The sequence below is a fragment of the Kosakonia sp. YIM B13588 genome (genome assembly GCF_042788165.1).
Taxonomy (GTDB): domain Bacteria; phylum Pseudomonadota; class Gammaproteobacteria; order Enterobacterales; family Enterobacteriaceae; genus Kosakonia; species Kosakonia sacchari.
This window is the reverse complement of sequence record NZ_JBHZPO010000003.1, coordinates 228,288-284,290: the sequence shown is the minus strand read 5'-3', so window position 1 is coordinate 284,290 and position 56,003 is coordinate 228,288. Positions and strand designations below refer to the sequence as shown.

At 53.4% G+C, this 56,003-nt stretch carries 58 protein-coding genes and 1 other annotated feature (2 of these 59 cut by a window edge); of the genes, 35 read left to right on the top strand and 23 right to left on the bottom strand.

From position 1 onward, the window contains the following. The 4 genes in view from yidC to rpmH are tightly spaced (at most 16 nt apart) and all read right to left on the bottom strand, a layout consistent with a single transcriptional unit that may run on beyond the window. On the bottom strand, nt 1–97 hold the beginning of the coding sequence (gene yidC / locus ACFX4U_RS08850; protein ID WP_065369724.1) for a membrane protein insertase YidC. It extends 1,550 nt beyond the left edge of the window; 97 of the gene's 1,647 nt are visible here — the first part of the coding sequence; it begins with the start codon at nt 95–97; its stop codon lies off the left edge, out of view. A gap of 2 nt (nt 98–99) precedes the next feature. Continuing rightward, nucleotides 100–357: a membrane protein insertion efficiency factor YidD gene (gene yidD / locus ACFX4U_RS08845; RefSeq protein ID WP_017458070.1), complete on the bottom strand. Its 258-nt coding sequence runs from the start codon at nt 355–357 to the stop codon at nt 100–102. Continuing rightward, entirely contained in the window at nt 321–680 is a 360-nt protein-coding gene (gene rnpA, locus ACFX4U_RS08840) for a ribonuclease P protein component (protein ID WP_017458071.1), read from the bottom strand. Before rnpA ends, yidD begins: the two co-directional genes overlap by 37 nt. A 16-nt stretch (nt 681–696) precedes the next feature. Then, complete coding sequence (gene rpmH / locus ACFX4U_RS08835) at nt 697–837, bottom strand: 50S ribosomal protein L34 (RefSeq protein WP_000831330.1); 141 nt, start codon at nt 835–837, stop codon at nt 697–699. A gap of 606 nt (nt 838–1,443) precedes the next feature. Between rpmH and dnaA the strand changes: the two genes are divergently transcribed. The 5 genes from dnaA (at nt 1,444) to yidA (ending at nt 8,572) form a co-directional block, all read left to right on the top strand. Further along, nucleotides 1,444–2,841 carry a chromosomal replication initiator protein DnaA gene (dnaA, locus tag ACFX4U_RS08830; protein WP_017458072.1) on the top strand — a complete coding sequence of 466 codons (1,398 nt, stop codon included), beginning with the start codon at nt 1,444–1,446 and terminating at the stop codon, nt 2,839–2,841. A 4-nt stretch (nt 2,842–2,845) separates the two neighbouring features. Beyond that, nucleotides 2,846–3,946, top strand: a complete 1,101-nt coding sequence (gene dnaN / locus ACFX4U_RS08825) for a DNA polymerase III subunit beta (protein WP_313509729.1) — start codon at nt 2,846–2,848, stop codon at nt 3,944–3,946. Between the two features lie 146 nt (nt 3,947–4,092). Then, on the top strand, nt 4,093–5,166 hold the full coding sequence (gene recF / locus ACFX4U_RS08820) for a DNA replication/repair protein RecF (protein WP_313509726.1): 1,074 nt from the start codon (nt 4,093–4,095) through the stop codon (nt 5,164–5,166). Nucleotides 5,167–5,194: 28 nt separating this feature from the next. Beyond that, complete coding sequence (gene gyrB / locus ACFX4U_RS08815; RefSeq protein WP_305734609.1) at nt 5,195–7,609, top strand: DNA topoisomerase (ATP-hydrolyzing) subunit B; 2,415 nt, start codon at nt 5,195–5,197, stop codon at nt 7,607–7,609. Nucleotides 7,610–7,759: 150 nt separating this feature from the next. Further along, complete coding sequence (yidA, locus tag ACFX4U_RS08810; protein ID WP_200551107.1) at nt 7,760–8,572, top strand: sugar-phosphatase; 813 nt, start codon at nt 7,760–7,762, stop codon at nt 8,570–8,572. 21 nt (nt 8,573–8,593) lie between these two features. Here yidA and ACFX4U_RS08805 read toward each other — a convergent pair whose 3' ends face one another. Beyond that, nucleotides 8,594–9,682, bottom strand: a complete 1,089-nt coding sequence (locus ACFX4U_RS08805) for an FAD-binding protein (protein WP_313509724.1) — start codon at nt 9,680–9,682, stop codon at nt 8,594–8,596. 124 nt (nt 9,683–9,806) lie between these two features. Between ACFX4U_RS08805 and ACFX4U_RS08800 the strand changes: the two genes are divergently transcribed. Continuing rightward, nucleotides 9,807–11,033 (top strand): DUF3748 domain-containing protein, encoded by a 1,227-nt coding sequence (locus ACFX4U_RS08800; RefSeq protein ID WP_313509721.1) that lies wholly within the window; start codon nt 9,807–9,809, stop codon nt 11,031–11,033. Between the two features lies 1 nt (nt 11,034). Here ACFX4U_RS08800 and ACFX4U_RS08795 read toward each other — a convergent pair whose 3' ends face one another. Further along, a complete protein-coding gene (locus ACFX4U_RS08795) occupies nt 11,035–11,361 on the bottom strand; it encodes a YceK/YidQ family lipoprotein (RefSeq protein ID WP_305734611.1) in 327 nt (108 codons plus the stop codon). A gap of 242 nt (nt 11,362–11,603) precedes the next feature. After that, nucleotides 11,604–11,679: a sequence feature (ROSE (Repression Of Heat Shock gene Expression) occurs in the 5'-region of heat shock genes and acts as an RNA thermometer to modulate expression.), on the top strand. Between ACFX4U_RS08795 and ibpA the strand changes: the two genes are divergently transcribed. Both ibpA and ibpB read left to right on the top strand, forming a co-directional pair. Next, nucleotides 11,673–12,086 (top strand): small heat shock chaperone IbpA, encoded by a 414-nt coding sequence (gene ibpA, locus ACFX4U_RS08790; protein ID WP_017458080.1) that lies wholly within the window; start codon nt 11,673–11,675, stop codon nt 12,084–12,086. Its footprint overlaps the feature before it by 7 nt. Nucleotides 12,087–12,196: 110 nt before the next feature. Next, entirely contained in the window at nt 12,197–12,625 is a 429-nt protein-coding gene (gene ibpB / locus ACFX4U_RS08785) for a small heat shock chaperone IbpB (protein ID WP_200551111.1), read from the top strand. A gap of 43 nt (nt 12,626–12,668) precedes the next feature. Here the strand turns inward: ibpB and oxlT are convergent, their stop codons facing one another. Next, nucleotides 12,669–13,931: an oxalate/formate MFS antiporter gene (oxlT, locus tag ACFX4U_RS08780; protein WP_313509717.1), complete on the bottom strand. Its 1,263-nt coding sequence runs from the start codon at nt 13,929–13,931 to the stop codon at nt 12,669–12,671. A gap of 288 nt (nt 13,932–14,219) precedes the next feature. On the opposite strand from oxlT, the gene ACFX4U_RS08775 reads away from it, so the two are divergent. Next, nucleotides 14,220–15,881, top strand: coding sequence for a putative transporter (locus ACFX4U_RS08775; protein WP_305734613.1), 1,662 nt, complete (start codon nt 14,220–14,222; stop codon nt 15,879–15,881). On the opposite strand, the gene ACFX4U_RS08770 is transcribed toward ACFX4U_RS08775, so the two are convergent. After that, on the bottom strand, nt 15,849–16,595 hold the full coding sequence (locus tag ACFX4U_RS08770; protein WP_305734614.1) for a GntR family transcriptional regulator: 747 nt from the start codon (nt 16,593–16,595) through the stop codon (nt 15,849–15,851). The genes ACFX4U_RS08775 and ACFX4U_RS08770 overlap by 33 nt on opposite strands. A 220-nt stretch (nt 16,596–16,815) precedes the next feature. Between ACFX4U_RS08770 and ACFX4U_RS08765 the strand changes: the two genes are divergently transcribed. From ACFX4U_RS08765 to ACFX4U_RS08745, 5 genes are all read left to right on the top strand, one after another. Further along, nucleotides 16,816–18,435 (top strand): alpha-glucoside-specific PTS transporter subunit IIBC, encoded by a 1,620-nt coding sequence (locus ACFX4U_RS08765; protein WP_349350375.1) that lies wholly within the window; start codon nt 16,816–16,818, stop codon nt 18,433–18,435. Then, nucleotides 18,432–19,754 carry a 6-phospho-alpha-glucosidase gene (locus ACFX4U_RS08760; protein ID WP_313509712.1) on the top strand — a complete coding sequence of 441 codons (1,323 nt, stop codon included), beginning with the start codon at nt 18,432–18,434 and terminating at the stop codon, nt 19,752–19,754. The genes ACFX4U_RS08765 and ACFX4U_RS08760 overlap by 4 nt, the downstream gene beginning before the upstream one ends. A 106-nt stretch (nt 19,755–19,860) precedes the next feature. Further along, the gene (locus tag ACFX4U_RS08755) at nt 19,861–20,208 is read left to right on the top strand and encodes a YidH family protein (RefSeq protein ID WP_020455833.1); all 348 of its coding nucleotides are present in this window, start codon (nt 19,861–19,863) and stop codon (nt 20,206–20,208) included. Beyond that, a complete protein-coding gene (locus ACFX4U_RS08750) occupies nt 20,198–20,548 on the top strand; it encodes a DUF202 domain-containing protein (RefSeq protein WP_313509705.1) in 351 nt (116 codons plus the stop codon). Before ACFX4U_RS08755 ends, ACFX4U_RS08750 begins: the two co-directional genes overlap by 11 nt. Nucleotides 20,549–20,558: 10 nt before the next feature. Further along, a complete protein-coding gene (locus ACFX4U_RS08745; RefSeq protein ID WP_313509703.1) occupies nt 20,559–21,680 on the top strand; it encodes an anaerobic sulfatase maturase in 1,122 nt (373 codons plus the stop codon). Between the two features lies 1 nt (nt 21,681). Here ACFX4U_RS08745 and dsdA read toward each other — a convergent pair whose 3' ends face one another. Beyond that, nucleotides 21,682–22,998 carry a D-serine ammonia-lyase gene (dsdA, locus tag ACFX4U_RS08740; protein ID WP_349350376.1) on the bottom strand — a complete coding sequence of 439 codons (1,317 nt, stop codon included), beginning with the start codon at nt 22,996–22,998 and terminating at the stop codon, nt 21,682–21,684. Between the two features lie 161 nt (nt 22,999–23,159). Here dsdA and ACFX4U_RS08735 point away from each other — a divergent pair, with 161 nt between their 5' ends. Next, on the top strand, nt 23,160–24,248 hold the full coding sequence (locus ACFX4U_RS08735; RefSeq protein ID WP_313509699.1) for a cellulase family glycosylhydrolase: 1,089 nt from the start codon (nt 23,160–23,162) through the stop codon (nt 24,246–24,248). Here the strand turns inward: ACFX4U_RS08735 and emrD are convergent. Then, nucleotides 24,151–25,335, bottom strand: coding sequence for a multidrug efflux MFS transporter EmrD (gene emrD, locus ACFX4U_RS08730; protein ID WP_313509697.1), 1,185 nt, complete (start codon nt 25,333–25,335; stop codon nt 24,151–24,153). The two genes, ACFX4U_RS08735 and emrD, sit on opposite strands and share 98 nt — an antisense overlap. 177 nt (nt 25,336–25,512) lie before the next feature. Further along, nucleotides 25,513–26,346: a DMT family transporter gene (locus ACFX4U_RS08725; RefSeq protein WP_313509695.1), complete on the bottom strand. Its 834-nt coding sequence runs from the start codon at nt 26,344–26,346 to the stop codon at nt 25,513–25,515. A gap of 211 nt (nt 26,347–26,557) precedes the next feature. Here ACFX4U_RS08725 and ACFX4U_RS08720 point away from each other — a divergent pair, with 211 nt between their 5' ends. The 5 genes from ACFX4U_RS08720 to ACFX4U_RS08700 are packed head-to-tail and all read left to right on the top strand — an operon-like array spanning nt 26,558 to nt 29,340. Continuing rightward, entirely contained in the window at nt 26,558–26,746 is a 189-nt protein-coding gene (locus ACFX4U_RS08720) for an ATP-dependent helicase HrpA (RefSeq protein WP_200551124.1), read from the top strand. 42 nt (nt 26,747–26,788) lie between these two features. Then, nucleotides 26,789–27,394 carry an EscI/YscI/HrpB family type III secretion system inner rod protein gene (locus ACFX4U_RS08715; RefSeq protein ID WP_313509692.1) on the top strand — a complete coding sequence of 202 codons (606 nt, stop codon included), beginning with the start codon at nt 26,789–26,791 and terminating at the stop codon, nt 27,392–27,394. Between the two features lie 15 nt (nt 27,395–27,409). Next, nucleotides 27,410–28,114, top strand: a complete 705-nt coding sequence (gene sctJ, locus ACFX4U_RS08710; protein ID WP_313509690.1) for a type III secretion system inner membrane ring lipoprotein SctJ — start codon at nt 27,410–27,412, stop codon at nt 28,112–28,114. A gap of 25 nt (nt 28,115–28,139) precedes the next feature. Next, complete coding sequence (locus ACFX4U_RS08705) at nt 28,140–28,721, top strand: hypothetical protein (RefSeq protein ID WP_380217888.1); 582 nt, start codon at nt 28,140–28,142, stop codon at nt 28,719–28,721. After that, nucleotides 28,705–29,340: an HrpE/YscL family type III secretion apparatus protein gene (locus ACFX4U_RS08700; protein WP_313509685.1), complete on the top strand. Its 636-nt coding sequence runs from the start codon at nt 28,705–28,707 to the stop codon at nt 29,338–29,340. Before ACFX4U_RS08705 ends, ACFX4U_RS08700 begins: the two co-directional genes overlap by 17 nt. Before the next feature lie 53 nt (nt 29,341–29,393). Here the strand turns inward: ACFX4U_RS08700 and ACFX4U_RS08695 are convergent, their stop codons facing one another. The 6 genes from ACFX4U_RS08695 to ACFX4U_RS08670 are packed head-to-tail and all read right to left on the bottom strand — an operon-like array spanning nt 29,394 to nt 37,122. Further along, complete coding sequence (locus tag ACFX4U_RS08695; protein WP_380217890.1) at nt 29,394–31,598, bottom strand: hypothetical protein; 2,205 nt, start codon at nt 31,596–31,598, stop codon at nt 29,394–29,396. Between the two features lie 51 nt (nt 31,599–31,649). Then, nucleotides 31,650–33,761 carry a hypothetical protein gene (locus ACFX4U_RS08690; RefSeq protein ID WP_349350379.1) on the bottom strand — a complete coding sequence of 704 codons (2,112 nt, stop codon included), beginning with the start codon at nt 33,759–33,761 and terminating at the stop codon, nt 31,650–31,652. Between the two features lie 31 nt (nt 33,762–33,792). Further along, a complete protein-coding gene (locus tag ACFX4U_RS08685; protein WP_313508171.1) occupies nt 33,793–35,742 on the bottom strand; it encodes a secretin N-terminal domain-containing protein in 1,950 nt (649 codons plus the stop codon). A gap of 17 nt (nt 35,743–35,759) precedes the next feature. Continuing rightward, nucleotides 35,760–35,981, bottom strand: a complete 222-nt coding sequence (locus ACFX4U_RS08680) for a hypothetical protein (protein ID WP_313508170.1) — start codon at nt 35,979–35,981, stop codon at nt 35,760–35,762. 16 nt (nt 35,982–35,997) lie between these two features. Next, nucleotides 35,998–36,549 carry a GNAT family N-acetyltransferase gene (locus tag ACFX4U_RS08675; RefSeq protein WP_305734629.1) on the bottom strand — a complete coding sequence of 184 codons (552 nt, stop codon included), beginning with the start codon at nt 36,547–36,549 and terminating at the stop codon, nt 35,998–36,000. A 3-nt stretch (nt 36,550–36,552) separates the two neighbouring features. After that, nucleotides 36,553–37,122, bottom strand: coding sequence for an RNA polymerase sigma factor (locus ACFX4U_RS08670; RefSeq protein ID WP_305734630.1), 570 nt, complete (start codon nt 37,120–37,122; stop codon nt 36,553–36,555). Between the two features lie 318 nt (nt 37,123–37,440). Between ACFX4U_RS08670 and sctV the strand changes: the two genes are divergently transcribed. The 9 genes from sctV to ACFX4U_RS08625 are packed head-to-tail and all read left to right on the top strand — an operon-like array spanning nt 37,441 to nt 46,141. Beyond that, nucleotides 37,441–39,549, top strand: a complete 2,109-nt coding sequence (gene sctV / locus ACFX4U_RS08665) for a type III secretion system export apparatus subunit SctV (protein ID WP_313508169.1) — start codon at nt 37,441–37,443, stop codon at nt 39,547–39,549. 11 nt (nt 39,550–39,560) lie between these two features. Next, nucleotides 39,561–40,463, top strand: coding sequence for an FHA domain-containing protein (locus tag ACFX4U_RS08660; protein ID WP_380217895.1), 903 nt, complete (start codon nt 39,561–39,563; stop codon nt 40,461–40,463). Then, complete coding sequence (locus ACFX4U_RS08655) at nt 40,457–41,833, top strand: FliI/YscN family ATPase (RefSeq protein WP_380217978.1); 1,377 nt, start codon at nt 40,457–40,459, stop codon at nt 41,831–41,833. Before ACFX4U_RS08660 ends, ACFX4U_RS08655 begins: the two co-directional genes overlap by 7 nt. After that, entirely contained in the window at nt 41,823–42,275 is a 453-nt protein-coding gene (locus ACFX4U_RS08650; RefSeq protein ID WP_313508166.1) for a hypothetical protein, read from the top strand. Before ACFX4U_RS08655 ends, ACFX4U_RS08650 begins: the two co-directional genes overlap by 11 nt. Before the next feature lie 23 nt (nt 42,276–42,298). Beyond that, on the top strand, nt 42,299–43,333 hold the full coding sequence (locus tag ACFX4U_RS08645; protein WP_313508165.1) for a FliM/FliN family flagellar motor switch protein: 1,035 nt from the start codon (nt 42,299–42,301) through the stop codon (nt 43,331–43,333). Next, on the top strand, nt 43,333–43,986 hold the full coding sequence (gene sctR / locus ACFX4U_RS08640; RefSeq protein ID WP_313508164.1) for a type III secretion system export apparatus subunit SctR: 654 nt from the start codon (nt 43,333–43,335) through the stop codon (nt 43,984–43,986). Before ACFX4U_RS08645 ends, sctR begins: the two co-directional genes overlap by 1 nt. Nucleotides 43,987–44,000: 14 nt before the next feature. Further along, nucleotides 44,001–44,267 carry a type III secretion system export apparatus subunit SctS gene (gene sctS / locus ACFX4U_RS08635; RefSeq protein ID WP_017458112.1) on the top strand — a complete coding sequence of 89 codons (267 nt, stop codon included), beginning with the start codon at nt 44,001–44,003 and terminating at the stop codon, nt 44,265–44,267. Further along, a complete protein-coding gene (locus ACFX4U_RS08630) occupies nt 44,264–45,067 on the top strand; it encodes a flagellar biosynthetic protein FliR (protein ID WP_313508163.1) in 804 nt (267 codons plus the stop codon). The genes sctS and ACFX4U_RS08630 overlap by 4 nt, the downstream gene beginning before the upstream one ends. A 3-nt stretch (nt 45,068–45,070) precedes the next feature. Next, a complete protein-coding gene (locus ACFX4U_RS08625; RefSeq protein WP_305734638.1) occupies nt 45,071–46,141 on the top strand; it encodes a flagellar biosynthesis protein FlhB in 1,071 nt (356 codons plus the stop codon). A 55-nt stretch (nt 46,142–46,196) separates the two neighbouring features. On the opposite strand, the gene tisB is transcribed toward ACFX4U_RS08625, so the two are convergent. Further along, nucleotides 46,197–46,286 carry a type I toxin-antitoxin system toxin TisB gene (gene tisB, locus ACFX4U_RS08620; protein ID WP_017458115.1) on the bottom strand — a complete coding sequence of 30 codons (90 nt, stop codon included), beginning with the start codon at nt 46,284–46,286 and terminating at the stop codon, nt 46,197–46,199. A 510-nt stretch (nt 46,287–46,796) separates the two neighbouring features. On the opposite strand from tisB, the gene ivbL reads away from it, so the two are divergent. From ivbL to ilvN, 3 genes are all read left to right on the top strand, one after another. Continuing rightward, the gene (ivbL, locus tag ACFX4U_RS08615; RefSeq protein ID WP_110093690.1) at nt 46,797–46,895 is read left to right on the top strand and encodes an ilvB operon leader peptide IvbL; all 99 of its coding nucleotides are present in this window, start codon (nt 46,797–46,799) and stop codon (nt 46,893–46,895) included. 105 nt (nt 46,896–47,000) lie between these two features. Further along, on the top strand, nt 47,001–48,689 hold the full coding sequence (ilvB, locus tag ACFX4U_RS08610) for an acetolactate synthase large subunit (RefSeq protein ID WP_305734639.1): 1,689 nt from the start codon (nt 47,001–47,003) through the stop codon (nt 48,687–48,689). A gap of 3 nt (nt 48,690–48,692) precedes the next feature. Further along, on the top strand, nt 48,693–48,977 hold the full coding sequence (ilvN, locus tag ACFX4U_RS08605; RefSeq protein WP_017458118.1) for an acetolactate synthase small subunit: 285 nt from the start codon (nt 48,693–48,695) through the stop codon (nt 48,975–48,977). 9 nt (nt 48,978–48,986) lie between these two features. Here ilvN and ACFX4U_RS08600 read toward each other — a convergent pair whose 3' ends face one another. Beyond that, nucleotides 48,987–49,889 (bottom strand): LysR family transcriptional regulator, encoded by a 903-nt coding sequence (locus ACFX4U_RS08600; RefSeq protein WP_313508162.1) that lies wholly within the window; start codon nt 49,887–49,889, stop codon nt 48,987–48,989. Between the two features lie 104 nt (nt 49,890–49,993). Here ACFX4U_RS08600 and ACFX4U_RS08595 point away from each other — a divergent pair, with 104 nt between their 5' ends. The 3 genes from ACFX4U_RS08595 (at nt 49,994) to nepI (ending at nt 52,462) form a co-directional block, all read left to right on the top strand. Then, nucleotides 49,994–50,446, top strand: a complete 453-nt coding sequence (locus ACFX4U_RS08595; RefSeq protein WP_313508161.1) for a DUF1198 domain-containing protein — start codon at nt 49,994–49,996, stop codon at nt 50,444–50,446. Between the two features lie 96 nt (nt 50,447–50,542). Further along, nucleotides 50,543–51,076, top strand: coding sequence for an SRPBCC domain-containing protein (locus tag ACFX4U_RS08590; protein ID WP_313508160.1), 534 nt, complete (start codon nt 50,543–50,545; stop codon nt 51,074–51,076). Nucleotides 51,077–51,277: 201 nt separating this feature from the next. After that, nucleotides 51,278–52,462, top strand: coding sequence for a purine ribonucleoside efflux pump NepI (gene nepI, locus ACFX4U_RS08585; protein WP_380217901.1), 1,185 nt, complete (start codon nt 51,278–51,280; stop codon nt 52,460–52,462). Nucleotides 52,463–52,472: 10 nt separating this feature from the next. Here nepI and ACFX4U_RS08580 read toward each other — a convergent pair whose 3' ends face one another. From ACFX4U_RS08580 to ACFX4U_RS08565, 4 genes are all read right to left on the bottom strand, one after another. Then, nucleotides 52,473–53,375, bottom strand: coding sequence for an EamA family transporter (locus tag ACFX4U_RS08580; RefSeq protein ID WP_313508158.1), 903 nt, complete (start codon nt 53,373–53,375; stop codon nt 52,473–52,475). 112 nt (nt 53,376–53,487) lie between these two features. Next, nucleotides 53,488–54,867 (bottom strand): carbohydrate porin, encoded by a 1,380-nt coding sequence (locus tag ACFX4U_RS08575; RefSeq protein WP_017458123.1) that lies wholly within the window; start codon nt 54,865–54,867, stop codon nt 53,488–53,490. 148 nt (nt 54,868–55,015) lie between these two features. Then, on the bottom strand, nt 55,016–55,327 hold the full coding sequence (locus tag ACFX4U_RS08570) for a PTS lactose/cellobiose transporter subunit IIA (protein WP_044489757.1): 312 nt from the start codon (nt 55,325–55,327) through the stop codon (nt 55,016–55,018). Between the two features lie 6 nt (nt 55,328–55,333). After that, nucleotides 55,334–56,003, bottom strand: the end of a protein-coding gene (locus tag ACFX4U_RS08565; protein ID WP_313508157.1) for a glycoside hydrolase family 1 protein. It continues 719 nt past the right edge of the window; the window shows 670 of its 1,389 coding nt (coding positions 720–1,389); its start codon lies off the right edge, out of view — the gene reads right to left on this strand; it ends in the stop codon at nt 55,334–55,336.

The following is a 56,003-nucleotide window of genomic DNA, read 5'->3' as shown; positions in this document are numbered from 1 at the left end:
GCGCCGGAGGAGGATTTTTATCCTTCTCCCACGTTTGCCAGATCATGAAAGACACGAACAACAAAGCGATGATAAAAAGATTGCGTTGCGAATCCATCGTTAGTGTTCTCTGGTTTTAGAAGGTCCTGGCGGGACGGGATCGTCTCCACCCGGGTGTAAAGGGTGGCATTTTAATACGCGTTTCACTGTCAACCAACTGCCTTTTATCACTCCAAACCTGCGCAATGCCTCAATTCCATAGTGAGAGCAGGTTGGAGTGAAACGGCAGTGCGGCCCGAGTAGCGGACTAATCAGGCGTTGATAGACCCGAATGAGGGCTATCAGGACCCTTGAGCCAGGCGACAATGGCGGCGCCATAATTTTTCCAACGCTTCCGAGAGAGCACGGTTATCGAGGTCGGCAACCCCTTTCTTCGCCACCACCACAAAATCCATTGCCGGCAGTTCATGCTGGCGTAAACGGAAACTTTCACGCGTCAGACGTTTAATCCGATTGCGTTCATGGGCGCGTTTGACGTTTTTTTTGGCGACGGTAAGACCGATACGGGGATGCCCCAGCGAATTCAGGCGGCCGAGGATGGTGATTTGCGGCGTGCCAGCCCGTTGTGGCTGCTGGAAGACGAAAGTGAAATGAGTGGGAGTTAACAAACGTAACTCCCTGGGAAAAGCGAGCTTAACCACTCAGGGGTTAGCTTTATTACTTGGAAACGGTCAGACGTGCGCGGCCTTTAGCGCGACGACGAGCCAGAACCTGGCGACCATTTTTAGTAGCCATACGAGCACGGAAGCCGTGAGAACGGTTGCGCTTCAGTACAGACGGTTGAAAAGTGCGTTTCATGGCGGTTTCTACCTAAACTTGAATAAATTCACTGACTTTTGCGTATGCCTGAACGGATATCGAACGACTGGCGCGCAAGCCATGGGTAATTAAAGAGGCCGGATTGTAATAATTGTACACTCCGGAGTCAATTCTCTTTCCTTATTGCGCTCCTATTTTTGCACAGATCCGCACAAAAAATAAGCAGCATTCGACGCCCGAAGAAGAGCAAGACGCGCCGGGGGCAGAATTATACGGAGCCAACAGCAAAGCGCAAGGATCCTCCAGGATCTTCATTAGATCGTTTAAGCAATAAATCAGCGTTACTCATTAAATTTTCCAATATGCGGCGTAAATCGTCTCGCACGTCTGGTCGGATCGTTTACACTTACCCGATTCCGAATCGCCCTGTGGATAAATAGTGAAGAATCTGTGAGAAACACAAGATCTCTGCCTCGGTTTACGCTATGATCCGCGGTCCCGATCGCGATCCAGGATCGTGAGCAGGGCAAAAAACCGTAAATAGCGGTTCGCACGTCACCCGGTTGGGTCTTATCGACGTGTGTCAAAAAACATTAATGTTTCTGTCTTTACTATTTATCGATTTTCGTTCGAGTGGAGTCCGCCGTGTCACTTTCGCTTTGGCAGCAGTGTCTTGCCCGATTGCAGGATGAGTTACCAGCCACAGAATTTAGTATGTGGATACGCCCGTTGCAGGCGGAACTGAGCGATAACACGCTGGCTTTGTATGCGCCAAACCGTTTTGTCCTCGACTGGGTTAGGGACAAATACCTTAATAATATTAATGGGCTGCTGAATGATTTCTGCGGCACGGATGTTCCGCAGCTGCGTTTTGAAGTGGGCACCCGCCCGGTTAGCCAGACCCTGAAAGAACCTGCCGTTGTCGCTGCGCCCGCGCAGGCGGCGCAAGTGGTTGTGCAGCGTGCGGCACCTGCGGCTCGTCCTGGTTGGGATAATGTCCCGGCGCCGGCAGAACCGACCTACCGCTCAAACGTTAACGTGAAACATACCTTTGATAACTTCGTTGAAGGTAAGTCTAACCAGCTGGCTCGTGCGGCAGCTCGCCAGGTCGCAGATAACCCCGGCGGTGCGTATAACCCGTTGTTTTTATATGGTGGAACCGGTCTCGGTAAAACGCACTTGTTGCATGCGGTGGGTAACGGCATTGTGGCGCGAAAGCCCAACGCGAAAGTGGTGTATATGCACTCCGAGCGCTTTGTCCAGGACATGGTAAAAGCCCTGCAAAACAATGCGATCGAAGAGTTTAAACGCTACTACCGCTCCGTTGACGCCCTGCTGATCGACGATATTCAATTCTTTGCCAATAAAGAACGATCTCAGGAAGAGTTTTTCCACACCTTTAACGCCTTGCTTGAAGGCAATCAGCAGATCATTTTGACGTCAGATCGTTATCCAAAAGAGATCAACGGCGTTGAGGATCGTCTGAAATCCCGCTTCGGCTGGGGGTTAACGGTGGCGATCGAGCCGCCGGAGCTGGAAACTCGCGTCGCGATCCTGATGAAAAAGGCCGACGAAAACGATATTCGTCTGCCGGGTGAAGTGGCCTTCTTTATTGCTAAGCGCCTGCGTTCTAACGTGCGTGAACTGGAAGGGGCGCTGAATCGCGTTATCGCCAACGCCAACTTTACTGGCCGCGCGATTACTATCGATTTTGTCCGTGAGGCGCTGCGCGATTTGCTGGCGTTGCAGGAAAAACTGGTCACCATCGACAATATTCAAAAGACGGTGGCGGAGTATTACAAGATCAAGGTAGCGGATCTGCTGTCGAAGCGTCGATCCCGTTCGGTAGCCCGCCCGCGTCAGATGGCGATGGCGCTGGCGAAGGAGCTGACCAACCATAGTCTGCCGGAAATCGGCGATGCATTTGGTGGTCGCGACCATACTACCGTGCTGCACGCCTGCCGTAAGATTGAGCAGTTGCGTGAAGAAAGCCATGATATCAAAGAAGATTTTTCCAATTTAATCAGAACATTATCTTCGTGACGCTATGAAATTTACCGTTGAACGTGAACAATTATTAAAGCCGCTGCAACAGGTAAGCGGCCCGCTGGGCGGACGTCCAACGTTGCCTATCCTCGGTAATCTGCTGCTGCAGGTTACTGAAGGCGCGTTGTCGCTGACCGGTACCGATCTCGAAATGGAGATGGTGGCGCGTCTTGCGTTAGTCCAGCCGCATGAACAGGGAGCGACCACCGTACCGGCGCGTAAATTCTTCGACATCTGTCGCGGTCTGCCGGAAGGCGCAGAAATCGCCGTGCAGCTGGAAGGCGAGCGTATGCTGATCCGTTCCGGGCGCAGCCGTTTCTCTCTTTCTACATTGCCTGCTGCAGATTTCCCGAATCTGGACGATTGGCAAAGCGAAGTGGAGTTCACGCTCCCGCAGGCCACTATGAAACGCCTGATCGAAGCGACACAGTTTTCGATGGCGCATCAGGATGTACGTTACTACTTAAACGGCATGCTGTTTGAAACCGAAGGCGAAGAGTTGCGCACGGTTGCCACTGACGGTCACCGTCTGGCGGTCTGCTCGATGCCGATTGGTCAGGCGTTGCCGAACCATTCGGTGATCGTGCCGCGTAAAGGGGTGATTGAGCTGATGCGTATGCTCGACGGCGGTGATACGCCGCTGCGCGTGCAGATTGGCAGCAATAACATCCGTGCGCACGTTGGCGATTTCATTTTTACCTCCAAGCTTGTTGACGGCCGTTTCCCGGATTATCGCCGCGTATTGCCGAAAAACCCGGATAAAACTCTCGAAGCGGGCTGCGATTCGCTGAAACAGGCATTTGCCCGCGCGGCGATCCTCTCTAACGAGAAATTCCGCGGCGTGCGTCTGTATGTCAGTGAGAACCAGATTAAAATCACCGCCAACAACCCGGAGCAGGAAGAAGCGGAAGAGTTTCTCGACGTCACCTACGGCGGGAGCGAAATGGAGATCGGCTTTAACGTCAGCTATGTGCTGGACGTACTGAATGCGCTGAAATGTGAAAATGTGCGCATTCTGCTGACGGATTCGGTTTCGAGTGTGCAGATTGAGGATGCGGCGAGCCAAAGCGCAGCCTATGTTGTTATGCCAATGCGTTTGTAGTGATTAAAAGGGGCTGGTTTACTTGCCATTTCGCCTTCCGGCAGTGCTCGAAATGCTCACGTACTTCGTGTACGCTCCGCTTTCTGTGCGCTGGCGGTAGACGAACTGGCTGTGACACACACGCCCCTGGACTGATGCTCTGAACTATGTCACTGACCCGCCTTCTTATTAAAGACTTCCGTAACATCGAGAATGCGGATCTCGCGCTCTCCCCTGGTTTTAATTTTCTGGTTGGTGCTAATGGCAGCGGCAAAACCAGCGTGCTGGAAGCGATCTATACGCTCGGACATGGGCGGGCGTTTCGCAGTTTGCAAATCGGTCGTGTGATCCGTCATGAGCAGGAATCTTTTGTGCTGCACGGGCGTTTACAGGGCGCGGAGCGGGAAACGGCGATTGGCCTGACCAAAGACAAGCTCGGCGACAGCAAAGTGCGCATTGATGGCACCGACGGCCACAAAGTCGCGGAGCTGGCGCTGCTGATGCCGATGCAGCTGATCACGCCGGAGGGGTTTACTTTACTCAACGGTGGCCCCAAATACCGAAGAGCGTTCCTTGACTGGGGATGCTTTCACAACGAAACCGGTTTTTTCACCGCCTGGAGCAATCTCAAGCGTTTGCTGAAACAGCGTAACGCCGCGTTGCGCCAGGTGAGCCACTACGCGCAGCTTCGTCCATGGGACAAAGAACTTATCCCGCTGGCCGAGCAAATCAGCCGCTGGCGTGGGGAATACAGCACCGCTATCGCTGAAGATATGGCGGATACCTGCCAACAATTTTTGCCGGAGTTCTCTCTCACCTTCTCTTTCCAGCGCGGATGGGAGAAAGAGACGGACTACGGCGACGTGCTGGAGCGCAATTTTGAGCGCGACCGCATGCTGACCTACACCGCACACGGCCCGCACAAGGCGGATTTCCGCATTCGTGCGGACGGCGCGCCGGTAGAAGATACGCTGTCGCGCGGGCAGCTAAAACTCCTGATGTGCGCGCTGCGTCTGGCGCAGGGTGAGTTTTTAACGCGCGAGAGCGGACGACGCTGTTTATACCTGATAGATGATTTTGCCTCAGAACTTGATGACGCGAAGCGCGGGCTGTTAGCCAGCCGCTTAAAAGCGACGCAGTCGCAGGTTTTCGTCAGCGCTATCAGCGCTGATCACGTGATGGACATGTCGGACAAAAATTCGAAGATGTTCACCGTGGAAAAGGGTAAAATAACGGATTAACCCAAGATTAAATGAGCGAGAAACGTTGATGTCGAATTCTTATGACTCCTCCAGTATCAAAGTCCTGAAAGGGCTGGATGCGGTACGTAAGCGCCCGGGCATGTATATCGGCGATACGGATGACGGCACCGGTCTGCACCACATGGTATTCGAGGTGGTAGATAACGCTATCGACGAAGCGCTCGCAGGGTACTGTAAAGATATTATCGTCACTATTCATAGCGATAACTCCGTCTCCGTACAGGATGATGGTCGTGGTATTCCTACCGGTATTCACCCTGAAGAGGGCGTTTCCGCTGCGGAAGTGATCATGACCGTTCTGCACGCAGGCGGTAAGTTCGACGATAACTCCTATAAAGTTTCCGGTGGTCTGCACGGCGTGGGTGTTTCCGTGGTTAACGCTCTGTCGCAGAAACTGGAGCTGGTTATCCAGCGCGATAACAAAATTCACCGCCAAATTTATGAGCATGGCGTTCCGCAGGCACCGCTGGCGGTTACCGGCGATACCGAAAAAACCGGGACGATGGTGCGTTTCTGGCCGAGCTATGAAACGTTTACCAACGTTATTGAATTCGAATATGAGATTCTGGCGAAGCGCCTGCGTGAACTGTCATTCCTGAACTCTGGTGTGTCTATCCGCCTGCGTGACAAGCGCGATGGCAAAGAAGATCACTTCCATTACGAAGGCGGCATCAAGGCGTTTGTTGAATACCTCAACAAGAACAAAACGCCGATCCACCCGAATATCTTTTATTTCTCCACTGAAAAAGACGGTATCGGCGTCGAAGTTGCGCTGCAATGGAACGATGGTTTCCAGGAAAACATCTACTGCTTTACCAACAACATTCCGCAGCGCGATGGCGGCACTCACCTTGCAGGCTTCCGCGCGGCGATGACCCGTACGCTGAATGCCTATATGGATAAAGAGGGCTACAGCAAGAAAGCCAAAGTCAGCGCCACTGGCGACGATGCCCGTGAAGGCCTGATTGCGGTCGTGTCTGTGAAAGTGCCGGACCCGAAATTCTCCTCGCAGACCAAAGATAAATTGGTCTCTTCCGAGGTGAAAACAGCGGTAGAACAGCAGATGAACGAACTGCTCAATGAATACCTGCTGGAAAACCCGTCCGACGCGAAAATCGTGGTAGGCAAAATTATCGACGCAGCACGTGCGCGTGAAGCAGCACGTAAAGCGCGTGAAATGACCCGTCGTAAAGGCGCGCTGGATCTTGCCGGCCTGCCAGGCAAGCTGGCGGATTGTCAGGAACGCGACCCGGCGTTGTCCGAACTCTACCTGGTGGAAGGGGACTCCGCGGGCGGTTCTGCGAAGCAGGGCCGTAACCGTAAAAACCAGGCGATTCTGCCGCTGAAAGGCAAAATCCTGAACGTTGAGAAAGCGCGTTTCGACAAGATGCTCTCTTCTCAGGAAGTGGCGACGCTTATTACTGCGCTGGGCTGCGGCATCGGCCGCGATGAGTACAACCCGGATAAACTGCGTTATCACAGCATCATCATCATGACCGATGCGGACGTCGATGGTTCGCACATCCGTACGCTGCTGCTGACCTTCTTCTACCGTCAGATGCCGGAAATCGTTGAGCGTGGCCATGTCTACATTGCGCAGCCGCCGCTGTACAAAGTGAAAAAAGGCAAGCAGGAGCAGTACATCAAAGATGATGAAGCGATGGATCAATACCAGATCGCTATCGCGCTTGATGGCGCAACCCTGCATACCAACGCCAGTGCGCCAGCATTAGCCGGTGAGCCGCTGGAAAAACTGGTTGCGGAGTACAATGCAGCGCAGAAAATGATTGGTCGCATGGAGCGCCGTTTCCCGCGCGCGCTGTTGAAAGAGCTGGTGTATCAGCCGACGCTGGCCGAAGCCGACCTTTCCGACGAACAGAAAGTGACACGCTGGGTCAATGCCCTGGTTACTGAGCTCAACGAAAAAGAGCAGCACGGTAGCCAGTGGAAGTACGATGTGCGTGTTAATAGCGAGCTGAACCACTTCGAGCCGATTATTCGCGTACGTACTCACGGCGTCGACACGGATTATCCGCTGGATAACGAGTTTGTTGTCGGTGGCGAATACCGTCGTCTCTGCGCGTTGGGTGAAAAGCTGCGTGGTCTGATCGAAGAAGACGCCTTTATCGAACGCGGCGAGCGCCGTCAGCCGGTTGCCAGCTTCGAGCAGGCGCTGGACTGGCTGGTGAAAGAGTCCCGCCGTGGTCTCGCTATCCAGCGTTATAAAGGTCTGGGCGAAATGAACCCGGATCAGCTGTGGGAAACCACTATGGATCCGGACAGCCGCCGTATGCTGCGCGTGACCGTTAAAGACGCGATTGCTGCAGACCAGCTGTTCACCACGCTGATGGGCGATGCGGTTGAACCGCGCCGCGCCTTTATCGAAGAAAACGCCCTGAAAGCGGCGAACATCGATATCTGATCCGCTGTTTCCCCTCTCCATCTGGAGAGGGGAAATTTAAAAGAGGCAGTTCCCGCCCCGTTTCTATCCCCCTTTTCCCGCCATCTCCGTGCTGTTTTTTGAGCGGAATCGCGTTAGCATGAGCCTGGAAATATCTCATCTGGGGATCTCATGGCTATTAAACTTATTGCAATCGATATGGACGGCACGCTGCTACTGCCGGACCACACCATCTCTCCCGCAGTTAAAAACGCGATCGCCGCCGCACGCGAACGCGGTATTAACGTGGTGCTGACCACCGGTCGGCCTTACGCGGGCGTACACAGCTACATGAAAGAGCTGCATATGGAACGGGAAGGAGATTATTGCATTACCTATAACGGCGCACTGGTACAGAATGCCAGCGATGGCAGCACTGTCGCGCAAACTGCGCTGAGCTATGATGATTACCGCTATCTGGAAAAACTCTCCCGCGAAGTGGGTTCCCACTTTCACGCGCTGGATCGCAATACGCTCTACACCGCTAACCGCGACATCAGCTACTACACCGTGCATGAATCGTATGTCGCCACTATTCCGCTGGTGTTCTGTGAAGCGGAAAAAATGGATCCGGCAATCCAGTTGCTGAAAGTGATGATGATTGATGAACCAACCATTCTCGATCAGGCCATTGCCCGTATTCCGCAGGAAGTGAAAGAGAAATATACCGTGCTGAAAAGCGCGCCGTACTTCCTCGAAATCCTCGATAAACGTGTAAACAAAGGCACCGGCGTTAAATCGCTGGCCGATGCGCTGAATATTAAACAAGAGGAGATCATGGCGATTGGCGATCAGGAAAATGACATCGCGATGATTGAATACGCCGGCGTTGGCGTGGCAATGGATAACGCCATTCCCTCGGTGAAAGAGGCGGCGAATTTCGTCACCAAATCGAACCTGGAAGACGGCGTTGCCTACGCGATTGAGAAATTTGCGCTGAACTAAGCCGTAACATGCGCAAGGGCGCTACGCCCTTGCCGCTGTTGTCGGTTTTTCTGCGGTCAGTGGGATATGCGCAACACCGCTTTTCATGATCCATTTGCGTAACCATGGTGTGGCCAGAATGCGGTTTTTGAAGATTTTTCCCAGCAGTTTTACGCGTAATCCCCGCGTTTTTCGGCGATAAACGGTATTCGCGTTATCCGGTGCATTACAAAGCACGCCGCTGAGGATTTCGGCGCTATCCAGCGCATAACTGATGCCTTCGAGCGAGCTGGCGCTAATAAAACCAGCCGCTTCACCAATCAAAAACGCATTATCTTCTCCACAGACAAAATCATCCCAGCGCGACGGGCATAACACCGTACATTTCTCGCTTTTCACTATTTCGCCGAAGCGAAAATTGAACGCTTCCAGCCGCGTTTTCAGCGCCTCAAAATTTTCACGGCTGTTTTTCAACGCAAACGCGCCGCCGAAAATAAAGTAGCCCTCCTTGCTGATGCTCCACGCGTAACAATCGGTGGTCGCGTTATCAAAAACGCAGGAGTAGAACGGCTGTGGATGTCGGTCTTTAAACCACTGTTGCAGCGCGACATATTTACGAATTTCATGCGCCGGATAGATAACCCGCCTCACCATCGAATTTGCGCCGTCTGCACCCACCAGATAGCGGCATGTCACAGTGGATTCCGCACCTTCGGCGCAAAATGTCAGATGCCAGAGATCGTTTTCACGCCAGATTTTTCGGCACAGCGCATCGTGGTAAACGTTGACCGAAGGTGGAATCAACGATTTCATCCACAAATCAAACGCATGGCGATCGATATTCAGGTAACTGCGCTGGTAGTTTCGCGTAAGGCCACTTTGCACATCGACCGTACGCACGCTAAAAATCTGCGGATCGGCCATCACCTGCACCGGAAGCGTAATACCTGCACGGATAAACGCCCGCTGCGCATCGGGTGCCAGCAGCCCACCGCAAGGTTTTTTAAAGCCGCGATTGCCCTGCTGCTGCTTTTTATCCAGCGCGATAACGCTCAGGTTCCCGGCTAACTGTCGCGCCAGCGCCGCGCCTGCTGGCCCAAGACCGATTATTGCCATGTCAAAATGCTGCATCATTTCCTCCTGTGTCGAGCGAGGAAGGCTAAACCGTGTCTGTGAAGAGACCGTGAAGTGCAGAGTAGGCGGATCCCGCGCATTGCGATACCCTGAGGCGACATTATGGCTTTAGGGTCTTTTCATGAAACAGCTCACCTTTGCCCCACGCAATCATCAACTTACCAATATCAACACCTGGACGGCGGACAGCCAGTGGCTGGTTTTTGATGTTCGTCCTTCTGGCGCATCGTTTACCGGTAAAACCATTGAGCGGGTCAATGTGCGCAACGGTGACATTGAGGTGCTGTATACCGCAACACACGGTGCGCATGTCGGAGTGGTGACGGTGAATCCTGGAGCGCAAGAGTATGTCTTTATCCACGGTCCGGAAAACCCGGACGCCAGCTGGCAGTATGATTTTCACCATCGGCGCGGTGTGATGTTGGCGAACGGTATCGCCCGTAATCTTGATGCGCTGGACATTACCGCGCCTTACACGCCCGGTGCGTTACGCGGCGGCACACATGTGCATGTGTTTAGCCCGAATGGCGAGTTTGTGAGCTTCACGTATAACGACCATGTATTGCACGAGCGCGATCCGGCCCTGGATTTACGCAATGTCGGCGTTGCGGTGCCGTTTGGCCCGGTAACGCCGCCTTGTACGCATCCACGCGAATATAGCGGAAGTCACTGGAGTGTTTTGGTCAGCCGCACGACGCCCGTGCCACAACCGGGCAGTGATGAGATCAATCGCGCGTATGAAGAGGGTTGGGTGGGCAACCAGCGGCTGGCGTTTATCGGCGATACCTTGTCGCACAGCGGTGAAAAAGTGCCGGAGCTGTTTATTGTTGCGCTTCCCGGCAATGAACAGGGCTGGAAAACGCCGGGCGATGCGCCATTAGCGGGCAGCGAAAAAACCCTGCCCGCGCCGCCAAAAGGTGTGATGCAAAAACGCCTAACGTTTACCCATCACCGCCGCTACCCAGGATTAGTGAATGTGCCGCGTCACTGGGTGCGCAGCAATCCGCAAGGCACGGCAATCGCCTTTCTGATGCGTGACGACAATGGCATTGTGCAATTGTGGCTGATAAGCCCGGACGGCGGCGAACCGCGCCAGTTAACGCATACCACAAACGGAATTCAGTCAGCTTTTAACTGGCATCCTTCCGGCGAGGCGCTGGGGTTTGTGCTGGAAAATCGCCTCGCGATGTGCGATGCGCAGTATGGCGATATCACCTTTTTGAGCGCCGATCATGCAAACCCGCCGTCGGCAGATGCGGTGGTGTTTTCACCGGATGGGAAGCAGATTGCCTGGATGGAAGAGGTGAACGGTTTCCGCCAGCTATGGGTGACGGAAACCGGCTGGTAATTTAATGCGCCGGCATGGGGGCGGGTGGGATCACCGAATCGGTCGCAAGCGCGGCTTTCTCGCTCTGTTCCACCCGCGATTTGAGAGAGTTATCGCGGCGGAAAAGATCCCACGGCAGCAACAGCGTATCCAGGATGGCTGTAAAGGGCATATCCAGCGCCACCAGTGATTTCGTGCCTATGCCGGTGTCATCATCAGACAGCATCGCCGAACTGGCGCGTGTGCCGGGGTACGTCCCCTCTTTGCCGCCAGTATGCGACATCACGCTTGAACATCCCGACAACACCATCCCGCTGAGCAATGCAGAAACTATCAGAATCGTTTTCATTTTCGATTTGTCATCGTTGTTTATCGTTTGAATGCTATCCGGGGGGTTATAGCCTCCCGAACGAGAAAGCGACAGCATTCGAGCTCCGCTCTGTGGCGGCATTCGCACTTTAACCATTTGTGCTGCAACCCCAGTCTATGCGTTGTGCCAGAAAGTGTAAAAAAAAGTCCGAATTGTGGGCTTGAAAACCTCTCCTTCAGCCGCATTTTAGGAATGTAGCCCGGGAACATGCCGGAAGGGTGTTCGGCTACGTTAGTTGCCTGTCCATTTTGGAAGGCATAAAAATCTCGCTGATTTCAGGAGCTTTAACTATGCGTAACTTCGATCTTTCCCCGCTTTATCGTTCAGCCATTGGTTTTGACCGTCTGTTTAACCTGCTGGAAAACAACCAGAACCAGAGCAATGGCGGTTACCCTCCGTACAACGTTGAGTTAGTGGATGAAAACCACTATCGCATCGCTATTGCTGTGGCCGGTTTCGCTGAAAGCGAGCTGGAAATCACCGCCCAGGACAACCTGCTGGTGGTGAAAGGTTCCCATACCGACGAACAAAAAGAGCGCACTTACCTCTATCAGGGCATCGCCGAACGTAACTTCGAGCGCAAATTCCAGTTGGCGGAAAATATCCACGTTAAAGGCGCCAATCTGGTCAACGGCCTGCTGTATGTCGATTTAGAACGCGTGATCCCGGAAGAGAAAAAACCGCGTCGTATCGAAATTAACTAATTATCCAGGGTCGCGGCTGGCGGCCCATCCCAGACATGCTCGCCGACAGGGAGCATATGTGAGCTTACGCGCTCGCAGGTATTCACTCGCTTCTTAGAAGGAGAAACACAATGCGTAACTACGATTTATCCCCGCTGCTGCGTCAATGGATCGGCTTTGACAAACTGGCTAACGCCCTGCAAACCACCAGTGAGCAACAGGCATTTCCGCCCTACAACATTGAGAAGGGCGATGACAATCACTACCGCATTACCCTCGCGCTGGCGGGTTTTCGCCAGGAAGAGCTGGATATCCAGCTGGAAAATGGGCGCTTAACCGTTAAAGGTACGCCGGAAAAACCGGCCAATGAGCCGAAATGGCTGCATCAGGGGCTGGTGATCCAGCCGTTTAGCCTGAGCTTTACGCTGGCCGACTATATGGAAGTCTCCGGCGCGACCTTCACCAACGGCCTGCTGCATATCGATCTGTTGCGTAACGTGCCGGAAAGTGCCGCGCCACAGCGCATTGCCATCAGCAATCGCCCGGCGTTAAACAGCTAACTGGTTAATAACGAAAAGGCTCCGCATGCGGAGCCTTTTTTGTTTATGCCCGCACGCCCTGCAAGAAGCGGTGACGCCAGGGTTTCAGCACAAAAAACGCCAATAGCGCGCAGAGAATATCCAGCGTAATGGCGCAGCCAAATACCAGATCCCAGCTACCGGTTTGCTGATACAGCAATGCCGCCAGCGGGCCGCCGAAAATCGAACCAATCCCCTGAGAAATATAGAGCCAGCCGTAATTCGCGGTGGCATGCTGCGTGCCAAAGGTGTCGGTGAGCGTGGCGGGAAACAGGGAGAAAATCTCGCCCCAGCCGAAAAATACCACCCCGGAAAGCAGCACAAACAGCAGCGGATCGTCTTTGCACAGCAACCACAGCGCCATTGCGCAGCCTTCCAGACCAAAGGCGATAAACATCATGTTTTCCCGGCCAATTCGGTCAGAAATATAACCGCACACCGGGCGCGTCAGCCCATTCATAAAACGGTCAATAGTCATTGCCAGCGGCAGCGCTGCCATGCCCATTACCGTTACGGCGGTGATGCCGAAATCCTCAGCGAAAATGGCCATCTGCGACGTCACCATCAGTCCTGAGGTAGACATCATGGTCATCATCGCAAACATCAACCAGAACAGCGGTTTGCGCAGCATCTCTTTCGGCGCAAAACTTCTGTCGCTCATCTTCAGGTTACTGGTGACGTCTTCTGTTCGGCTGCTGTACGGTGCCCGCAGCCCCTGGCTGGCGAGAAACCCGATGACCGCCATCAGCAGGCCAAATTGCCACAGCGTATTCTCCAGCCCTTTGGCGGCCAGTGATTGCGTCACCGGGAAAGTCGTCAGGATCGCGCCCATACCGTAGCCCGCCGCCACCATCCCTGTGGCAAATCCGCGTTTTTCCGGGAACCATCGCACCATCAGGCCAACCACGCCGATATAAACAATGCCGGTGCCAAGGCCGCCCAGTACGCCGTAATAAAGATAGAGTTCCGTCAGGCTGCTGATGGTGGCGGTCAGCATCCAGCTAACGCCGCTCAATACCGTGCCGATGGCAATCAACCGGCGTGGGCCAAACTTATCAATTAATCGCCCCTGAAAGGGGGAGAAGAAGGTTTGCAGAATAATCAGCAGCGAAAAGGTGAGCTGTATTTCCGCCAGGGGTACGTGCAGTTTTTCCATAAACGGTCGCGTCAGCAGTGCCCAGACATACTGCGGGCTGGAAATGGAAACCATGCATACCAGACCCAGCGCCAGTTGCATCCACTTTTTCGGGCTTGCTACCACCACGTTGGTCAATGTTGTATTTGTCATTCTGCCACCCTGTTGTTAACAAAAGTGGTCTTTTGCATTAACTATGCCATAACCTATTGTTGCGGCTGGGATTGCGCCGATGCTTAGCAGGCATAGGGTTTGAGCCAATCAAGAAGCGGTCAGACAGGCGAACAGCACTGCTTTGATTCGGGGCAACCGTCATTTGCTGGTGCACTTTTCGCCACATCACGAAGCAGAGAAAATCCCTGCACTTTGTGCAGCATCACCCATACAGTTATTACAGCTTCTGCCAATATTCCTGTAGTCATCATGTACAGGGAAAAGATCATGAGTGATATCGCGTTAACCGTAAGCGTTCTGGCACTCGTTGCTGTCGTCGGGTTATGGATAGGTAACCTGAAGATTCGCGGCGTCGGGTTTGGCATCGGTGGTGTGCTGTTCGGTGGGATAATCGTCGGCCACTTTGTGGATCAACTGGGCATTCCGTTGAGTAGCCCGATGTTGTTATTTGTGCAGGAGTTCGGCCTGATCCTGTTTGTTTATACTATCGGCATTCAGGTGGGGCCTGGCTTCTTCGCCTCGTTACGCGTCTCCGGCCTGCGGCTGAATCTGTTCGCTATTCTGATCGTGCTTCTCGGCGGCCTTGTCACCGCCATTTTGTATAAGCTGTTCGCCATTCCGTTGCCGGTGGTGCTGGGGATTTTCTCCGGCGCGGTCACCAACACCCCGGCGCTCGGCGCAGGGCAACAAATCCTGCGTGATTTGGGCATAGCAGGTCCGGTGCTGGATCAGATGGGCATGAGCTACGCGATGGCCTATCCGTTCGGTATCTGCGGGATTTTGCTCAGCATGTGGTTACTGCGCGTACTGTTCCGCGTCAATGTGGATGAGGAAGCGCGTAAGCACGACGCCACGCTCAGTAACGGTACATCGCTGATTCGCACCATTAATATTCGCGTCGAGAACCCGAATCTCAACAAAATGGCGATTCAGGACGTGCCGATCCTCAACAGCGATAAAATCATCTGCTCACGCTTAAAACGCGGTGAGTTGTTGATGGTGCCTGCTCCGGGCACGCTGATTGAAGCCGGAGATTTGCTGCATCTGGTCGGTCTACCTAAAGATCTGCATAACGCTCAGCTGGTTATCGGCCAGGAAGTCGACGTCTCGTTGTCCACGCGCGGTACGGATTTGCGGGTAGAGCGCGTGGTGGTCACCAACGAAAAGGTGCTGGGGAAGAAAATCCGCGATCTGCACTTTAAAGAGCGCTACGACGTCGTAATCTCGCGCCTTAACCGCGCCGGGGTTGAGCTGGTGGCCAGCAGCGATGCCAGCCTGCAGTTCGGCGATATTCTCAACCTCGTAGGGCGACCCTCGGCGATTGACGCCGTCGCCAATGAAGTTGGCAATGCGCAGCATAAACTGCAACAAGTGCAGATGCTGCCGGTGTTTATCGGTATTGGCCTCGGTGTGTTGTTGGGATCGGTACCGGTGTTTATTCCCGGTTTTCCTGCGGCGCTAAAACTGGGTCTGGCCGGTGGGCCGCTGATTATGGCGCTGATCCTTGGGCGTATCGGCAGTATCGGCAAGTTGTACTGGTTTATGCCGCCCAGCGCCAACCTGGCGCTGCGGGAACTGGGCATTGTGCTGTTTCTGGCGGTGGTCGGGCTGAAATCAGGCGGGGATTTTATCGCTACGCTGACCCACGGCGATGGCGTGAAATGGATGTGTTACGGCATTTTCATTACTGCCGTTCCGCTAATAACCGTCGGTTTGCTGGCGCGAATGCTGGCGAAGATGAACTACCTGACCTTATGTGGCATGTTGGCCGGGTCGATGACCGATCCGCCCGCACTGGCCTTCGCTAACGCGCTGCACCCCACCAGTGGCGCGGCAGCGCTCGCCTATGCCACGGTCTATCCGCTGGTGATGTTTTTGCGCATTATCACGCCGCAATTACTGGCGGTGATCTTCTGGGGAATGGGCTAACGGTGTTTCCGGGTGGATACGCCGCAAATGGTAATCCACCTGGTAATCTCGGGTGTTACGAAACATCACTGAGTAGTTAAGGAACTCGCCACTGTCGCTGTAGGAAAGGGAGGTGATGCGCAGCAGTGGCGTTTGCTCCTGGATGTTCAATGTTTGCGCCAGTTGTTTATCCGCCAGTACCGGTGTCAGGCTTTCGTAGTTGCCACTAATCGTTATGCCGCACTCTTTTTCAATGTAATCAAACTTTGACCCTTCAAGGTGCGCCAGTGAGAGCGTGCGGAACAGTTTCACCGGCATATAACTATCTTCCAGCATCAACGGCTTGCCCTCGACATAGCGAACCCGGCGCGAAAAGTAGATGCGTTCATTGATTTGGATGCGTAACTGGCTGGCTATCGCTGGTGGCGCAGGCATCACCTCAAACAGCAGCACTTTGCTGTACACCTCTTTGCCCTGTTGACGCAGCACCTCCACCAGCCCGGTAAGATTGGTGGTTTCATGGTGCACATCCTTGCGCGCAACAAAAGTACCGCTGCCGTGACGGCGCACCACCAGCCCCCACACCACCAGCAGATCAATGGCTTTCCGGATAGTCATTCGCGCTACGCCAAACTCCTGCGCCAGCGTTTTTTCACCCGGCAAGGGACTACCAACGTTGTAATCCGATGAATTGAGCCGCAGACGCAGCCGCTCGGCTATCGATTTATAGATCACCTGTAGACCTCTTTACGCCTCTTTATCAGAACAGTCATCACTGACATGTCCATTTTTAATTCAAAAAGTAGACCTGAAGGGGCGAAATAAAACCATGAAAGGGATCACGGAACGCAGCGGCGTGTCCTGCCTGCAAGAAGGTGAATTCTTATGCTCATTTCAGGCCACTAAAACAAAACAAGGCCTCTCCCCCTACAGGTTGTTTCATGAGGATTTAACTATGCTCAGTCAAATACAACGTTTCGGCGGCGCAATGTTTACCCCTGTGCTGCTTTTTCCCTTCGCGGGCATGGTGGTGGGCATCGCCATTATGCTGCGCAACCCGCTTTTCGTCGGTGAAGCATTAACCGCGCCCGATAACCTTTTCGCGCAGATTGTGCACATTATCGAAGAGGGCGGCTGGACCGTGTTTCGTAATATGCCGCTGCTGTTTGCCGTGGGTTTACCGATTGGCCTGGCAAAGCAAGCGCAGGGGCGCGCCTGCCTGGCTGTGCTGATCAGCTTTTTGACCTGGAACTACTTTATCAACGCGATGGGAATGACCTGGGGTCACTTCTTTGGCGTGGATTTCTCCGCAGAACCGACGGCAGGCAGTGGCTTAACGCTGATTGCCGGGATTAAAACGCTCGATACCAGCATTATTGGCGCGATTGTGATTTCCGGCATTGTGACCGCCATTCATAACCGTTTTTTTGAAAAGCCATTACCGGTCTTTCTGGGGATTTTCCAGGGCACGTCGTTTGTGGTGATTATCGCGTTTCTGGTGATGATCCCCTGCGCGTGGTTAACCCTGCTCGGCTGGCCAAAAGTGCAGTTGGGCATTGAGTCCTTACAGGCCTTTTTACGCTCTGCCGGTGCGCTGGGCGTGTGGGTTTATACCTTCCTGGAACGCATTCTGATCCCGACCGGGTTGCACCACTTTGTCTATGGTCCGTTTATCTTCGGCCCGGCGGCGGTGGAAGGCGGGATCCAGGTTTACTGGGCGCAGCACTTACAAGAATTCAGCCAGAGCACTGAGCCGCTGAAAGCCTTGTTCCCGGAAGGCGGGTTTGCGCTGCACGGGAATTCCAAAGTGTTCGGTTCTGTCGGTATCGCACTGGCATTGTGGTACACCGCCGCGCCGGAAAACCGCGTCAAAGTTGCCGGCCTGCTGATCCCCGCCACGCTCACTGCTGTACTGGTGGGGATCACCGAACCGCTGGAGTTTACTTTCCTGTTCATCTCGCCACTGCTGTTCGCCGTTCACGCCGTACTCGCCGCGTCCATGGCGACGGTGATGTACAGCTTCGGCGTAGTCGGCAACATGGGCGGCGGGCTGCTCGATCAGTTCCTGCCGCAAAACTGGATCCCGATGTTCCATAACCATGCGGCGATGGTGTTCACCCAAATCGCCATTGGTCTGTGCTTTACCGCGCTCTACTTCGTGGTTTTCCGCACATTGATTGTGCGCTTTAACCTGAAAACGCCTGGCCGGGAAGAGAGCGAAATCAAGCTCTACAGCAAAGCCGACTACAAAGCCGCGCGCGGGCAAACCACGGCGGCGGCAGCGAATACCCAACTCGGTCAGGCCGCCGGTTTCCTGCAGGCGCTGGGTGGCAGCGCGAATATTGAAAGCGTGAATAACTGCGCCACAAGGCTGCGTATCGCGCTGGTCGATATGGCGAAAACGCAAAGTGATGACGTCTTTAAAGCACTGGGCGCGCACGGCGTGGTACGTCGCGGCAACGGCATCCAGGTGATTGTCGGGCTGCATGTCCCGCAGGTGCGCGACCAAATCGAATCGTTAATGAAAACCCCTTTAACCCCCGAACCTTCTACCATGACAGAGGCTGTATCATGAAAAAATTCTCCGTTGTTATTGCCGGTGGCGGCAGCACTTTTACGCCGGGTATTGTTTTAATGCTGCTGGCTAATCGCGAGCGTTTTCCGCTGCGGGCGCTGAAGTTCTATGACAATGACGGCGCGCGCCAGGAAACCATCGCCGAAGCCTGCAAAATCATCCTGCGGGAGCAGGCACCGGATATCGAATTTAGCTACACCACCGATCCGAAAACGGCCTTTACCGATGTCGACTTTGTGATGGCGCACATCCGCGTGGGCAAATATCCGATGCGCGAACAGGATGAAAAAATCCCGTTGCGCCACGGCGTTGTCGGCCAGGAAACCTGTGGGCCTGGCGGCATTGCTTACGGCATGCGCTCGATTGGCGGCGTGCTGGAGCTGGTGGACTATATGGAAAAATATTCCCCGAATGCCTGGATGCTGAACTACTCCAACCCGGCGGCAATCGTGGCAGAAGCGACGCGCCGCCTACGTCCGCAGGCCAAAATCCTCAATATCTGCGATATGCCGATCGGTATAGAAGGGCGCATGGCGCAGATTGTGGGCCTGCAAGATCGCAAACAGATGCGGGTGCGCTATTACGGGCTCAACCACTTTGGCTGGTGGACATCGATTGAAGATTTGGACGGCAACGATTTGATGCCGAAATTACGCGAATATGTGGCGAAAAATGGCTATGTTCCTCCGGCGAAAGATAAGCACACCGAAGCAAGCTGGAACGATACCTTTGCCAAAGCGAAAGATGTGCAGGCGCTTGATCCGGATACGATGCCGAACACCTATCTGAAGTATTACCTCTTCCCGGATTATGTGGTGGCGCACTCCAATCCTGAACGTACGCGTGCCAATGAAGTGATGGATCACCGTGAAAAACAGGTGTTTGGTTCGTGTCGCGCCATTATTGAAGCGGGGAAATCATCGGCCGGTGAGCTGGAAATCGACGAACATGCGTCGTACATCGTCGATCTGGCAACCGCCATTGCCTTTAACACCCAGGAGCGCATGCTGCTGATTGTGCCGAACAACGGCGCGATCCATAACTTTGATGCTGACGCGATGGTGGAGATCCCCTGCCTGGTGGGTAAAAACGGCCCGCAACCGCTCACGGTGGGCGATATCCCCCATTTCCAGAAGGGGCTGATGAGCCAGCAGGTTGCCGTGGAAAAACTGGTGGTCGATGCCTGGGAGCAGCGCTCTTATCAGAAGTTATGGCAGGCGATAACCTTGTCCAAAACGGTTCCGAGCGCTTCTGTCGCCAAAGCCATTCTGGATGATTTAGTCGAAGCCAATAAAGCGTTCTGGCCTGAGTTGCATTAATCCCCGCGACCGGCATCGTCAGGATGCCGGTCCTTACTCTGAAACGTGTCGAAAAAATTCACCGTATCCGCTACTTTGTTGACCAGTACACCAACAAGGAGCACTGATGAAAATTTCTCGCGTTGGCCAGGCGCCGGACTACCGCTTCTCACTGGCGAACGAACGTACTTTTCTTGCGTGGATCCGCACGGCGCTTGGTTTTCTGGCGGCCGGTGTGGGTCTGGATCAGTTAGCGCCGGAATTTGCCACGCCGCTGATTCGTGAAGTGCTGGCGTTGCTGCTGTGTCTCTTCGCAGGCGGGCTGGCGTTGTATGGTTATCTGCGCTGGTTAGGCAATGAAAAAGCGATGCGCCTGAAAGAGGATTTGCCTTACACCCGCGCACTGCTGGTGATAAGCGTTATTCTGTTGGCGGTTGCGCTGGTAGTGATGGTGCTGGTTTTCTATGGCGGATAATCGTAAAGCACGCCGCGAAAAAGATCCCGGCCTGCAGCCGGAACGCACGTCGCTGGCGTGGCTGCGCACGTTGTTCGGCTACGGCGCGCTGATGGCGCTGGCCGTCAGACATAACTGGCAGCATTCGGGGCTGCCGTTTTGGATCTCGCTGGCGGTGCTGCTGTGCGTGGCGTTTCTGCTTTGGCGCTACACACATAAACGTATCTTAATGGATGTGAACAAAAGTGATTTCGTCTTATCCGGCGCGGTTCGTGACAAATTATTGATCTCCCTCGCGGTGCTCTCCCTCGCATTACTGTTTGCTGTAACGCATATCCGTCAATTACTCCTGATTTTCTGAGGAACACCGCATGCCCGGCTGCCACGTTATGGCCAAGCCCGCCAGTTCTCGCTGCAATCTTAACTGCTGCTACTGCTTTTACATTGAAAAGCCGCAACAAAAGGTCATGGATGATGCCACGCTGCAGGCGTTTATTCGCCAGCAGATCGACGCACAACCGGGCAATGTCGTGCCGTTTGCCTGGCAAGGTGGTGAACCCACCCTCAGCGGGCTGGATTTTTTTCGTCGGGTCGCCGCGCTTCAGACGCAGTTCGCCAACGGCAAACGAATCGAAAATGCCTTTCAAACTAACGGCATTTTGCTCAACGATGCCTGGTGTCGCTTCTTTCGCGAGCACGGCTGGTTGGTCGGTATCTCTATTGATGGCCCGGCAGAAATGCATAACGCTTACCGTGTTAACCGTAGCGGCAAGCCGTCACACCATAACGTGATCGACGCCATTCAACGGCTGGCGAAACACGGTGTGGAATACAACGTGCTCTGTGTCGTCAACAACCTCAACAGCCAGCAGCCGCAGCGCTTATACCAGTACCTGCGCTCGCTCGGTACGCCGTTTTTGCAGTTTATCCCGCTGGTGGAACAGGATGAGCGGGGAAATTTAACGGCGGAATCGGTGAGCGGCGAGGCGTGGGGGCGTTTCCTGACCACGGTTTTTGATTGCTGGGTGCGCGAGGATATTGGCCGGGTTTATGTTCAGCTCTTTGATTCAACGCTGGGCGTATGGAGCGGTTCCCCGTCGCAAATGTGTACCTTTGGCGAAACCTGCGGTCACGCCTTCGCGCTGGAAGCGAACGGCGATATATATCAATGCGATCACTACGTTTACCCGGCCTACCGGCTTGGCAACCTGCACCATATTCCGATCAAAGAGATGAATCTCAGCCACGAGGTTATCGCTTTTGGGCAAAACAAAAAGAGCACCCTGCACGATGATTGCCAACGCTGCGATATGCTGCGCTTTTGTCAGGGCGACTGCCCGAAGCACCGCTTTGTGCAGGGAAAAAGCGCGTTATGCCACGGCTACTTTCACTTTTTCAGCCATACCGCGCCGCATATGCGCGTTATGCGTGACCTGCTTAAACAGCGGCGTTCACCGATGGAGTTAATGTCTTTTATGCGCAACCACCGCTGAATCAGCGCGCGTTCGCCAGGTATTGCGCCATCTCTTCTGCCGGAACCATGCCGCCGCCTGTCGCCCACACCAGGTGGGTGGCCTGCGCCAGTTGCGTCTGGCTAAAGCCGTGAAGCTGATGGTAATCGCGCTCTTCACTGATCTGTTTCGGGCCCGGCATGCCCGCCAGCGCCGACGGTTCCAGCAAAATGTTCTCTTCCTGCGCCAGTAATCCCAGCAGGTTATAAAGTGTCTGGTCATCGACGGTGTAAAAACCGTCCAGCAGGCGCTCCATCGCGCGGCCAACAAAACCCGACGCGCGCCCGACGGCCAGCCCATCAGCGGCGGTCTGGTTATCAATGCCTAAATCCTGCACCGCAATGCCATCATGCAGACCGGTGTACACGCCAAGCAGCATGCACGGTGAATGCGTCGGTTCGGCAAAAATACAGTGGACATCATCGCCAAACGCCAGCTTCAGGCCGAACGCCACACCGCCTGGGCCGCCGCCAACGCCACAGGGGAGATAGACAAACAGCGGATGGTCTTTATCGACCACTTTACCGATACGGGCGAACTGATCTTTAAGCCGTTGCCCGGCGACTGCATACCCGAGGAACAGCGTGCGCGAGTTTTCATCATCAATAAAAAAGCAGTTCGCGTCCGCTTGCGCCGCGCGGCGCCCTTGCTCAACGGCGACACCGTAATCTTCGGCATACTCCACCACGTTCACCCCGTGGCCGCGCAGTAGTGCTTTTTTCCAGGCGCGGGCATCAGCAGACATATGTACTGTTACGCGAAAACCGAGGCGCGCACTGATAATGCCAATCGACAGCCCGAGGTTACCGGTCGAACCGACGGCGATACTATACTGGCTAAAAAAGCGGGTGAATTCTGGCGAGAGCAGGCGGCTGTAATCGTCTTGTGGCGTCAGCAACCCGGCGGCGAAAGCGAGTTTTTCCGCGTGGGTCAGCACTTCATAAATGCCGCCGCGCGCTTTGATAGATCCGGAAATCGGCAAGTGGCTGTCTTTTTTCAGCCACAGCTCACCGGTGATGCTGTGCCCCAGACGGCGCTGCATTGCCGGGATCGGCACCACATCGGATTCAATGATGCCGCCGTTGGCGGCGGTTTCCGGAAACGCCTTCGCAATAAAAGGCGCAAAGCGCGCCAGGCGGGCGTGCGCGTCGCTCACATCTTGCTGTGTCAGGCCAACATGCGGCAAAGCCTCAGCAACCGAGGTAGTATTAGGGTTAAACCAGCGCGTTTCTTGCAAATCAATAAGGCATTGCACTAGCGGGTCGTGCTGGATGAGCTTCTGGAGGTCGGCGTTTTTCATCGGTTCTTCATCATCGAAAGCGGATGGTTAAAGAAAACAGGAATACGCCGTCGGTGCAAGTGTGCAGACGTGGTGAGAATTTATTACGTTTTGCCGCTACACGTTGTGGCGTAAAGCATGCTAAATACATGTATTCGCCCCCAATTTTCACAAGGTTAACTGTGTTAAAGCCACTGATTGCTGTTGCTATGCTGCTGGCGGGAACCTCTGCGTTTGCCGCTGATACTCCGCTGACAGCGGCGCATTACGCGCAGCAGTTGGGTGTGGGGATGGATGTCGACTGGGCGCGTACCGACCGGGGAATTCGTGAGTTTGACCCGCTGGTGGTGCGTGATTTCTACGAGGCGGGCATTCGCCATGTGCGTATTCGCGTTGCCGATAACATGACCGAAGCGCGTCTGATCCATTTGCGAAAACTGGTGGAAGCCTGCGAAGCGTATGGCGTAATTCCGATTATTGCTTACCAGGCGGATAGCTTTAAAGCCGATCCCGACGCCAAAAATGAAGCGCAACTGGTGGTGTGGTGGAAAACAGTCGGCACCTTTTTTGGCACTGAGCACCCGACGCTCGGTTTTGATGTGATTTATGAACCGGCCGATAAACTTAACCACGACCTTTCTGCGTTAAATCGCGCCTATGAAAACGTTGTCAGAACGCTGCATGATATCGATCCGCAGCGCATGATTTTTATCGCGCCGCGAATGCGCGCCGCTCCTGAAGATCTGCCCTCGCTGAGGCTGCCACCGCATAGCCAGAACTTCCTGCTCGCCGAATGGCACATCTTTCCCTGGGGACCGCTAAAAGCGAACGGCAAATACCCGTGGACATCCGGCACGGCGGCGGAGAAAGCCGCCATTCGCGCACGTATCAACACCGCTGTACGCTGGCAGCAGAAAACGGGCCATACCAGTTGGGTTGGCGGTTGGGCCGTCGGCGAGTCAATGAAAAGCGCGCCAACCGAGTCGCAGCTGGCGTTTGCTCGTTTTATGGCTTGCGAGCTGAACAAGGTGAAAATCCCTTACGCGATTAACACTGATACGCAATTTTATGACGGTGAAGAGGGCGCATGGCGACCCGCACCGGAGCCATTACTGAAGGTGATGATAGCGCCAGATTGCTGCAAGCCCGACGCGAAGCCGGGCCATCATGAGGTTAAATCGCCGGTTCGTGGCGAGCAAAACGCGACGCCAGCGGCAGCCAGCACAGCAGGATCAAAAGCCCGGCCAGCGTCATCAGCATCCCAAGGCTAAACTGGCTGGTCTGCGGCAGCTGTGACGAAAGCCACGCCAGTCCGCCGGAGCCGATATTCTGTAGCCCACCGACCAGCGCCCCCGCCGTTCCGGCGAGAAACGGGAACGGCTCCATCGCACCGCTGGTTGCCAGCGGGAACAACATCCCGGCACCGAAGAAGAACAGCGCAGCGGGAACCACCAGCGTCCAGATATTCATTACGCCCAGCAAACCGGGGATCCACATCAGAATACCGGCCGCCAGGCAGCTAATTACCGACTGCCACATCAGCGTGGTGAAGCGCTTATTCTGCCGCCCGGCAAACCATGCGCCGAAAAACGCCGCCGGAATCGGCAGGATAAACAGCACGCTGACCGTCATGCTGTTGAGGCCAAGAACACCGCCCATCAGCACGCCGGAACAAGCTTCAAACACCGCAATTCCCGCCAGACCGCCAATCAACATCAGCAGATAGCAGTTAAACGCGCCGCTACCGAATAGCGTTTTATAGCTGGCGATAAGCCGGATACGCGGCGCGTCCGTTGGGCGGGTTTCCGGCATCCAGCGCGCCATGCTGTAGGTGACAAACGCGCAGAGTGCCAGCAGAAAGATAAAACAGGCGCGCCAGTTCACTAGCGTGTTCAGCACGCCGCCAATCAGCGGAGCCAGTAACGGGCTGACCAGAATCCCCATATTCAGAAGGCTGTTGGCGTGGCGCAGCTCCGTACCGGCGTAAAGATCACGCGGCAGGGTTCGCGCCATCACGCCGCCGACGCCGGTACCAATGCCTTGCAAGGCGCTGGCCAGAATGAGCACCGTCAGGCTGTGCGTGGAGATAGCAATCAGCGTCGCCAGCATAAAAATGGTCATCCCGGCGAGGATCACCGGCCGGCGACCAATTCTGTCCGCCAGTGGGCCATAAAATAGCTGCGAGACGCCATAGGTCAGCAAATAGGCGGCCATGACGCTCTGCACCGCGCCTTCACGCACATTAAGATCGCGCGCCATATCGGCAATAGCCGGAATATAAATGGTTTGCGCCATTTGTCCGACGGCGACCAGAAGCACCAGCATCAACAGCAAATTGACGTTTCTTTGCCTTTTCATCTCGATGATTACTTTAAAAAATTGAGGAATTAAAGAATATATGGCTGCAATTAAGCCTTAATGCGGGAGGAATCTATCACAGTCAGATGACAGAACCACTATGCGGCACAGCAAAGGCGATGCTGCGCCAGGCAGGTTTTGTAAACGATTTTCGGCAACTTTTGTTGCCAGTTTGTCTTATGAAAGACGCAGTAAAATTGCCCCGACGGCAATACCGCAGGCAGCGATGATTCGCAGTCCGGCGACTTTCTCATTCAGCAACAAAAAAGCCAGCAGCGCGCCGAAGAGAATCGAGGTTTCGCGCAGTGCCGCCACTACCGCCAGCGGCGCTTGGGTCATGGCCCACAATGCCAGCCCATAGGAGCCCATCGTGCCGATACCGCCGGGCAATCCCTTTTTCCAGTTTGCCGCCAGATAACGCGTCACTTCTTGTCGGCGCGCCAGCATTGCCCACAGCAGCAGGCAGAAGCCGTTCATAAAGAATGTCCACAGCGTGTAGCCGAGCGCCGAACCGGCGAGGCGCACACCAGTGCCATCTACCAGCGTGTAACCGGCGATAAAGCAGGAGTTGAGTAACGCCAGCCAGATGCCTTTACGCGACTGGCTGCGGCCATTGAACGCCATGCCGAGAATCGACAGGCAGATCACCGCAATTCCGCCCCATGCCACGCTTGAGAGGGAATCGCCAAGCCACAGCACGCTGATTATCGCCACCAGCAGCGGCGCGGTACCGCGCATCAGCGGGTAGGTCTGGCTCATATCCGCCACCTGATAGGTTTTGGCGACCAGCACCGTGTAGATCACCTGCAAGACGCAGCTGGCAATGAGATAAGGTGCGCTGGCAAGCGTTGGCTGCGGAGAAAAAGGCAGCAAAACCAGTGCGATTAATGCCGCGGAACCACTGACAGCAATGGCCGAATAGAGCTTATCGCTGCCCGCTTTTACTATCGCGTTCCAGCTGGCATGCAGCAGCGCGGCGAACAACAGAATGAAAAACACAGAGAGGGTCATAGCGGCACACATGGGTGGAATGTCACCAAAATGTAACATGATGAACGTAATGGAAGCCAGCTAACCAGACCCGCGCAAACGGCGCGCTAAACAGTTAAAAACGTCCCGCGAAAAGTGAACAGTTTTATAAAAAAGCGCCACCAATAAATCGTAGCAACCCCAAGTCACTACTCATCAATAAGGAGAAAACGTTATGGCCGGAGGAGCTTCAATGGGAGCGTCTTTAGCTTCCATGGGACAACTGGATATGGTTTCCGCCGCAACAACCATGATGAACGCCCAGGCGCAGTCAGCCAAAATGATCACCGATACCATTAACGGTATTACCAGTTCGTTCATCGATTCATCAACGAAAGCGCAAAACTCAATGCAACAGGCGGGTAAAGCCATTCAATATTGAATGGCATCAATAAAATAACACTGTGCGATAAAGGAGTATTTTATGTGTTTTATTACCAGAGCAGCTTTAAATATGGTAAGCAACCCACAGGTTGTTTTTCAGCAAAATAACAACAACACCAACAACGTGTTAACGCGCTGCGGTTCCACCCCTAAACCACCTGAAAATAATAATACCTGCTGTAAACCAGACGATGGCAAAAACTGTAATAAACCCAATAATGACTGGAATCATTGCAACAAGCCAAACAACGACTGGAATAACTGCAATAAACCCAACAACAACTGTCATAAACCAAATAATAACTGGGATGGTTGCAACCGCCCTGATAATAACTGGAATAGTTGCAATCGACCTGGCAATAACGGGAATAACTGCTCCGGTTCAAATAATCACCATCGGCCAGGAAATGACCGCAATGATTGTAATACCGATACGAAATCTATCCTGCGCCAGTTATCTGATATGTTAGAAAAACTCTCCAGACAGGCGGGACGGGATTTAAAATCGGCTTCCGGTAGCAATGATCCTTATGATGTGCTGAAAGCCAACCGTTCGATGTCAAACTATTATTTAAATAATCAGTTTGTCTCGAAAATGATCAGTAAAATGACCAACAGCGTGGAGCGAATGACAAACCTCCAATAACGATAAAAACCCATTATGTTAATAAGAGCAATTAACGCCATCACCCTGTTATTCCTCGTCATCTTCCTCTCCGGGTGTCAGGGTGAACTGGCGTTATATCAGGGGCTTGCTGAGCCAGCGGCTAACGCCATCGTTGCAGAACTCAAGGACAAAGGTATTGAAGCCGCGAAGCAGTCGGATAAAACAGGTTATTCCGTTTCGATAGCTATGTCCGATCTTCCTGAAGCTGTGAAAATATTACATTCCGCAGGATTGCCCTCCCAGAGCTATGTTAGCCTGGGAGATGTTTTTCGTAAGGAAGGTATGATTTCATCACCGCTTGAAGAACGTGTTCGTTATATTTATGCCCTATCTCAGGAACTTGAGTTTACGTTATCGCAAATAGATGGCGTCATTATGGCAAGGGTGCATATTGTCCTGCCGGAACGTATCTCAGCGGGCGAGCCAATACAACCCGCATCCGCTGCGGTATTTATTAAATATAATCGGGATATTGATGTGGAAAAATTGCAGCCTGTTATTAGGCGCATGGCGCTCAGCAGTATTCCGGGAATGGTTAATGCCGATGATAAAAAGCTCTCTATTTCTTTTATCCCCACGGCGGAATATAAAGCGCAGGGTGTTGCGCCGGAAGATAAAAAACCAAATACCATGATATTGTATTTTCTCGGTTGTCTCTGTTTACTTGCATCGTTTTATTTCTTTATACAGAAAAAATAAAACCAATTTTATTAAAGGGATTTTCATGCTGCGATGGATTCACTGGTGGCGCGATGGCTGGCGCCATAAACGTCATCACAGTTGGCCGTTGCCGGAAGAGTTGCACATTATCCACGCGGTTATCACTCATGCTGAAGCACATCAAAGACACTGGATCGATAGCCTTTTTGGCGTCAAACCTACGGCAATTCCTGAGCCAACAGAGGCGTTTATTAACGTCATTGAGCTATTACAACACCAGCGCGTTTTATTATTTGAAGTCCTTTTTTGTGTCTGCGTGGATCATCCACAATCGGCCTATCGTTTTATGTCTTCAGGTGCTTTGCAATGGTGCCGCCGGTTGGCTATGGGGTTAAAACCTGGGCTGTGGACACCACCTCTCTCTCCTGATCCGGAAATTACCGCAATCATCCTGCTTCGTGGCTGGGTGGGTGAGCCGGTCTGGTCGCGAATGCGTTTTTCTCTGCCGAAAGAAAAAGTCGAAGAGGTCGAGCGCCAGCCAGCCATCACTATCACAGCGCATAAGATCTCCACGCTGTGGATGGCGGTTATCGCCTGGATGCAGCGCGAACGCCAACGGGAAAACGGCCATGTTAACGATGCATAAAATTAATCTGCTCGCCGGGGCTTCTCTTGTGCAACAACCGGTGCTGCGTAGGGAAGAGATAGCGAATTTTTTTGTCGCGCAACAGGCGTGCGACATTGCCAATCTGCGCGCCAGCGAGACGATAAAACATGCGCAATTAGCGGCAGAGCGAATTCGCGATCAGGCGTATGAAGAGGTGTCGAAGACGCTATGGAAACAGGCACAGGTATTACTGGATGACTGGCAAAAAGAGCGGGAAGAGATGCGTAAGCAGACGGTCGAGTGCGCAAAACAGTTGCTTACCCAGGCGCTGCGCCTTGCTCTTGCCAAAGAGCCCGCCAAAGCACGTATACACGCACTTTTCAAACAGTTGCAAAAGCATCCTGACGCTAACCATGCGGCAATGCTAATCGTTAATCCGCGACAATATGAACAGGTCGAACAATTTTTAGGCGCGCAAGGCGATACGCCCTGGACGCTGGTGAGTGATCCTCAGCAGGCCAAAGACGAATTGTGTCTGAAAAGCCCTCACGGGAAATATACGATCGGCTGGCAGACATTAACCGACACTTTTCTTTCTGCCATCACGGAAAGCGCGGTGAACGCCAGCGGGGAAAATGAAACCGAAGGAGGAGAATAAAGTCATTGCGGAGCCATTACGCGGCGGTAATAGCTCCGTTTATTTTGCGGGCGTTAATAGATTTTGGTTATTTTATCCGGCGTCACCTGGTCATTGGCCAGATGAACCTCATCGAATGACCAGGCGTAATCGCCAAATCTTTCCAGCTGATTGACGCTGCGCAGGCCGGCGACATACCCGGGCTGCATGGTGTTTACCAGCTCCATATATTGCTCATTGTGTTCAATATTTTCCCGAAGTGAGACGCCGGGTATGCCCTGCGCATCAATTTCATACAGATGAAAACCGTTTATCAGCTCGCCACGGCCAAAACGTTCTGCGCCCTCACGGGTTCTCGCAACGAATACCACCGGCCCGGACATCATCTTCTCTACACCGGCAAAGTAATTGCCGTCCCTGAAGCCAACGTTCTGTGGATCGCCACGTCGGTCGACCCGATCTGCCTGCTCAACGCGGTACAATTTATTAAAATCCCTTCTCTCAATGTAGCCACGATCGTTCAGATAGCTTCCAGGTGGCAACTGAACGTTATCTGCCCAGGGGTTGAAATTAATCGCATCGTCGGCGTAAGGCGTGTGCCCGGCGCCGGATGTGGCGACAGATGATGGGGTGCTACTCCTTGAACTGTTTCCCGATCGCAATTCGACGGCCGATGACTCACTTTCCGCGCCTGGTGTTAACGGCCTGGAAAGGGGAGAACTTCTGCCCTCTGAGCCAAACAGGGATGCGCCAGGTGTGCGCGGGAGACCCGTTGCGGAATAGCTTTCTGACATTGCTGGTGAGAAGGGGGTAACAGGTGTTGGCGCACGGCTGCTCGCCGGTGTGAATATAGGCGTGCCGGGCGTGGGTGGCAGGCTGTTTTCCGGCGATCGGCTATCCGGTAAGCGGCGCGGCATACTCAGATCAAGAGGGCGTTCTGTTTCTGCTGTGTCGCGCGCTGTCGAAGGGCCTGGCTGTGAATCAACGTCCATCGGCGATGGACGCGAGGTTGATGCTGGCCTGGAGATCCTGAGGTCGAGTGGCTGCTCGGGAAGGTCTGCGCGTGGATTGCCATACATTTTACCTGCTGGCGCATTACCCGGGTTGACCCCGCCGGGTAATGCGCTGCGCTGCCATTCGCCGTTGCCCGACTGCACTGTCAGCACCGGCTGGCGGGTCTGCGGGTCGATAATCCGCGCCCGTCCTTCGCCTGGCCGGAAATCCTGCCCGACTTCGTACACCTTGCTGTCACCTGTTCCATCGCGGTAACGTAGCAGCCAGCGGTCATTTCCTGCCGCGTCCTTAACCTGATGAATGCCCCCGGCACTGGCGCGGCTCTCGTTGAGCAGCGCTTCGCCATCTTTTACCGCGTACTGGCTGATATCACCCGCCAGCGAAGGACGCAGCCGGTTTACTGCTGCGGTACCGGTTGCTCCGGCCATTGTCGCGCCGGCTTCCCCGGCGGCCGCCTGCTCAGAGGTGTTGCGCAGCGTGGCCAGCGCGCTCCGGCCTTCCGTAGCCACCGCTTTTTCAGTAAAGAACTCTGCCATGGCGCCCGCTTCTGCGGCAATGCCGTCGAGCATCAGCAGCGCGCCGATATCCTTCATCACCCGCTCAGCGTTGGTGGGCTCATTCTGTTCGGTGCGCAGCGGCTGCCCGGCAAAATGGCGCAGTGACTGCACCTTGTCACGGTCGCTGTACTGCGCCAGCGCCCTGCCTTCCAGACCGGGAACATCATCGTGGGTATTGGTTTTGTACTGCGCGCCGGTATTGATCTGCTGGTCGAAAAAATCCCGCGCCGCCGCCACCAGCAGGGAAAGTGTGCGGGTGTTGCCCTGCGCGTCATAGTGCGTCTGCGGGGAGGCTGCATACTGCTCGCGCACTTTGTCCAGCAGCGCTGTCGTCTGCGTATGCCCGCCCCCGGACAGGCTGGCCGGATCGTGAATGCCCGCCGCCGACAGGCCATAAGCGAGGAGGGATTTTCGCGCCTCGTAAGGCGCGCCGTAGGAGGCGGTAAAGCCGGATTCGCTGGTCTGCCCTTCGCGCTGGCGGATCATCTGCCCGGCAATCTGTTTCTCAAGGGAGGGATACCCTTCTCCACGGGGATCGGGAGTAAAGACCAGCGAGCGGGCATCCGGGCGAACAGGTCGGTCGTCATTGTTGTTTTGCGGGCCGGTATATAACGAGCCGGTGGGAATATCACGTTTGTTTTTGGCGGAGGTTTCCTCGCGAAGTATCGGCTGGGGAAATACAGGAACGGATAGAGAATCGATTTTCATAACCACCTCTTTTGCACAAATAAAAAAGATGTCGTACTTCAGGTCGCCAAATTAATGACGGATACCTAATTTTTTCAGGAATGGCACTTCGACGGCGGGTAATTCAATATTTCCGGAAAAAATATTCTTAATATCATGCCTGAAAGGGTGTTCTGCATCTTTCAATCTGACAATGGTTATGGGATCGCGTGATGCATTTCCTTCGAGGGCGTGAATCTCTTTAACTTTTAAAGGCGTGTTGGGGTTAACTAAAATATGATCCGGGAGCATTCCTCCGGCAGCCATTTTTTTTGGCGTGGTTTGGTCTAAAATGAAAAGCACTTTGTCGGTAGATTGCTTTTCAAATTGTCCAGTCCAGGTTTCAAGCCAGTTTATTGAATTCTGTGGTAATGCAGATGCCGACATAAATCCTGCGTCGGTCACCACATCGTTGACTTTTATTTTATTACCATACGTACCAGCGGGAACAGTCGCCGCCCGATATGCCGGTGCGTCATAATCCTTTAATTTTGATACAGCTGCTTTTAATTCTGTTGCCAGCGTCTCCCCTTCGGCTGAAGGACTAATATGCCGCAGATGGTTATTTATCGTGCGGTAAGTCCCATCTCCCCCTTCAATATATTCCGCAAGAATAGCTGACTCTTGCCTGTTTTTTACCGAATTCAAATCCAGAAGGATTTTTTCATCGGCTGCTTTTTCTTTCGGTGTTCTGGCCCGGTATTGCCCCTCATCAGGCCTCATATAAAGTTCACGAAGCTCTTCGCTGACTGGTGAAAACCTCTCCTGGCGAGCAGAGGAAAGCGCACTGCCGCCGGATGCTCCGGCGCTCGCTGCAACGCTGGTTTGCGGTTCGGTGTTGGTGCGTGGTTTGACCCCGCCGGGTAATGCGCTGCGCTGCCATTCGCCGTTGCCCGACTGCACTGTCAGCACCGGCTGGCGGGTCTGCGGGTCGATAATCCGCGCCCGTCCTTCGCCTGGCCGGAAATCCTGTCCCACTTCGTACACCTTGCTGTCACCTGTTCCATCGCGGTAACGCAGCAGCCAGCGGTCATTTCCTGCCGCGTCCTTAACCTGATGAATGCCCCCGGCACTGGCGCGGCTCTCGTTGAGCAGCGCTTCGCCATCTTTTACCGCGTACTGGCTGATATCACCCGCCAGCGAAGGACGCAGCCGGTTTACTGCTGCCGTTCCGGTTTCCCCGGCCGCTGCCGCCGTGGTTTCCCCTGCCAGTGCCCCTTTAGCGGCTCCGGCGGCGGTGGCCCTGGCTTCACCGGCCATTGCCATCTCCGCCGCTGCGGTACCGGTTGCTCCGGCCATTGTCGCGCCGGCTTCCCCGGCGGCCGCCTGCTCAGAGGTGTTGCGCAGCGTGGCCAGCGCGCTCCGGCCTTCCGTGGCCACCGCTTTTTCAGTAAAAAACTCCGCCATGGCGCCCGCTTCTGCGGCAATGCCGTCGAGCATCAGCAGCGCGCCGATATCCTTCATCACCCGCTCAGTGTTGGTGGGCTCATTCTGTTCGGTGCGCAGCGGCTGCCCGGCAAAATGGCGCAGTGACTGCACCTTGTCACGGTCGCTGTACTGCGCCAGCGCCCTGCCTTCCAGACCGGGAACATCATCGTGGGTATTGGTTTTGTACTGCGCGCCGGTATTGATCTGCTGGTCGAAAAAATCCCGCGCCGCCGCCACCAGCAGGGAAGGTGTGCGGGTGTTGCCCTGCGCGTCATAGTGCGTCTGCGGGGAGGCGGCATACTGCTCGCGTACTTTGTCCAGCAGCGCTGTCGTCTGGGTGTGCCCGCCATCAGGAAGGCTGGCCGGATCGTGAATGCCCGCCGCCGACAGGCCATAAGCGAGGAGGGATTTTCGCGCCTCGTAAGGCGCGCCGTAGGAGGCGGTAAAGCCGGATTCGCTGGTCTGCCCTTCGCGCTGGCGGATCATCTGCCCGGCAATCTGTTTCTCAATGGAGGGATACCCTTCGCCACGGAGATCGGGAGTAAAGACCAGCGAGCGGGCATCCGGGTGAACAGGGCGGTCGTCGTTATTGTTCTGCGGGCCGGTATATAACGAGCCGGTGGGAATATCGCGGCGGTCCCGTTTCTCAATGCCAGGATCTTGTTTGTTTTCCACCGGTGTATTAGTAATAGCAGGGGTTAATGGGTTGATTTTCATTGTAGGGCTCCTTCACGAACTTCGGACGAGGTTATTTCTGTGCTTCGGTCTTTCTGGCAATATAAACTTCGATATAAGCACCGGGTGATATAGGCGCATTGGGGTAAGGGATGATCATTAAGTTTTCATCGTTATCACAATCGGCATCATGAAATAAAACGGACTGTTGCCCTGCGTTTTTTATTAATGATGAAGAAATAGTATATTCCTGCGTTGCCAGCGATTTAACGTTTCCAGCCAGAACGGTCAGTGGCCAGTTAATATCGCAGACATCCTCAATGGTTATATCATCGATAGTTGATGATGTGCCGGGTGAAATAGTACCGCTGAATAGTCTGGTAATATCATCGAAGATCCGCTTGTACATTTTCTTAGAAAACGAACCGCCATATTCTGATGCGGTTTTTATCGCCCTGATTTTTTCTTTATTAGCATCTTTTTGAATTATTTTCGGCGTAATGATAATAAACCGTTGCCGATTTTCACTTTCCCGCAAGTTGAAGGTAGTGTTCTTTTTTTCATGGACAGATAAACCGCCAATAATTAACGAATCACCCTCATCGACCGTTACCAGCGTGCTGAGATTGCCCGTCTTGTTGTTATCTTCAGGCGATGGCGTTGCCCCTTTGTTATACATATTGACTTTTATCTGCAGCGCTTGCTGTTTGTCACTGGTGATAACACGAGGCGTGATTTGCAGCACCGCACCGTTGGATGCAGTAGAGAACGGGTCATTTTTTGTCGCTTGTCGATTTTGATTACTAAAATTAAAGACTGCCGGAAAATTCTCCATCGTTGTCAGTGAAGGGCGAGCGGTTAACGACGCGCCGCCTTGTTCGACAATCCTTTGAATTTCATCCTGAAATTTTTTCATCTCCTGTGCGTTAAGGACAGATTTGCTGCCGTTAATAACCTCATCGTAAACGCTGCCTCGGCGGCTTAAACGTTTTTCCTGCATGCCGGTATTGAGTACCTGGCGGTTATCCACGTCGATAACCAGGGTGTCGATGGCGACCGATCTCAGTGGCACATCGAGTTTTTCAATGAGCTGCGCATATTCACCCCTTTTGGCGGGGTTGTCCTGAATGAGGATGGCATTGCTGCGTGTGCTGACCACGATTTTCGGTTTGTCATCGTTGGACGCGGGCAGTGCGGGCGCCAGTGAAACACGGTCAGTCAGGGCTGAAAACGAAGCGCCTAATCGGTTATTAAACGGGGTTTTGCCATCACCCGCATCGAGCGCAACTGGGTAATTGTATCGCTGAAGCTGTGGTGAGGATTTCTTTGCATCTAATAGCTCCGATAATATTGTGCCAACACCCGGAATGGTGATCAGCTCATTCTGATATTCAACCCGGATATCGGCCGCTTCTGCGAAACGTAAAGGAAAGAACATGGTTTCGAAAGCGCCCTCTTTGTTTTTACTGGCATCAGGCTGCTCGGCAAACATTTTTATTAAATTGACATATTCGGTTGGGCCACTTACCAATATTTCGGCGCTCTCCGGCAGCTCTCCCCAGCCAAATCGTTTTTCCAACAGACCTATATCCGTTAACGCCTTTTTAAGGCTGTCAATCGACTCACCAGACACTTTAATTTTGAGAGATTGCTGATCCGTTTTACTGCTGACGTATAATTTATCCTCGAAAATAAACCACTGTAAGTTATATTCAAGCGCCAGACGTTCAATAAATTGCTGGGCCGTAGCAGCGCGTAGTTTATTCTTTACCTCTGCCGATATCTTTGGGTCTATAACCAAACGTAGCGAAAATGCATGGGCAAAATCCTCCAGCACTTTATTTAACGGTGCTGGAGTATTTTGATAAGAAAACTCACCACTGTTTAATATGGCAGGCACAGCCGCCACGGCATGTTGATGTATCAGAACTGTTAAAAATATCAGGGCTAGCGTTGCGCATCTTTTATATTGCCTGGCGCAATGCGAAATTGGTGAATAAAAGACACGCCAGTATAATTTCATACATGCCACCTGTTAGTTTATCGGCCATCGTTGATAATTGAACGAGCCAGATTGTGATTGAGCGTCACTTCCTGGTTAGCAGCCCAGGTGGCTGAAGAATATTTTTTCATCTGCTGATGGAACGTGAGCCAGTCGCCCATTGACATGCCGTTCATATTTTTTGCAGAGGTCTGAAAATCACTGCTGGCTTGTTTGAATTTACTATCTAACTGGCTACGCACAGAGTCCATTTTTAGCATTACAGTTATTCCTTTTTTATTTATAAAGACGCAGATCAGGCCGGAAACCAAAAAGCATAACGCTGGCGCGTTGTTCACCGAAACGGGCAATTCTGGGTAAGAAAGCCCATTGTTCTCCACCGAGATATTTAGCAATTCGTTGGCTGGCAAGGTTAGAAGCCATAATCCAGGCGACCATGGTTTCAAACCCATATTCACGGCCAAGCAGCAATGCCGCCAGCCCAAGATGCACGCCAAGGCCGCTGCCGCAGCGATCCGCGCGGACATATAAGGCAATTTCCCCGGTTTGCCGGCAAGCTAACGTTCCCCAGCTAAAGCGGTTGATTGACAGCCAGGCGACGATTTCACCTTCGCGTTCCAGCACATACACCGGCAATTTATCTTGTTGATAAAGCTCAATATAAAACCCAAGTTCTTTAACGGTGATCAGCCTTGTTACGGGAGAATTAGCGCCGGTATTTGCTGTCTCATTAAAAATCATGGTCATGGCTTCTATATCGCTTTTTTGCGCAACCCTCAGCCCGCGAGGCAGTCGTTTTAAAACCCTCTCATCCAATTTGATATCCATTGATCACCCTTTTTCTAAATTACTTTTAAGAATTTTTCTCACACGCGAAAGTCGAGAACGTATTGTTCCAATAGGAATACCTAATTGCTCGGCGGCGTCGTTATAGCTATTGTCTGAATCCATAATATGGTATATGACGCTTTGCATTTTGAGCGGCAAACTCTCGACTACAGCGATGGTTTCAGAAAGTTGTATTTTATGTTCGTTTATATAATCAGGGTTAAATATCTGATCGGAGATTAAGAACGTGACATCATCCAGTGCCACCATCTCAGGTTTACTAAATGTCTTTTTAAAATGATTTCGCACCAGATTTGAAGCAATACCAAATAACCAGGTTTCTTTACTGGACGCGCCAATAAACTTATGTTGATTGCGAAATGCTTCAAGGTAAGTCATTTGTACAAGATCATCGACATCACTTTGATTGTAAACCCGACGGCTGATAAATTTCTTGAGTCTGGTCGAGGTGTTTGCGACTAACTCATCTATATCGAATGCGCCTTTATACTTTGATTCATTATTAATACTGATGGGTAACTTCCCCATAAAAATTCCCTTTATATTATCCATCTATTCCTTGTTCACTTATGAGTGGCTATTAAGTTAAAATCTGCCTGGTCAATTTGCAGAATATTTCAAATGAACCTTCAGATAAGTGATCTGTTTTTATGTGCACGGGTAGAGAGGTAATGCGTTCTCAACAATGCGTGATGCGTTTTTAGGTATTTTCTTTTGTGCGGATTCATGTGTTAAGAACACTAATGTAAAGGTGTTGCCTTTTGATTGATTTGAAAAATGTCGATTGCTGACGCGTTATCTAATACTGAGATGATTATCGATGGTTAATAAAAATTACTTATTCGATCAATATGAAAATATGTGGTTTTCATGAGAATGCTTTTCACGAAACTGGCCGTTCGAATGGTTAACCAGACGGAACTCATTGGTGCGGTTATTGTCATGACGATTGTCTTTATGATGGTTTTACCGCTGCCAGTTTTTATTATTGATACCGCCCTCTCTCTGAATATCTGTATTGCCACGTTGCTGGCCATCCAGGCATTATTTATGCCCCACCCGCTGGCATTTTCGACGTTCCCGGCCGTTTTATTGCTGACAACCATGTTTCGCCTCGCGTTATCTGTCGCCACGACGCGCATGATTTTATTGCAGCATGATGCGGGTCATGTTGTTGAAACTTTTGGTAATTTTGTCGCCGGCGGCAACCTGGCTGTGGGGTTGGTTATCTTTTTGATCCTGACGCTTGTTAACTTTCTGGTCATTACGAAAGGGGCTGAGCGCGTTGCAGAGGTGTCGGCACGTTTTAATCTGGATGCGATGCCCGGTAAGCAGATGGCCATTGATAGCGATTTACGCTCGGGCCTGATTGATACGGCAGACGCGAGAGTTCGCCGCGAACAACTGACGAAAGAGAGCCAGCTTTTTGGCGCGATGGACGGGGCGATGAAATTCGTCAAAGGTGACGCCATTTCCGGGATTATCATCGTCTTTATTAACTTAATCGGCGGTTTTGCCGTCGGCATTTTGCAGCACGGTATGCCCGCCGCCGACGCCATGCATATCTACTCGATTTTAAGCATTGGTGATGGTCTGGTGGCGCAGATCCCGGCGCTGCTGATCTCGCTCGCGGCGGGCATTATTATTACGCGCGTCAATTCTGATAATGCGGCTTCCAGCGTCAATATTGGCGGTGAGATCATCTGGCAGTTAACGCGCCACCCGAAAGCCTGGATCTATTGCGGCATCATTATGGCGCTGTTTGCGGTGGTGCCAGGCATGCCCGCGATGCTTTTCACCACCTTAAGTTTGCTCTGCCTGACGTTAGCCTTCCTGCTTACCCGGCAGGAAAAGCTCAGGCTGGAAATGGCGGGACAACCCAACCCATCGATTGTCGGCGCTGAGCAAGATAATTCAGCAGAATTAATGGGTTATGAAAATGTTCGCCGCTTTTTTCCGCTGCGCCCCTACCTGATGCAATTTCACCCACAGCATCAGCAACAGCCGGCGTTTGAACAACTGCTCCAGCGCATGTATGCCTTACGCAACGACACTGTTTTTGAATATGGCCTCACACTGCCCTCTTTTGAGCTTGAGGGTAATGAGCAGCTGGCGCCCGATGAATTTCGTTTCTGCGTGTATGAAGTGCCGGTTATTCGCGCAACGTATGACCCAAACAAATGCGCCGTCAATGCCGCGCTGGTCGCTGAAGATGACGGTACGCCCGGGCTTGAAGAGCGCGAAGAGCAAGCCTTGCGATGGTTTGATGTTGACGATCACCGCTTATCTCAGTACGAGAACGAAAAGCGCACGTCTGGCGATCTGATCCTCGCCAGGATGCAGCGGACTATTCTGTCAACGGGGTGGAAATTTGTCGGCTTACAAGAGAGCAAATCGCTGGCCGACTGGCTACGAAGCGAGCAGCCTGAACTGGCCGATGAACTCGAAAGATGTTTACCCATCGCCTGGTTTTCGGCGGTATTGCAGCGGCTGGCCGCTGAACATGTCACCCTGCGACCGCTGCGCCTGATTGCCGAGACATTGATTAAAAATAGCCGCCATGAATCCAACCTGATGGTGTTAACCGAGCAGGTTCGCCACGCGCTGAGAGAGCAGATTTGTTACCAGTACAGCCAAAATGAAACGCTGAATAGCTGGTTACTGGCGCCCGCCACGGAAGCGGTGTTCCGCCAGGCATTAAACGCGGCGAATGCGCAGCCGATGACGCTCTCTTCAGTGATGCATGAGGCGTTACTTTCCCGTTTAGCGCAGTGCTTTCCCACTGATGAAGAGACACCTTGCGTGCTGCTTGTCGAGCCTGAGTTGCGTGGCCCGCTTGCCGGTCTGCTACGGGAGTCGTCCACGTCTGTTCCGGTACTCGCCTTTTCGGAGCTTATTCCATCGATAAAAGTCCAGATCCAGGGGCGAATTGATCTTGAAGCAGAAACCCACGAACCCGCAGAACATGCAGCAGATTGAGGGAAAGTATCGTGCTCTATGAACTGAGAGTGCTTAGCGGCCTGAATAGCGGCGCACTATTACCTTTAACCGGTACACAGTGGTTAATTGGATCATCGCCCGATGCGGACATGGTTTTATACGACGCGGCGATTGCGCAAAACCATTGCCAGCTGCGAGCGACGGATAATGGCTGGCAGGTGGAAGCCCTGCAAGGCGCAGTGCTGACGAATGAAGGGCGGCGGGTCGAACACATTGATAACCTCGAACCCGGTACGCCATTCTCGCTGGCGGGGATTTGGTTATGTGTGGCGCAGTCCGACACGCCGTGGGAAACGGAAAGCTCTCCCGCGGCGCAAGCAGACAGCCAGGCAGGTTCGCACGCGCCTGTGGCTGAAAGACCGCGCCGTCGACTAAATAAAGCCGTGGCTGCAGTTTGTTTTTTCTTCGCGATAAGTGCGTTCGGGCTGGGCGGTTTTTCCGGCAAGGACGAGCAACCGACAGCGATTTCAACGCCGGTGCCGAAACCGCAGAAAACGTTTCTTGAATCTGCCGCGCAAACCCGCGAAATGTTGGCTTCGCTGCTTCAGCAGGCCGGTTTAGGGCAACGTGTCGATCTGGAAATAACCGGCAGTGACGACATCATTTTGCATCTGGTCGGCGATGATAAGTTACAGGCTGAAACGCAGGCGCTACTGCAACAATTTGATCGGCGGTACCAGAGTGCTGCGCAAATCTCAGTGGATATTGTCCAGCCGCCGCCACCGCTGCCTTTTCGCATTGCCCTTGTGGTAAAGGGTGAATCCCCTTATATCGTGACCGACCAGGGGCTGCGGGTGTTTATTAATGACGAGATTAATGGCATCAAACTTCTCGCTATTAACGAAGAAAAGCTGATCTTTCAGGGCGAAACGCGGTTCGAGGTGCCCTGGTGAGCGACGGCTGGCAAGAGGAACTTACTCGCTGGCAGCACGCCACACAACGCCAGCTTGAGCAGACAGAGCCGGTAAACATTATCGGCTCGGTGACAGGGATTAGCGGCATCGTTTTGCAGTGTCATCTTCCGGGCGCGCGGTTAGGAGACTTATGCCTTTTGCCGCGCGCATCGGGCGACCCGATTATGGCTGAAGTGATTGGCTTTGATTCGCAAGAGGTTTCTCTTGCCGCGCTGGATACGCTGGAAGGAATTAAGCCCGGTTCAGTGGTCCACCCTTTAGGCTTGCCCCACAGTATTCAGGTCTCGCCAGCGCTGAAAGGGTGCGTATTCGATGGGTTTGGCCGCGCCCTTGATGGGCAGGGTCGCGCCGCTTTCGTCGACACCTTAACTGCACAAGCCGTTCCGGTCATGCATAACGCCACGCTGGCGACCGATCGCCTGTGTATTGATGCGCCGCTCTATACCGGGCTAAGCAGTATCGACGGTTTGCTGACGCTGGGCGCAGGCCAGCGGGTGGGGATATTTGCCGGGGCGGGATGCGGTAAAACAACGCTGCTGGCGGAGCTGGCGCGAAACATCCCCTGCGACACTATCGTGTTTTGCCTGACGGGTGAACGCGGGCGCGAGCTGCGTGAGTTTATGGACAGGGAGCTTGATGAAGCGCTTCGCCAGCGCACCGTGCTGGTGTGCGCCACCTCGGATCGCAGCAGCATGGAGCGTGTGCGCGCTGCGTTTACTGCCACCGCCATTGCTGAAGGGTTTCGCCAGCAAGGGGAATCCACATTGCTCATTGTTGATTCGCTGACACGTCTTGCCCGCGCACAGCGCGAAATCGGGCTTGCCAGTGGCGAACCGCCGGGGCGCAATGGTTTTCCTCCTTCGGTTTACACCTTGCTCTCGCGGCTGGTTGAACGCAGTGGGCGTACCCGGCAAGGCACCATCACCGCGCTGTATTCGGTCCTGGTTGAACAAGATTCGATGCAAGACCCGATTGCCGACGAAGTGCGCTCTTTAGTGGACGGGCATATTATCCTTTCGCGCAAACTGGCCGATCAGGGGCATTATCCGGCCATTGATGTAGCCGCCAGTCTGAGCCGGGTGATGAATAATATTACGGGAACTGAACAGCAAACTATTGCCACACATATAAGGCAATTAATGACGGCCTATGCCGATATCGAAATGTTAATTCGCCTGGGAGAATACCAGACCGGCAGCGATCCCTTTACCGATTACGCGGTTGCGGTTAAACCGGCACTGGATAATATTCTCAAACAATTATTGCGCGCGCCGCGAGCGCCTGAAATAACCTTAAATCAATTACGTGAGGTCGTGGCAAATGCACCGGATCCGCAAGGTGTTTTATAGCGAAGAGGATGAAAACGCCGCAGATGAATCATTAATATTAACTTCGCTGCTGCGCCAGTTATTATCGCTTTATCATTATCGGACGGTAAAAACGGAATTGGCGTGGTTAAAGCAGCAGCGAGAAATGTTAAAAATGGCGCAACAACTTGATGCTCTTAATCGCCATTCACAACACATCGACCAATATAATCGTGATTACTTTTCCGCGATGAGCGACCGTAATACACAGCGCGCGTTATCGTTAATGGATATGCGAAAATGGCTTGAAAAAGAACAGGCAATGGTGCAGCAACAGCAGGACGCCATATTGCGGATTAAGCAGCAAGAAACAGATTATCTGCGCCAGTGCGATAAGGTCGCTGCGCATTTTCAGTTGGTTGTCGGGAAAAGAAAACGGCAGGAAAAGTTTCGTTTTATCCTTGAACATCTGCATGCCATTTAGTGTTGGGCAAAGAGCTATTATTGATGAATAAAGCTGCGCTGTTATTTCCTCCTGTCAGTAAAGATGAGGTCATTGCCCGGCAATATCTGGATCGACAACCGATATTGAATTTTCAACTTAATGGCCAGCAAGGGCAGTTGCGACTATTTCCTTTGCAGGCGGGTGAACGACTGCCGAATAAACCGATATGTTTTGCCAGCCAATACGGGAAATTACGCCTTTATAATGCGGAACCTTTGCTGAACCTGTTATCGCTTTGTCCGTTATTATCCGAAAATAATAACTCCTCGGCACAGTGGTACTGGGATGTATATAACACCGCGCTCAGTCCGGAAATTAAACATATATTGGGTTACTTACAGCCTGCTGAGGAAAGCCATGAACCGGAAATTTATTGTTGGATTGAAATAAAAAACAGCGAGCAACATGAAAAAGGGTTAATGGCGCTGTCGGCATTAACATTAATTCGCCTGCTCCAGCATTCGGCGTGGCACTTTTCCCCGACGCGGCAAAATAAACAGTTTTTACTCTCTTTCCCGTTGATCCTGGCCTCAACGGAGCTTGCGGCAGACGCGTTATGGCATTTACGCGTTGGCGATATTGTGCTGCCAGAAAACCGGCTTTTTAACCCGGCAGGATCAGGGCAACTGCAAATCGGCGCACAGTGCTTCTCTTTACAGCAATGCGCCCCGTTGGCGCACAGCTTTACGATTGTTTCCCATAAGGAGATTGAAATGGAATTCACCCCTGTTGATACGGCATTTCCGCACCCGGACGCGACGATTCCCCCGGTGCCTTTGTCGCGCGAGATCCCGTCACAACCTCATGAAATGCCGGATCTTTCATCTGTCCCCCTACGGATAACGCTGCGTGCCGGAACGCTAACGTTGACGCTCGACGCGCTGCAGTCGCTGCGGGCGGGTTCGATACTGACATTCACGGATTTTACCCCCGGTCAGGCGGCGATTTATTATGGCGAGCGCCCGCTGGCGCAGGGCACTTTGGTGGATGTTGAAGGCGTGCTGGGGCTGCAAATTACCCGCATGGAGCATTTCTGATGGATATTCAGCAGATCAATCCCGCGGCGCTGGCGCTGTTTATCGCGGCGCTGACGTTGTTGCCCTTGCTGATGATTATCTCCACCTCGTTTCTTAAAATTTCCGTTGTCTTGCTGATTGTTCGCAACGCGTTGGGTATACAGCAGGTGCCTGGCAACATGGTGATCTACAGCATCTCGCTTGCCGCGACGCTGTTTATTATGGGACCGGTGTTTAATGATATAACCCAGCGCGTGCGACAAATCTCACCGGACAAAATAGATGTCGCCGCGATTTATGCTCATTACCCGACGGTAATTGCGCCGCTGAAAAATTTTTTGCAGCGCAATATCGATGCCGAAACGCATGTTCGTTTAACGGAAGCGGCAAAAAAGCTGTGGAAAGATCAGGCGAGTAACCCAATAACGCGCGATAACCCGGCGCTGATATTAAGCGCGTTTGTCCTTTCGGAATTACAGTCCGGGTTTAAAATTGGTTTTTTAATCTATATTCCCTTTTTAGTGATAGATCTCGTTGTATCGACAGTGCTGATGGCATTGGGAATGCAAATGGTGGCCCCCATGTTTATTGCTATTCCGCTTAAATTACTGCTTTTTGTTTTAATTGAAGGATGGAGTCGTTTACTCGAAGGATTATTTTACAGCTACATTTAGCGATGAGAATAAATATGTATATTGTCGAACTGCTCAAGCAGGGATTAGTGCTGGCAATGTTGATATCGGTTCCGCCGGTAGTGACCGCAGTGGTGGCGGGTATTATCATTGCGCTGCTGCAATCGGTCATGCAATTACAGGATGCAACATTGCCTTTTGCGTTGAAAATGGTGGCTGTCGGCGTCACTCTGGCTTTTTCCGGTCACTGGATGCTGCAAAAAACAGTGCAACTAAGTATTAACTGTTTTGACTTAATCAGCCAAATAAGAGCCTGGCAATGACGTTTGTCTCTTTCGACTGGTTAGGTGAGGCGCTAATGGCTCTGGTGAGTGCCTGTGCGCGCATTTATCCCTGCATGTCTATTATCATTGCTTTCTCTTTCAAGGAGATCAGAGGTGCGGTGCTCTACAGTATCGCGCTGGTGTTTACTTTGCTTCCCGCAACCACCTTTTATGCACAACCCGATTTTGGCAATATCAAAGGCATCATGTTTATTATCATGATGATAAAAGAGTCCCTGCTGGGTATTTTTTTAGGCTTTCTGTTAGTTGTGCCTTTCTGGTTATTCGAAAGCGTCGGGGTTCTGTTTGATAATCAGAGCGGCGGACAAATGGGTGAGCAAATTAACCCGGCAATAACCAACAACGGATCATTTTTTGGCTATGTCTTTAAAAGTGTTTTTCTGCTGATTTTTATTCATTTTCACGGTTTTACTTATCTTATCGATATTCTCTGGCGCAGCTACACCTTCTGGCCGATAGATAAACTTTTCTTCACTGACACAGCGGCAACCTTTAAACAATGGTTATCTTTTATTGCAGAAATATTCTCTTTTATTGTTATTTACAGCGCACCTTTTGCGGTGCTGATGCTGATGATCGAATTTAGCGTGGCGATCCTGAGCCTTTATAGCCCGAAAATGCAGGTCACCACCGTGACCATCCCGTTAAAAATTATTATCGGTTTGTCCTTCCTGGGGGTGTATATCCCGACATTACTGCATCTCGCTGAGCAGCAATTATTGCAGCCTGCGCGCGTCGTCCCGATGATTTCTTCCACGCTTAATCTGAAAGCGAATTAAGCGATGGCGGAAAAAAACGAGCAACCTACACCGAAAAAAATCCGTGATGAGCGTAAGAAAGGGAATGTTTTTAAAAATGAAGGTGTGCCGTTGCTGCTGCTGATCACGCTGGCGATGGAATTCATTTTTATGATGATGGAGCGCGGAATTGCTCGCCTGCAGCAGCTCTTTACTGTGGCGCTGAGCTTCATGACGCTGCCTTTTATTACAGCGGCAAAGCGGTTAACACAATTGCTGGCAGTGGAGTTGAGTATTTTCCTGGCGCCTGTGCTGGGTGTGGCGATAGGGGCAAGGTTATTAGGAAACTGGCTGCAATTTGGCTTTCTCATCGCGCCAGAATCGGCGATGCCGAAATTTGAACGCCTCAACCCGCTACAAAAAATTCAGCAAATGTTCTCCTCCAGGGAGCTTGCAGAGTTGGTGAGTAGCCTGCTGAAATTCTTAACAATTGTCTATGCCAGCTACAGCGCGGTTTATCCGCATATCAACGAAATCGTCTTCCTGGCGGCAAGCCCGCTGATGCGCTTATCGCAGGTGCTGCGTAACCTGGTTAGCGACATCTTTCACCACATGTTGATATTGCTTGCTGTCTGGACGGCGCTCGATTTCGGCCTGCAAAAATATCTGTTTATCAAGACGCAAAGGATGAGCCTTGAGGAGGTTCGCCGGGAAAACAAAGATACCGAAGGCGATCCGCATATTAAATCGTACCGCAGAAGCCTGATGATGAGCCCGCCGCCGGTGCCCGTCGACGTGCCGCAGCCCGGGGAGATGTTAAAGCTGGCGGATGTGGTGCTGAATGATGCCGCATCACGGGCGGTTCTCCTGCGTTACGAACAGCAGAACATCGCGTTGCCGCATATTCTTTTTAAACAGCAGGGCAAAGACGCGGTATTCGGGCTTCTCGATAACGCCCGCGCGTTGAACATTCCGGTTATCGACGCGCCGCCGCTGGTTCATCTGCTGATGCAATATGAGAGTGGGCAGGCCATTCCACGCCAGGCGATTGCCCACACGGCGTATATTTACAACCAGCTACAGCAACTGAAAAATCGCGAGCCAGAGCCAGCCTGAGAAGCGTAAAAGAGGGGCGGTTTCCCGCCCCTCTTTGGTGCGACTTGAACCTGAATTACCGCAAAAACTTCAGGACAGCTTCAAGCAGTTGCAACAAGGCAACAATGAGTTTCAGGATCAGAATAAACATCTCCATTCCGCCCATACGCTTCTCCTCTGGTCAAGGAGCACCGGCTGGCGTACCTTTCCGCTACCTGTTGCCAGCCTTGTTGTTGGCGTAACGCAGTGTGCTCTTGAGGGGTTAAGGCACTGACGGCACCACCCGTTTCAGCCAGGAATTCTTGCGCCGTAGAACGCGGCCCCTCACGCTGGTTCGCAAGGTCATTATATATTAACACTGTTTATATATACAGTATTTATTGGCGGAATTTTCGACATTGATCCATACTCAATGCGGGAAAAACCGCCTGAAAATTGCGCATCCGCAGGATTCGTCGTATAGTTGCGTGGTTGACGTAACGCAGTGTGTTTTGCGGCCACCAACCGCGAAAATGCTGACAAAAACCTCGCTCCGGCGGGGTTTTTTGTTTTCAGATGCCAGACAAATAAACGTGATCGGCTGCGCAGTTTTCTGCGGGTGCGTAAAAAGCAGTTGTCGGCGAATGATTCCTGTGTTTGTATAAATCTCGTTAATAACACAACAGACAGGCCCCTAATGAACGCTTCCACCAATCCGATGAACCTACTAAAAACCGCGCATAACGCCGCGGTGGTCGTCGTGCGTGTGGTGGTGGTCGTCGGCAATGCGCCGTAGGGTCCGGAACAACACACGATTCCAAAACCCCGCCGGCGCAAACCGGGCGGGGTTTTTCGTTTAAGCCCCTCCTGGAAAGCCGGCTCAGAAGAAAAGGACTGGAGCATGGCAAGTTCGGGCAGCACATCGCAATCCACGCGTTACACAGGCGCGCAGCTGATTGTTCATTTACTGGAGCGTCAGGGCATCACCACCGTGACCGGCATCCCCGGCGGCACCGTTTTGCCGTTATACGACGCGCTAAGCCAAAGCAAACAGATTCGCCATGTGCTGGCGCGCCACGAGCAGGGCGCGGGCTTCATCGCACAGGGTATGGCGCGTACGCAGGGCAAACCGGCGGTTTGTCTGGCATGTAGCGGGCCGGGGGCGACCAATCTGGTGACCGCCATTGCTGACGCGCGTCTTGATTCCATCCCGCTGATTTGCATTACCGGCCAGGTTCCGGCCTCGATGATTGGCACCGATGCATTCCAGGAAGTGGACACTTACGGCATCTCTATCCCCATCACAAAACACAACTATTTGGTTCGCGATATCAGCGAACTGCCTCAGGTGATTTGCGATGCGTTTCGCATTGCGCAGTCTGGTCGCCCTGGCCCGGTGTGGATAGATATTCCTAAAGATGTGCAGACGGCGGAAATCACCCTCAGCGAGCTGCCGGAACCGGGTCATAAAGCGCCCGCTCCGGCGTGGAATGCCCAGGATGTTCACGCCGCCGCAGAGATGATCAATGCCGCCGAGCGCCCGGTGCTGTACCTGGGCGGCGGGGTGATTAACGCACCGCAGCAAATCCGCCACCTGGCAGAAAAAGCCAATTTGCCCACCACCATGACGCTGATGGCGCTCGGCATGTTACCGAAACAGCACCCGTTGTCGCTCGGTATGCTGGGAATGCACGGCGCGCGCAGCACCAATTACATTTTGCAGGAAGCGGATCTGCTGGTAGTGCTTGGCGCACGTTTTGATGACCGGGCGATTGGCAAAACTGAACAGTTCTGCCCGAATGCCAAAATTATTCATGTGGATATCGACCGCGCGGAGCTGGGCAAAGTGAAGCAGGCGCATGTTGCAATTCAGGGCGACGTTGGTGAAGTGCTCGATGCGCTGATCCCGCAAGTCGAAGCCCATTCCCGCCACGCCTGGCGCAACACCGTCGAGCAGCTGCAAAAAGAGTTTCCCGGCGCGATCCCGCAAGCGGGCGACCCGCTCACGCATTACGGTTTGATCAATGCGGTCGCTGCCTGCGTGGATGACAGTGCGATTATCACCACCGATGTCGGCCAGCATCAGATGTGGGCGGCGCAAGCTTACCCGCTGAACCGTCCGCGCCAGTGGCTGACTTCTGGCGGGCTGGGCACCATGGGCTTCGGCCTGCCTGCGGCGATTGGCGCGGCGCTGGCGAACCCGGAGCGTAAAATTATCTGCTTTTCCGGTGATGGTAGCCTGATGATGAACATCCAGGAGATGGCCACCGCTGCGGAAAATAATCTGGATGTGAAAATCATCCTGATGAATAACGAAGCGCTGGGGCTGGTGCATCAGCAGCAAAGCCTGTTCTACAAGTCCGGCGTCTTTGCCGCAACCTATCCCGGTATGATCAACTTTATGCAGATTGCCGCTGGCTTTGGCCTGCACGCCTGCGATTTAAACGCCGAGTCCAACCCGCAGGCCGCGTTGCAGGAGATAATCTCCCGTCCGGGCCCGGCGCTGGTGCATGTGCGTATCGACCCGCAAGAAAAAGTTTACCCGATGGTGCCGCCGGGCGCGGCGAATACAGAAATGGTGGGGGAATAAGCCATGCAAACAACTGATAACGTCATTCTCGAACTCACCGTGCGCAACCATCCGGGCGTGATGACGCATGTGTGTGGGCTGTTTGCCCGCCGCGCATTCAACGTCGAAGGCATCCTTTGTCTGCCGCTACAAAGCGGCGAGCAGAGCCGCATCTGGCTCCAGGTGGCGAACGACCAGCGGCTGGAACAGATGATTAGTCAGATCGATAAGCTGGAAGATGTGGTGCAGATTATCCGCCACCAGACCGATCCCGGCGTGTTCAACAAACTCGGTCTGTTCTTTGAGTAATCGCCGCGCTTAACGCTGGCTGATGTCGAACAGCAGGTTGCGTAGCCACTGATGTGCCGGATCGCGGTGGCTGCGTTCGTGCCAGGCCAGGGTTTTGGTAAACCCCGGTATCGGCAAAGGCGCTTCACGTATGCACATGCCCGGCGTCAGGCTGGCAAGGCGTTGCGGCACCACGGCAATCATATCGCTGACGGTTAAAATTTCCGGCAGGATCAGGAAGTTATTCACCGACACGCCCACGCGGCGGCTTTTGCCGATTGCGGCCAGCGCGTTATCCGCCACACCGCGAAAGCGCTCGCCATCCCACGACACCAGCGCATGCTCCAGCGCGCAGAAGCGTTCAAGTGTCAGCGTTCCTTGCGCCGCATCCGGATGGTCGGCGCGCATCATACAGACAAAACGCTCATCAAACAGCGCCCGGCTGTGCAGCGCTTCCGGCGTGCTGTGCGGGGTCATTAACGCCGCATCCACTTCGCCACGCTCAAGCTGGCTCACCAGCCGCTGCGGCTCCACGGGTTCAACGCGGATGCGGATCCCCGGCGCGTGCTTTTTCAGCTCGGCAATAAATGGCACGATCACCACTTTCAGCGCATAGTCCGTCGCCGCCAGCGTCCAGATAAACGTGGCGCTGAGCGGGTCAAAGGCGGTGGGTTTCAGCAAGCGGTCGATATCCGCCAGAATCTGTTTAACCGGTGCCGCCAGTGCCTGCGCACGTGCTGTGGGCACCATGCCATGTGGCGCGCGGATAAACAGCGGGTCAGCAAAATAATCACGCAGACGCGTCAACATGCCACTCACCGCCGGTTGCGTCAGCGAAAGGCGAGCGGCAGCGCGCGTGACATTGCGTTCATCAAGCAGGGCATCCAGCGTTTTCAACAGGTTAAGATCGAGGTTTCTGATATCGTTATTCATGATAGTGACCAGCCAGAGCGATAATAAAGATTATCGCATTTACGGCTGTCCGTAGCGGGTAATTTCCCCGTATGATGAGCCTCTTTTGCGCCTCGGGAGCGGTTATGATTTGGTTGATGTTGGCAACGCTGGTGGTGGTTTTTGTGATTGGTTTCAGGGTACTAACCTCTGATTCTCGCCGTGCGATTCGCCGCCTCACCGACCGACTCAACATCCAGCCCGTGCCGGTGGAATCGATGATCGACCAGATGGGCAAAAGCGCGGGTAACGAATACCTGAGCTACCTGACGCGCCCGGACGAAGCGCACCTGCAAAACGCCGCCCAGGTGTTACTCATCTGGCAGGTGTCTATTGTCGATAGCAGCGAGCAGAACCTGGTTTACTGGCACCGGTTGCTGCAAAAAGCGCGGCTGGCAACGCCTGTCACCGATGCGCAAGTCCGCCTGGCGCAAGGGTTTCTTCGCGAACTGGAACCGGACAGAGCCGATCTCAACAATTTCCAGATGCGCTATAACACTTTGTTTATGCCCGAAGAAGGTGTTCACTGGTTGCACTGATATCACGCAGCGTGATGATGCTCATCAAAGATAGTCATTAGATTTATAACACCCGCCAGCGCAAAGTGGCCTCGTTCATCCATGACGAGGTACACCATGACTCAATCTCTGACACAAAGCGCCATTGTCTGGCCGCAAGATTACCTGCCAGGCACCACCGATAATTTTGCCTCTAACGAAATCATTGTCGCCGGGCTAACGGCACACGACATTTGGGCGCAACTGAACGACACCCGCCTGTGGCCGACTTACTACAGCAACGCGCAAGATATCCGTTTCCATGATGGGAGCGGCCCGTTGTTAAGCGCCAGTGCCCGTTTTCGTTTCACCACTTTTGGTTTTCCGGTCGAGGCTCAGGTGTGTGAATATGTTCCGCCGGTTGAAGGACAGGCCGCGCGTATCGCCTGGTACGGCTGGGTGGAAGGGGATGCGCAATCGCGCCTGGATGTGATTCACGCCTGGCTATTTGAGGATTTACCCGGTAACCGCGTGCGCATCCTGACCCAGGAATCGCAAACCGGCGTTCCGGCGCAGCAACTGGCGAGCGCGGTGCCAAACCCGATGATCAATGCTCACCAGGAGTGGATTGTTGGCCTGGCAACGGCGGCGCGTAACGCACGGGTTAAATAGCTCCTGGTGCTGGTGATGCGGCATAAAAGCCGCCGCCGTTATGCCGCGACATCACGGTGGTGTATGCGCACTGGCGGACACGGCTTTCTGCCTGGCGGATGAATTCATCACCGCCACAGAGTTGCCAAATTGTTAATTGCGTCACACATTTTGAATGTTACACTGCGCGACCTTCACGAATAAAAACTAAGCAGGTAACTAATGAGTGAGCAATCTGTGACGCCCTCTTCAACGGATGCGGTAAGCCGCCCGAACTGGTCGGCGGTTTTCGCCGTGGCGTTTTGCGTGGCCTGCCTGATTACCGTGGAGTTTTTGCCGGTAAGCCTGCTCACGCCAATGGCGCTGGACCTGGGCGTTTCGGAAGGTCTGGCCGGGCAAACCGTCACCGTGACGGCGTTTGTTGCGATGTTTGCCAGCCTGTTTATCACCACGGTTATCCGTGCCGCCGACCGTCGTTATGTGGTGATCGCGTTCGCGGTGCTGCTTACGCTTTCCTGCCTGCTGGTGTCGTTCGCCACCAGTTTCACCCTGCTGCTGCTGGGTCGCGCGTGCCTTGGTCTGGCGTTAGGCGGTTTCTGGGCGATGTCGGCGTCACTGACCTTGCGGCTGGTGCCGATGCGCGTTGTGCCAAAAGCGCTGTCGGTGATTTTTGGCGCGGTGTCGATTGCGCTGGTGATCGCCGCCCCGCTCGGCAGTTTTCTCGGCGGCATTATCGGCTGGCGCAATGTGTTTAACGGCGCGGCGCTGATGGGCGCGGTCTGTATCATCTGGGTATGGCGGGCATTGCCATCGCTGCCGGGGAAAACCGAGCACCACGAGAACATGTTTGGCCTGCTCAAGCGCCCTGGCGTACTGGCCGGGATGATCGCCATTTTTATGGTATTCGCCGGGCAGTTTTCGTTCTTCACGTATATTCGCCCGGTTTATATGAATCTCGCCGGGTTTGATGTCGACGGGCTGACATTAGTGCTGCTGAGCTTCGGTATCGCCAGCTTTGTCGGTACGTCGTTCTCCTCGGTGGTAATGAAGCGCTCGGTGAAACTGGCGTTAGCGCTGGCACCATTAACCCTGGCAATGAGCGCCCTGGTGCTGATTCTGTGGGGCAGCGATAAGGTTGTCGCGGCGGGCATCGCCATTATCTGGGGGCTGGGTTTTGCGCTGATCCCGGTGGGATGGTCGACGTGGATCACCCGCACGCTTGCCGATCAGGCAGAAAAAGCCGGTTCCATTCAGGTGGCGGTGATCCAGCTTGCCAACACCTGCGGCGCGGCGATTGGCGGCTTTGCGCTGGATCACTACGGTTTGCTCTCGCCGTTGGTGCTTTCCGGTAGCCTGATGTTGTTAACGGCGCTGCTGGTGGCCGCGAAAGTGCGGGTAAAAGCGTAAACCCGTCGGCTCAGGCGGCGCGTATTTTGCGCCGCGAATCCCAGGAAATCAGCAATACCGACGAGACAATCAGCAGCGTGCCGAGCCAGTCCGGCAGCGAAAACGCCACGCCGAGCAGCGCCACTGACAGCAGGGCGCTGCTCAGCGGCTCGGCGCAGCTCAGAATGCTGGCTTTCGACCCGCCAATCATCTGCGCGCCTTTCAGATAGAGGCTAAACGTCAGCGCAGTGCCAATCACCACCAGGTAGAAGAACGCCATCAGCAGGCGGCCATTCACCACAACATCATTTCCCTGCCCGCCAAAGAACGGCGTCAGCATCAATCCCGCCAGCAACATACTCCAGCCGACAATCGGCAACGTGCCGTAACGGGCGATCAGCTGCGAAGGATAGGTAGTGTAAAACGCGGCGGCAAAGGCCGAGACAATGCCCCACAGCAGCGCTTCAGGCGAGATAGACAGCGACGTCAGATTGCCGTGCGTCACCAGTAAAAATGTACCGATAAGTGAAGTGACAATCGCCGACGCCACGGGGAAGGTGGGGCGCGCTTTACGCACCAGGGCGAACCACGCCACGATAATCGTCGGGGAGAGAAATTGCAGCACCGTCGCGGTGGCGGCGTTGGATTTTTCAATCGTCAGCAGGAAAGTGAGCTGCACGGTTAGCGCGCCAAACAGCGAGAAGAACAGCAGGCTAAAAGCATCTTTGCGGTTTTTCAGGATGGCGAAAATGTTGTCACCGTGGACAAACGACAGCGTTAACAAAATCACCCCGGTGAACAGCAGTCGCGTCATGGTCAGCCACGGTGAGGAGATATGACTTTTCTGCATGATGTACTGCGCGCAAACCCCGGAACTGCCCCATAAAACGGCAGCGGCCAGGACGTAAAACATCCCTTTCTTGCTCGAACCCATGTGCTAACCCAACTCTGTGATGCTGATGACTTATCGTAAGGCCGCGCATCATAACACATGTACAGAGTTTAACCGGAGGCGGCACGGGGGGACCGCCTCCGGTTTTGTTACCTTACCACCAGGCTTCCCACATCGCGCCGATGTTAAACGAATCGAGCGTCGAGTCATTGGTGCCGTTCACGCGTGCGGTGCGTTTGTTATCCACTTCGCCGCCAGTCACGTAGAAGCGCAGCATCGGGCGGAACTCCGGTCCCATCGCGATAGAAATGTTCTGCGACAGGGTCGCTTTCCAGCCGTGGTTATCGCCGCCGTCATCATAATCTACGCGTTGATAACCCAGTTCCAGCCAGGTGGAGTGCACATCGTTCCACCAGTGCATCGGGCGAACAATCGCGCCATAGTTGCGGCGGTTATCCGCTTTGTTGGCGCTGTTGTCGTAATCATGGTACGCCAGCAGGTAGTCCACCTGCGTTTGCCGGGAGAATTTGTAGCTGCCTTCGAAGCTGGCGTAAATCGCGGTCAAATCGTCGGTTTTGTTGAATACGCTGTTATCCGCGTTATCGGAGTAGCGCGCGATCAGTTTGTTAATGCCGTGGTCATAGGTGTGGCTCAGCACCGCGCCACCTTGCCAGGCTTTCAGACGGGCATCGCTTTCAATCGCTTTCGAGTCAAAACCGTAGTTAGCGTAGATTTCCAGATCCAGCGGGCCGACTTTCATACCGTGGATTTTGGAGGTCACCGCATAGTTACCTTTATCGCCGACGTTGGAGCCGCCAGTACAGGTGATGCGCGACGGGTTGGCTTCATCTTCCAGCACTTCCGGGCTACAGGATGCGACCGAACCGACAGCCGCGACATCAAACTGCACGCCGCCGATATCGAAGTTTTTCACCCCGGCACCCTGACCGTCATGGTTCATCCAGAAATAGTCGTTAATGCCCTGTTGTGGACGCTGGTGGAAATCACGTCCCGCCCAGAAGTAGGCGTTCGGGTTGGACGCCAGCAGGTTGGTCACCCCGGCATAGGCTTTTTTCAGGTTAACTTCGTCGCCCCAGTGATCGAACATCACGTTGACGTCCCAGATAGCGCCGTTGTCGCCTTTAAAGGCTTTGGAGAGCTGGAATTCACCGCCGTTGCCTTCGTTGCCCAGACGACCAATCGCCGACGCGCCATTATAGGAGCCATCAACGCCAACATATTTCTGATCGCCAGACTGGAAGTGCGCGCCATAACGGGCGTAACCGCTAAATTTCACGCCGTAAGGCACCGCCAAATCCGGGGTTTGTGCCGCGCTTTGCGGTTCCACCACCACATCCGCTTTTTTATCAATTGCGGCGTCCATTTTCGCCTGGCGTTCCGCCAGCGCTTTATCCACCGCCTTGGCGACGATGGCATCGATTTGCTCTTGGGTAAACTCTTGTGCGAAGACGGAACCAGAGCAAAGGGTGGCCGCAACCGCCAGCGCCACTGGAAGTTTTTTATTAATTCTCATGGTTATCTCAATTTAGTAAGTTATTCTCAGACAATAACCATCCCGGGTGACCGGGCAGAGATTATTGCCATCACCATTACGAACTGCTTTTATTTTATAAATGCGGGTACAGCTTAATTAAGATTTACCGTAATCAATTCTCCGTTAATTATTGCCGATATAAAGTGTGAAGCTGAATTATCTCTTCAGATAACTCACGCGCTAATAATGACGTCATTAAATGATCCTGCGCGTGTACCATAATTAATGTCATCGGTTGCCGGGCTTCACCCGCATCCTGTTCGATTAATTTAGTTTGCATGTGATGCGCCTGGCGCGAGTAGCCATCCGCCTCCTTCAGCAACTGGCGCGCTTCGTCAAGATTGCCTGCCCTTGCCGCGCGCAGCGCTTCAAAGCACAGGCTGCGTGACTGTCCGGCGTTGACGATAATTTCCATTACCGCTTCTTCGAGTTCAATCATTGTCATTTAATCCTGAGTAAAACCATTATTTTCAGCGGTGGCGGCAAACCACTCTCCACTTTTCTTAATGGTACGTTTTTGCGTTGCCAGATCTAATTGCACAAAACCGTAGCGGTTTTTATAGGCATTACACCATGACCAGTTATCAATAAATGTCCACATATGGTAGCCAAGACAATTACACCCTTCGCTAATACCTTTATGCAGCCAGATAAGATGATCGCGAACAAACGTAATACGATAGCTATCGTTTATTTGCCCATCTTCAATAAAACGCTGTTCGTTCTCGACGCCCATACCGTTTTCGGAAATAAAACAGCGTGGGTTACCGTAATTGACGCGTAAGTTAGTGAGAATATCGTAAATACCCGGCTCATAAATTTCCCACCCGCGGTACGGGTTCATTTTGCGCCCTGGCATTTCGTAATAATCAAACAACCACTCCGGCATAAACGGCGCATCGGGATTGACCGCGCTGTCCCGGCACTTTACCCGCCGTGGCTGGTAATAGTTAATGCCGAGCAGATCGATTTTCCCTTCTGCAATCAGCGCGATATCGTCCGGCTGGCAGGCGGGCAGCTGGTCATACTCTTTGAGCAGCGCCACCAGGTCAGCGGGATACTCGCCGCGCAGTACCGGGTCGAGAAAACTGCGATTGAACAGCAAATCGGCATAG

What these genes read in the sequence shown, in the direction of transcription:
- ACFX4U_RS08775 (WP_305734613.1), top strand. Translation starts at nt 14,220, where the DNA reads ATGAGTGATATCGCGTTAACCGTAAGCGTTCTGGCACTCGTTGCTGTC.
- ACFX4U_RS08685 (WP_313508171.1), bottom strand. Translation starts at nt 35,742, where the DNA reads ATGAAATTATACTGGCGTGTCTTTTATTCACCAATTTCGCATTGCGCC.
- ACFX4U_RS08670 (WP_305734630.1), bottom strand. Translation starts at nt 37,122, where the DNA reads ATGGATAATATAAAGGGAATTTTTATGGGGAAGTTACCCATCAGTATT.
- ACFX4U_RS08700 (WP_313509685.1), top strand. Translation starts at nt 28,705, where the DNA reads ATGTTAACGATGCATAAAATTAATCTGCTCGCCGGGGCTTCTCTTGTG.
- ACFX4U_RS08595 (WP_313508161.1), top strand. Translation starts at nt 49,994, where the DNA reads ATGATTTGGTTGATGTTGGCAACGCTGGTGGTGGTTTTTGTGATTGGT.
- ACFX4U_RS08765 (WP_349350375.1), top strand. Translation starts at nt 16,816, where the DNA reads ATGCTCAGTCAAATACAACGTTTCGGCGGCGCAATGTTTACCCCTGTG.
- rpmH (WP_000831330.1), bottom strand. Translation starts at nt 837, where the DNA reads ATGAAACGCACTTTTCAACCGTCTGTACTGAAGCGCAACCGTTCTCAC.
- ACFX4U_RS08675 (WP_305734629.1), bottom strand. Translation starts at nt 36,549, where the DNA reads ATGGATATCAAATTGGATGAGAGGGTTTTAAAACGACTGCCTCGCGGG.
- yidD (WP_017458070.1), bottom strand. Translation starts at nt 357, where the DNA reads ATGGCGCCGCCATTGTCGCCTGGCTCAAGGGTCCTGATAGCCCTCATT.
- yidA (WP_200551107.1), top strand. Translation starts at nt 7,760, where the DNA reads ATGGCTATTAAACTTATTGCAATCGATATGGACGGCACGCTGCTACTG.
- ilvN (WP_017458118.1), top strand. Translation starts at nt 48,693, where the DNA reads ATGCAAACAACTGATAACGTCATTCTCGAACTCACCGTGCGCAACCAT.
- ACFX4U_RS08570 (WP_044489757.1), bottom strand. Translation starts at nt 55,327, where the DNA reads ATGATTGAACTCGAAGAAGCGGTAATGGAAATTATCGTCAACGCCGGA.
- tisB (WP_017458115.1), bottom strand. Translation starts at nt 46,286, where the DNA reads ATGGGCGGAATGGAGATGTTTATTCTGATCCTGAAACTCATTGTTGCC.
- nepI (WP_380217901.1), top strand. Translation starts at nt 51,278, where the DNA reads ATGAGTGAGCAATCTGTGACGCCCTCTTCAACGGATGCGGTAAGCCGC.
- ACFX4U_RS08750 (WP_313509705.1), top strand. Translation starts at nt 20,198, where the DNA reads ATGGCGGATAATCGTAAAGCACGCCGCGAAAAAGATCCCGGCCTGCAG.
- sctJ (WP_313509690.1), top strand. Translation starts at nt 27,410, where the DNA reads ATGTTAATAAGAGCAATTAACGCCATCACCCTGTTATTCCTCGTCATC.
- ACFX4U_RS08630 (WP_313508163.1), top strand. Translation starts at nt 44,264, where the DNA reads ATGACGTTTGTCTCTTTCGACTGGTTAGGTGAGGCGCTAATGGCTCTG.
- recF (WP_313509726.1), top strand. Translation starts at nt 4,093, where the DNA reads ATGTCACTGACCCGCCTTCTTATTAAAGACTTCCGTAACATCGAGAAT.
- dsdA (WP_349350376.1), bottom strand. Translation starts at nt 22,998, where the DNA reads ATGAAAAACGCCGACCTCCAGAAGCTCATCCAGCACGACCCGCTAGTG.
- ACFX4U_RS08580 (WP_313508158.1), bottom strand. Translation starts at nt 53,375, where the DNA reads ATGGGTTCGAGCAAGAAAGGGATGTTTTACGTCCTGGCCGCTGCCGTT.
- sctR (WP_313508164.1), top strand. Translation starts at nt 43,333, where the DNA reads ATGGATATTCAGCAGATCAATCCCGCGGCGCTGGCGCTGTTTATCGCG.
- ACFX4U_RS08760 (WP_313509712.1), top strand. Translation starts at nt 18,432, where the DNA reads ATGAAAAAATTCTCCGTTGTTATTGCCGGTGGCGGCAGCACTTTTACG.
- ACFX4U_RS08590 (WP_313508160.1), top strand. Translation starts at nt 50,543, where the DNA reads ATGACTCAATCTCTGACACAAAGCGCCATTGTCTGGCCGCAAGATTAC.
- ACFX4U_RS08715 (WP_313509692.1), top strand. Translation starts at nt 26,789, where the DNA reads ATGTGTTTTATTACCAGAGCAGCTTTAAATATGGTAAGCAACCCACAG.
- oxlT (WP_313509717.1), bottom strand. Translation starts at nt 13,931, where the DNA reads ATGACAAATACAACATTGACCAACGTGGTGGTAGCAAGCCCGAAAAAG.
- ACFX4U_RS08720 (WP_200551124.1), top strand. Translation starts at nt 26,558, where the DNA reads ATGGGAGCGTCTTTAGCTTCCATGGGACAACTGGATATGGTTTCCGCC.
- ACFX4U_RS08690 (WP_349350379.1), bottom strand. Translation starts at nt 33,761, where the DNA reads ATGAAAATCAACCCATTAACCCCTGCTATTACTAATACACCGGTGGAA.
- sctS (WP_017458112.1), top strand. Translation starts at nt 44,001, where the DNA reads ATGTATATTGTCGAACTGCTCAAGCAGGGATTAGTGCTGGCAATGTTG.
- ACFX4U_RS08800 (WP_313509721.1), top strand. Translation starts at nt 9,807, where the DNA reads ATGAAACAGCTCACCTTTGCCCCACGCAATCATCAACTTACCAATATC.
- ACFX4U_RS08625 (WP_305734638.1), top strand. Translation starts at nt 45,071, where the DNA reads ATGGCGGAAAAAAACGAGCAACCTACACCGAAAAAAATCCGTGATGAG.
- ACFX4U_RS08745 (WP_313509703.1), top strand. Translation starts at nt 20,559, where the DNA reads ATGCCCGGCTGCCACGTTATGGCCAAGCCCGCCAGTTCTCGCTGCAAT.
- ACFX4U_RS08645 (WP_313508165.1), top strand. Translation starts at nt 42,299, where the DNA reads ATGAATAAAGCTGCGCTGTTATTTCCTCCTGTCAGTAAAGATGAGGTC.
- ivbL (WP_110093690.1), top strand. Translation starts at nt 46,797, where the DNA reads ATGAACGCTTCCACCAATCCGATGAACCTACTAAAAACCGCGCATAAC.
- ibpB (WP_200551111.1), top strand. Translation starts at nt 12,197, where the DNA reads ATGCGTAACTACGATTTATCCCCGCTGCTGCGTCAATGGATCGGCTTT.
- ibpA (WP_017458080.1), top strand. Translation starts at nt 11,673, where the DNA reads ATGCGTAACTTCGATCTTTCCCCGCTTTATCGTTCAGCCATTGGTTTT.
- sctV (WP_313508169.1), top strand. Translation starts at nt 37,441, where the DNA reads ATGAGAATGCTTTTCACGAAACTGGCCGTTCGAATGGTTAACCAGACG.
- gyrB (WP_305734609.1), top strand. Translation starts at nt 5,195, where the DNA reads ATGTCGAATTCTTATGACTCCTCCAGTATCAAAGTCCTGAAAGGGCTG.
- ACFX4U_RS08600 (WP_313508162.1), bottom strand. Translation starts at nt 49,889, where the DNA reads ATGAATAACGATATCAGAAACCTCGATCTTAACCTGTTGAAAACGCTG.
- ACFX4U_RS08575 (WP_017458123.1), bottom strand. Translation starts at nt 54,867, where the DNA reads ATGAGAATTAATAAAAAACTTCCAGTGGCGCTGGCGGTTGCGGCCACC.
- ACFX4U_RS08725 (WP_313509695.1), bottom strand. Translation starts at nt 26,346, where the DNA reads ATGACCCTCTCTGTGTTTTTCATTCTGTTGTTCGCCGCGCTGCTGCAT.
- ACFX4U_RS08695 (WP_380217890.1), bottom strand. Translation starts at nt 31,598, where the DNA reads ATGAAAATCGATTCTCTATCCGTTCCTGTATTTCCCCAGCCGATACTT.
- ACFX4U_RS08680 (WP_313508170.1), bottom strand. Translation starts at nt 35,981, where the DNA reads ATGCTAAAAATGGACTCTGTGCGTAGCCAGTTAGATAGTAAATTCAAA.
- dnaN (WP_313509729.1), top strand. Translation starts at nt 2,846, where the DNA reads ATGAAATTTACCGTTGAACGTGAACAATTATTAAAGCCGCTGCAACAG.
- ACFX4U_RS08795 (WP_305734611.1), bottom strand. Translation starts at nt 11,361, where the DNA reads ATGAAAACGATTCTGATAGTTTCTGCATTGCTCAGCGGGATGGTGTTG.
- ACFX4U_RS08755 (WP_020455833.1), top strand. Translation starts at nt 19,861, where the DNA reads ATGAAAATTTCTCGCGTTGGCCAGGCGCCGGACTACCGCTTCTCACTG.
- ACFX4U_RS08705 (WP_380217888.1), top strand. Translation starts at nt 28,140, where the DNA reads ATGCTGCGATGGATTCACTGGTGGCGCGATGGCTGGCGCCATAAACGT.
- ilvB (WP_305734639.1), top strand. Translation starts at nt 47,001, where the DNA reads ATGGCAAGTTCGGGCAGCACATCGCAATCCACGCGTTACACAGGCGCG.
- ACFX4U_RS08805 (WP_313509724.1), bottom strand. Translation starts at nt 9,682, where the DNA reads ATGCAGCATTTTGACATGGCAATAATCGGTCTTGGGCCAGCAGGCGCG.
- emrD (WP_313509697.1), bottom strand. Translation starts at nt 25,335, where the DNA reads ATGAAAAGGCAAAGAAACGTCAATTTGCTGTTGATGCTGGTGCTTCTG.